This window comes from Nostoc sp. (assembly GCF_036917195.1).
Classification (GTDB): Bacteria; Cyanobacteriota; Cyanobacteriia; order Cyanobacteriales; family Nostocaceae; genus Nostoc.
In genome coordinates, this window is record NZ_JBALDG010000073.1 from 57672 (window position 1) to 115342 (window position 57671).

The window sequence follows — 57671 nt, forward strand, 5'->3', positions numbered from 1 at the left end:
TTGCCGCCGAAATTGTTATGTCCGGTATCGTTGGAATTGGCTTTTTTATCTGGGACGCCTATCAAAATAACAACGTCAGCGAAGTGATATTGGCTCTAATTTATATTGGCGTTGTCGGTTTACTGCTAGATAAAATGATGGGTTGGCTTCAAAACAAGATTTTACCAGCAGAACAGAAATAGTCATTAGTCAGCATAATTCGTAATTCGTAATTCTTACCCCACGACTGAAGTTGGCAACATAATTGAGAAATAAATTTATTTATCTCTATAAATAAAGTCAGGGGCTTGTACCTTGAATTACTTAGCTTGCTTCTCGTCGGAGGCGAGAATTACGAATTAGTAATTATTTAGTCGTTGGTCTTTATTTATTTTAGGACTTACGCAAAAACCCTCTCAAACTCTCATTCCTCTGTGACCTCTGCGCCCTCTGTGGTTCGTTTTCTGTTACCCGTGCGTAAGTCCTATATTTGTAAGAAACTAAAAAATAAAGACCACGTACCAATAACTAATGACGAAAGACAAAGGACAAAGGATAAATAAATTATGTTTGTAGCTGTTGATCAAATTGAAAAAGTTTTTGAATTAACTGGTGGTGGCAAATATATTGCCCTTAAAGGAATCGACCTCCAAATTAAAAAAGGAGAATTCATTTCTTTAATTGGTCACTCCGGTTGCGGCAAATCTACTTTATTAAATATGATTGCGGGTTTGGATTTGCCCACTGAAGGTCTTGTGACTTTAGAAGGACGAAGAATCATCAAACCAGGCCCAGACAGGATGGTAGTGTTCCAAAATTATTCGCTACTACCTTGGCGGACAGTTAGAGAAAATATTGCCCTGGCGGTAGATTCAGTAATGAAAGGCTTGCCAGCCCATGAACGCCTAGCGATTACTGAAAAACATATAGATATGGTGGGTTTGCGTCCCCATGCTGACAAACAGCCGGGAATGTTATCTGGGGGACAAAAACAACGAGTTGCGATCGCTCGCGCTTTAGCAATTCGCCCCAAGTTGTTACTATTAGATGAACCCTTTGGTGCATTGGATGCACTCACACGCGGTAATTTGCAAGAACAACTCATGCAAATTTGCGAAGAAAATCAAGTCACTGCTGTGATGGTTACTCATGATATTGATGAAGCGGTGCTGTTGTCTGACCGAATTGTCATGCTAACCAATGGCCCCGAATCCAAAATTGCGGAGATTTTGGAAGTGGATATTCCTAGACCCCGCAAACGGATGGAAGTTGTAGAACATCCCAGCTATTACAGCTTGCGGAGTGAAATGATTTACTTCCTCAATCAGCAGAAACGCATCAAGAAAATTCGGGCGCGGAAAACTGCGGATATCGCTCGTCATGGATTGGAAAAAGTTAATCTAGAAATTGGCTTTTTGCCGCTGACTGCTTGCGCCCCGTTGGCTGTTGCCAAAGAGAAAAATTTCTTTACCAAGCATGGTTTAGATGAAGTCAACCTCGTGCGAGAAAGTAGCTGGCGCGGCATCGTTGATGGCATGACTGGCGGTTACTTAGATGCGGCTCAAATGCCTTCAGGAATGCCGATGTGGTTAACACTGGGAGGACATAATAACCAACCCCTGCCTGTTGTCACCGCCCTTACCATGACTCGCAACGGTAACGCCATTACCTTAGCAAAACGCTTTTACGACCAACGTGTACAAACCTTATCAGACTTCAGAAATCACCTGATTCTCACCCGCGAACAAAGACACACAATGGGGGTAGTACATCCTGCATCCATGCACAACTTGCTACTGCGTTACTGGCTAGCGGCTGGAGGAATCGACCCCGATAGCGATGTAGATATGAAGACCATTCCCCCAGCGCAGATGGTAGCCGACTTAAAAGCTGGAAGCATTGATGGTTACTGTGTCGGCGAACCTTGGAACTACCGCGCGGCTGTGGAAGGTGTCGGCTTTACCATCGCTACCGATTTAGAAGTTTGGCTGGGACACCCCGGTAAAGTTCTCGGTGTGCGGGAAGATTGGGCAGAAAATTATCCAAATACGCATATCGCCTTAACCAAAGCTTTGTTAGAAGCTTGCCAGTATTGTGCAAATCCTGATAATTCCCAAGAGATTCGCCAAATTTTAGCAGGGCGAGAGTACGTCAGCACTGATTTAGAATACATTCAACTTGAAGATCCAGATAGTCTTACCTGTGACTTAGACCATCCGTTGCGGGACTATGCCCATCACCAGTTTTATTCTGAGTCTGCCATTAACCGCCCCAGCCGCACCGAACAAATTTGGATTATGAGTCAATTGGCGCGTTGGGGTGACACTCCGTTTCCCAGAAATTGGGTAGAAGTTGTGGAAAGGGTATGCCAAGTTCGTGTCTTCAGTACCGCTGCACGAGAATTAGGTTTAGATATTAGCTACATTCGCCAACCCATCAAACTGTTCGATGGTACTCCCTTTAACGCCGATGATCCAATAGCGTATCTCAACAGTTTGCAGATTAAACGTGATTTTTCAGTCGCGGAAGTTGTTCTTGATGCACCTAGAAGAAGACTCGCTTCATAAAAAAATCGTCAAAGAAAGAGGGAGTGGAAGAAGTAGCACATCACGCACGAACCTCTGAACTTCATTAATGAGTATTTGAACTGGATGAATCCAGCTTTTATCTCCGTTAATGAGTCTTTGAACTGGATGAATCCACCTTTTATCTCCGTTAATGAGTATTTGAACTGGATGAATCCACCTTTTATCTCCGTTAATGAGTCTTTGAACTGGATGAATCCACCTTTTATCTCCGTTAACGAGTCTTTGAACTGGATGAATCCACCTTTTATCTCCGTTAATGAGTCTTTGAACTGGATGAATCCACCTTTTATCTCCGTTAATGAACTTTTAGGTCGCGGCGAGTAGTCCCCAATTTTTAATCCTCAGTCCCCAAATACCATGCAAAACCCCAACTTGACAGCTACAAATACACTAGGAAAACCATTCGCCACTGCAACCACCAGCCGCCAACCTTTTCTAGAGATCAAAGACGTTAGCAAAGTCTATCCCACAAAGAAAGGCCCCTTCACCGTACTTGATGGCGTTAACCTCAACGTAGAACAGGGGGAATTTATTTGTGTCATCGGCCACTCTGGCTGTGGCAAATCGACATTGTTAAATATGGTATCGGGTTTCAACTTTCCTACCTCTGGGCAAGTATTGCTAGAAGGAGAACCCATTACCAAACCCGGCCCAGACAGGATGGTTGTCTTTCAAAACTATGCCTTGCTACCTTGGCGAACAGCTTTTGAAAATATCTACTTAGCTGTTAACGCCGTTTATCCCAACAAACCACAAGCCGAAAAAAGAGCGATCGTGCGCGATCATTTGGCAATGGTGGGACTAGCTGATGCGATGGAAAAGAAACCAATGCAAATGTCAGGCGGTATGAGACAAAGGGTTTCTATTGCCCGTGCTTTGGCGATTCGTCCCAAAGTCTTAATTTTAGATGAACCTTTTGGGGCTTTGGATGCAATCACTAAAGAAGAATTACAGGAAGAATTGCTGAAAATTTGGAATGAGAACCGCTGCACAGTGCTAATGATTACCCACGACATCGATGAGGCATTATTTTTAGCAGATAAATTAGTAATGATGACTAACGGCCCTCATGCAAAAATTGGCGAAGTCATGGAAATTCCCTTTTCTCGTCCACGCGATCGCGCCCGGATTATGGAAGATCCACAATACTACCAACTGCGTAATTATGCCCTAGATTTCCTCTTTAATCGCTTTGCCCATGATGATGTCAACTAGCAGCTTTTCAATTTGATAAAGGTTAGCGGGCTGCATTTATGCCCGCTTTTGACATTACTAACGTCTTGTGCTTTGTTTGTTTATATTTGGTTTGCGATCGCTTTGACCCGATACCATAAAAGAAAAGTGGTGACTTTTGTCAACCACTGGCGTCATTGGATATAAGAAAATCGAACCAAATCTTAAATATGAAAGTTTATAAAGAAGATTTGCAATGGGCTGCTTCCCAAGGTTTAATCTCCCCGGAACAAGTGAATGCACTTTGGGATGCACTGTCTGAGCGTAACAGCGATCGGCCTCAATTTAATTTTGCCAATGTAGCTTTTTACTTTGGCGCGTTGATTGTGATCTCTGCCATGACTTGGTTTATGGTACTGGCTTGGGAGTCGTTTGGCGGTGGCGGAATTTTTCTTTTAGCCAGCATTTATGCCTTTTGCTTCGTCATTATGGGTAGAAGGCTGTGGTTCGACCAAAATCTGAAAGTTCCTGGAGGACTGTTATTTACAATCGCAGTTTGCATGACTCCCCTAGCGATTTATGGACTGCAAAGATGGACAGGATTTTGGATTCAAGCCGATCCGGGAACGTATCGTGATTACTATCATTGGATCAAAGGCAGCTGGTTTTTCATGGAAGTGGGAACTATCATTGCGGCTTTAGTTGCACTCAAGTTTGTGCGGTTCCCGTTTTTGACTGCTCCCATTGCTTTTTCGCTGTACTTCATATCGATGGATTTAACACCACTGCTATTTGGTAAAACTGATTTTAGTTGGGAGCAACGACTATTAGTTTCTATGTGGTTTGGTATCGCGTGTTTAATCGTTGCGTACCTAGTCGATATTCGCACTCGCAGGCGGGATGGAGATTTTGCTTTTTGGCTGTATCTGTTTGGATTAATCTCTTTCTGGTTTAGTCTTTCTCTCATGGGAGATAGTAACGAATTCCAAAAATTTATATATTGTTTGATTAATTTAGGCTTAATGGTGCTGTCGGTATTATTGAGACGAAAAGTTTTTATCGTCTTTGGGGCAATAGGTGTATTTGGATATTTTGGATACCTTGCCTCTACAGTTTTTAATAATGCCGTACTATTTCCGGTTGTGCTGACTATTCTGGGAATATTTGTGATCTATTTGGGTATTTTGTATCAACGCAACAGCCAAGCTATTGAGCGTTTCTTTGAAAGCTTACTACCAGAACAATTGAGACAAATTTTACCGAGAGATTAAGAGGTAACTAAAAAAGATGTGGGGACGCCAAGATGCAAACAGGGATATCCTTATATCCCCTTCAAGCATTAGCTCTATTACAATACAGATGTCCACTGTGCTGTCCATCCACGTAAATCCAGAAGATAATCGATGAGTAATCAACTACAAGACTACAATCCTAGCGGCGTAGGTGAAATAAATGGCAACCTCTTAGGTTTACCCTGCGATTACGAGTCTGCAAACTTGATTGTCTTTGGTGTGCCTTGGGAAGTCACTGTTTCCTATGGTGCAGGCACAGCTAACGGCCCACAGAGAATTCTAGATGCTTCGACTCAACTAGATTTGTTCGATTTCGATAACCCTAATGGTTGGAAGCAGGGAATTTTCATGGTGGAAATCCCCCAGGATATTTTAGAGAAGAATACATACTACCGCGCCTTGGCAGCAAAAATTATCGAGCGATTAGCCGAAGGGAAACAACTCTCAGATACACCAGATTTAACACCTGTGCTGACAGAAATTAATCAGGCTTGTCAACAGGTTAATAAATGGCTGTTAGAAAATTGTCAACAAGCAATTAACAATGGTAAGCGAGTTGCAGTCATTGGTGGAGATCACAGTTCGCCGTTAGGTTATTTCCAAGCATTAGCGGCTAAATACGCAGACTATGGTATTTTGCACATTGATGCCCACGCAGATTTACGCGATGCCTATGAGGGATTTGAGTTTTCCCATGCGTCTATTATGTTTAATGCGATGAAAATACCGCAAATTTCCAAGCTAGTGCAGGTGGGTTTGCGTGATATTAGTCATGATGAAGTGCAAATGATTGACCAATCTAGCGATCGCATTATTGCATATTACGACCCAGCCATTAAGCAAAAGCTTTACTCTGGAACAACTTGGATTGATTTATGCCGACAAATTATCAGTCATTTACCTGAGTCCGTTTACATTAGCTTTGATGCAGATGGTCTAGATCCAAAACTCTGTCCCAGTACAGGTACTCCTGTTCCAGGTGGATTGGAATTAGAGCAGACTTTTTGTCTGTTCCGAGAATTGGTAAATAGTGGGAGAAAAATTATTGGCTTTGATATCTGCGAAGTCGGTGATGCTGAGTGGGATGGTAATGTTGGAGCGCGGGTAGTTTACAAGCTGGCAAACTTGATGGATTTGTCTCAGTAGAAAATATATCCTAATTTGTAGTTAAAAGACAAATAAGTGGAGTAATCATACAAATACATTGGTAGGGGCAGCAATACTGTGCCCCTACAATAAATCTATATGTATCAAGGTTTGTATGAAATGGTATTAAAAGTGCGACGCCAAATAGAATAGCCCGTCGTAGACATCGCTCTACCTCAACAACTCAAAGCTTGTACCTTTTAACACCAATTGTCGAGTTATAAGGGCGTAAGCGTAGCCCGTTGGAGACACAAGCCGCTACGTGTCTGTGCTTTGTTTAGTTTATATTTGCTTTGCGATCGCTTGCACCCATTACCATAAAAGAGGAATCAGGATTTTTATCAGCTAACCATAGTTGGTGTTTTAGATAAAAGTTTGATCGCGGCAAAATATCTAACTTTTTGTATTTGATTTTAATTTTGTTATGTGCAGTTATGTAACTTGATAGCTATAGCTTTCCACATTGCCCAGCTTCTATCCAAGATTCTTGTGTATAAATATGCCAGAAACTAAATCAAGTTCTCATACACATACAAACACATCAACCAAAGCTGAGACCTTAGCTGCATCTGTTGTCTCCTCTTCTGCTCCTCAGGAAATCTACGATGTTGTAGTGATTGGCGCTGGTCCTATTGGGTTAGCAACTGCCATTGGCTTACGTAAACGTGGTATTGAAAATGTGCTTGTTGTCGATCAAACTCGCGCCTTTCGTGAAGTTGGACAAGGATTGGATCTACTCCCCAATGGATTACAAGCTCTCAAACATTTAGATCCTAACGCTTACGAAGAAGTCAAAAAAATTGGACTTGGTTTCTTGAATTCCAAGCAGTTCAATGACCAGAAAACTGTCGAACCGACAATAGGGCAACAACCGGCAAAGACTTCACCTCGATGGGCTTACAAAGATTTACAGGGGCAGATAATTCAGTCAATCTCGCTTAGTTTCGATGACTGGTTTAAAGATTATGGCGAGGGTCGAGTGTCAATTTCTTGGTACAATTTGCAGACAATCCTCAGACAGCTACTTCCCCAAGACCGAGTTAAAGCTAATCATCGTTGTATTAATGTTGTGAATGAGCCGGAAAACGGTTGTGTCCGCATAGATTGTGTAGCTAACACAGGAATAGAAGCCAACCCCTATGCGTATTGGACAGATGGCCAGAAACATAATGACACGCAGACCCAAAACTCAGATATTGCCCCCCAAGAATTAGCAACAAAATCGATTAGAGCTAAACTAATTGTTGCAGCAGACGGGATTAATTCTACAGTTCGGAGGCTGCTTTACACAGATAGTCAATACCATGATTTTGCCCGACCTGAATACTCTGGATTTGCAGCTATATTTTGTAGGGAAATAGCTGAGATAGCAAAGGAACTGTTGACGAAATTAGAAGAAGATTTCTTTCACAACTCACCACTTGTAACAATCACTAATAATGAAATATCTGGAAATTCTGTTTGTATAAATAACATCAGCATAATTTTATTTCGCAGACCAACTGGTGAAATAGGGTACATAATACACCTTGCTTTACCTTTAGACTCGTTGCAAGGAAAGTCTGAAAGTTCTTTAATTGACTTAGCTCTCCAGGAGTTCGAGAAGGCAGGCTTTCCTGATCCACTTAAGCAATTAGTACGTATATCTCCTCCTGCCAAGATGCAGCAGCGTCCATACTATATTCACCACGCTACCATTTCGGATTCTCCACAAGTTTCTAGCCCAACTGACCTCAATATTGAAGCTGATCCTGCCAAAATTCCACCGGCCTGGAGTGTAGGGCGAATCGTATTAGTTGGCGATGCCGCGCACGGAATGCCTCCCTTCATGGCTCAAGGAGCTAATCAAGGATTTGAAGATGCACTAGTAGTTACAACACTCATCGCTAAAATTGCTGAGGAGAATAATTGGGATGATCCGCAAGCTATAGCCAAAGCTTTCGAGAAATATGAGTGTCTTCGTCGCCCATTGATGGCATACGTCCAACAGGCAACATTAAAGCGATCGCCCTACTCGTCAGACAAAGAGTGGCAAGAATACGCCCAACAGGTGTATTGCCGCAATTTTGATCAATTGATAGAGGGGCTGTTGTAGATACATATAGCAGTCCTATCTGATTTCGTTCAAATTCGTGGTGTCCAGATCCCCGACTTCTCATATAAGTCGGGGATCTAACTTTTCACGAATGATTTAGGATTGCTATAATTCTTTTTTCTGCTTTTGCCGGACGTGACAATACTACGTTATTTGAGAGGCAACCGTCAGTTGCCTCTAACTTCGCTCTCTAATAATAATTATTATTACTATGAAAGTGAATATTTAATTTTCTGAAAGTTCTATGTAATTGCGGTCTTGGTGCATTCCCCTCTTATCCAGGTTCGTCAATATTTAGATGTGTTTACCTTAATCATGAATAAGCGTAGGTTTTTAATCTCTATTTTCATAACTATGAATTATGAATTACCTCAATCATCTTCTAGCTTCAGCAATTGTTCATCAAGAGTTTGTATCCGCCCGCGCACAATTTCTTCTGAGAGAATTCGCTTCCGCATTGCCTCATTGAGTGCTCCTTTTTCTGCCAGCAGTAAACGCCGACGAATAGCATCAAGTTTACTGCTGTTGCCACTTTTGCCTGACAACTCATCAGGACGACGATTATAAAGTTCCCGTAGTATCTTTTCTGCACCAGCAATTCGTACCTGATAAGCTGAACGCATCTCTTCATAAACGGCTTTTGGTAACACCCCTGATTTCAACAAGCTATCTAATTCATCTTGTGCTGCCTTACCTGTCATCAACTGGGCTTGTAATTCTTCAACCTGTTGTTGAGCTTCTGAAAATTTAGATAATTTTAAGCGTTTTACCACCCAAGGCAAACTTAAACCCTGTCCTACCAATGACACCAGCACACTGCCGAAGACTATAGCAATGAGGACTTCTCGCCCTGGTAATGTAGTGGGTAAGCTCAATGCCAGAGCCATTGAGAGTGAACCTTTGATGTTGCCTAAAAACAGTAAATGTTGCCAGCGCAGGGGAATTGGGCGGTCAAACCAACGAACCACTGCTAGCAGTGGATAGACCGTAAGAACTCGCCCGACTTGATAAGCCAAAACTGCAAGTAGAATTGCAGGTAAAGTCCTCCAGAGCGTTACCAGGTTTATTTGTACACCAATCAGCAGAAAAATAAAGGTGTTGACGGTAAAACTGGCATATTCCCAGAAACTCAATAAGGTGATGCGAGTAGAAGCAGAAGTATTGCCAGAAAGCCCTAAATTCCCGAAAATTAATCCAGCTACAACTACGGCGACAGCACCTGATACATCTATAAATTCTCCAGCCTGGAAAGTGCCTAATGCAACTGCTACCGTCAGTAATAGACTGCTAAGGGGATCATCCAAACGGGCGAATACAGGTATGCTCAAGTAGCCTAAGACTAACCCCACTAGGCAGCCTCCTAGAGAGATAAATAGGAATTGTTGGATTCCCTGTAGTAAGGTGAGTGAACCTGTCGAATATACTTGTAAAACCAGGTTGAACGTAACTAGGGCAGCAGCATCGTTAAATAGGGTTTCTCCTTCAACGATGGTGGAAAGCCGCGAGGGCACCGGTATTTCCTTAAAGATGGCAATCATTGAAACTGTATCAGTATTTGCCAGCATTACTCCTACAAATAAGGCAGGTATCCAACTCAGTCCCAGCCCAAATTTCAACAGGACGGTAATAATACCACTGGAAAGCACAGCCCCTGGCCCAGCTAGAAGGGCAATTGGTTTAAAGGTGCTGCGTAGGCGGCTGACATCTGTATTAATACCAGCTTCAAAGAGGAGAATTGGCAGGAAAAGATTCAAAACAAGGGTTGGATTTAAACCAATCGGACGAGATAATAGCTCAGTGATCGGCAAACCTGCTAATACTAAACCCACAACATAAGGAATTCGCAACCGCCGGGATAGCAAAGCTACACCTGTAGCAACGATTAGGAGAATAATTAAAACTTTGACTAATTCTGTAACATCCACTATTGCGTTTTGGAAAGTTATTTTGACTTGACTGATAGATTCTCGCCTCATTCATACCAAATTAGCAAGTTCAGCGTCTGGGTTCGGAATGTCGAATTTCCTCTACTTGACCAACTTCAAAAAAAATTAGAGTGAATGGTTGCCTTTTATGGGAACTAGGACGGGTAGAAATAGGAGTAGGAACTTTAGTCTCGACCAACGAAGGGATAGAAGCATCAATTAGTAAGGGTGTGGACGAACTTAAAGAATGGGTACAACAGACACAGCCAAACATACACTCAGATGAGACTCCTTGGCTAGTTAAAGGTGTAAAAGAGTGGTTGTGAATTTTTGCTCATACAGAGTTTGCTTTGTTTCACGCAGCAGAAACTCTTGACAATATCAGCTACCGCGTTATTGGGCTGGGTTTTCCGCTCCTGACCATTGGCATTATTGCTGGTGGAGTATAGGCAAATGAAGCTTGGGGTTCTTACTGGAGTTGGGACCCAAAAGAAACTTGGGTGCTAATCACTTGGCTAGTTTTTGCTGCCTACCTCCACGCCCGGATTACTCGTAGTTGGCAAGGCTAGTAAAGCCTATGTTTTGTCGTTTACAGAAGCGATCGCTAATGAATTAGAAGGTACAGGTGTTTCTGTGACGGCGCTTTGTCCAAGGCCTACAGAATCTGGTTTTCAACAAAGAGCCGCAATGGAAGACTCAAAGCTGGTAAGCGGTCAAAAGATTATGACTGCAGAAGCAGTAGCCGAGATCGGCTATCGTGGTCTATTGGAAAACAAAACTGTTGTTGTTCCTGGAATTAAAAATAAGCTACTGGCTGAATCCGTAAGATTTACTCCCAGAAAGCTAGTGACTAAACTAGTTAGAAACATGCAGGAAAGCAAATAAGTTGTAACGCAAGGACGCGGTGAAAGAACCCCCGCGTCCTGTTAATTTAATCCCCTTGTGGATGCTCATCCCACAAGGTTGTCAGTTCTCGTAAACTTTGATGATTGCCATTGCCCAAAATCAGATGATCTAATACCGCAATGCCCAAAAGCTGCGCCCCTGCTAACAACTGACGCGTTAACTCTATATCTTCGTGGCTTGGTTCAAGGTTCCCAGAAGGATGGTTGTGAGCAACTATTACCCGCGTTGCACCTTGGCGAATAACTTCCCGAAAGATTTCACGGGGAGAAGCTAGGGTTTCGGTTGCGGTGCCAATAGTAATTACTTGCGTACCCAGTAAACGATTCTTCACATCTAACAGCACCACTGCAAAACGTTCTTTTGTTTGCCACATTAAATCTTGACTGAGGGTAGCAGCAGCAGCAAGTGGGCTATCAATTAATGTGCCATCTAAAGGTCGAGATTGAAAGGCGCGTTTGCCCAATTCAATTGCTGCTAAGATACTTGTCGCCTTAGCTGGGCCAACACCAGAAATTTGCATCAACTCAGCGGGGGTAACTTCTCGCAGAACTACTAAAGGATCACGTTGATGTTTGCCTAATTCGCTCAAGATATATTGTCCCAAACCCACAGCAGATAATTTTCCCGGCCCTTGACCAGTGCCTAGAAGAATTGCAATTAACTCCGCTGTGGCTAAAATTTTAGCACCGTGTGTCATTAGCCGTTCACGCGGACGCTCATTTGTAGGTAGGTCGGCAATTCTAAGGCAATAGGTCATAAACTAAGATAATCGTCACCACACATCAAACTATCCTTAGTTATCCCTTGTTTGCTTTAGAAATCATCTTTATTTGAGAAAATCTTTAATCTTGGGAAATTTTATCTATTTCTGCACATCATGTTTTCGGAGGAATAAAAGTCAATTTTTTAACGTAGACGCGGAGCGGCTTGCCACAGGCTACCGCCAAGGCGCAGAAGATGCAGAGAGAAGAAAGAAATGTTTAACTGAACTGTATTGCGTCAGGGGGTTGCTTCGTCGCAATCCAAACATCGACATCATTCGAGTCCAAAATATAGATTTGTCGGGTAAGGATGATCCGGCTAGATTAGAGTGGGCAGCCTAAGAAGATAGAAGTTTTACACACTTATGATGTCTTTAAGGTTACCTACTATACTTGCAAATGGATTGCAAAAGGTCAACCGATACTAGGTGTAAGAGAGGTTACAATGACTGCTGATGATAGAGCCTATGAGTTAGACATCCTAGAAAAAGTAATCAACACTTATTTAGATAAAACTGTACCAGTTACAGAAGAGGGTTTAAATTCTCTAGTGTCCAAACACGATGAAACAGTCTGGAAGATAGCTACAAAAATTTATAGCGAGAGCGGACACAAGGTTGAATTTTCTCTAGTGCGTGATATTGTTAACTCCCATATCGAAGTCTTGAAAATGCACGTAGCGACTGAGAAAGCAGCAGCATATAAGCGCTTACAGTGCCAAAAAGTTGAGGAAGCTCGACGAGTCGCACAAGAAGCTCAACAAGCAACAGAGGCAGAGAATCACAGGCAAAATCGATTGATAGAGTTGGCTAAAAAGTTAGATGAGTCCGGTAGAGACAAGAGTATGTCCGATCTTTTTGTTAAAGTTCTAGATATAGTCAGTGAACAGTTGAGCGTTGATGAGTTGGATAAAGTAAGTTTGACTAGTCACATCTGTAACGATTTAGGGGCAGATGAGCTTGATACTGTTGAGCTTGCAATGGCACTTGAAGAGGCGTTTGATTTTAATATTGAAATACCTGAGGACATATTAGGGTCAGTTAAAAAATGGCCTCCGTCATATAGCAATGATTATTTCGGTGATTCAGTTCCTGTAGCTTGCACTGTTGGAGAACTCTTGGACTACATTCACAAGCAAATCTCTACCTAAAGATTAGCTGTTAGCATAGTGCGTAGTTTACCGCCGTAGGCATCGCATAATTTAACAGCCCAACACTAAACGCGATCGCAAACCCGTTAAACCCCTTCATCTTCGCTGATTACTGATAAATTTGCGTTGCTTTGAGCATGTGGTAGGTAATTATTAACTGAGTAAGAGCGAGGGGGTAACTTTGCAATGCCTCCCCAGTTGTACCAGCAATTCTACCCAGTTCTGGATTACTTTCGCGATCGCAAATACTTCGTAAATGGGGCATATCAGAACAAATAATATGCTCTAGCTTATTCACCTGTTCTAAGGTTGCATGACCATCAACTTCTAACACATCCACAGGCTTACTCATATCCCTGTCTAGCCCCAGGCGGATCGCTGAGTCAGAATTACCATAGCTAGAGTTGATAATCGGGGTAAAATCTGGGTGCGGAATTGTCGGACGTAGTACCAGGCGGACATTTAAATGTCCATTGGTTTCATCAGCTTCCTCAATGGGTGGGTAAAAACTAATAACTATATCAGACCATTGCCGCTGCGGACGGATAAATTGTGCTGAGTCTGGTTCGCGTTTTTCTAATTCCCCTATTACCTGTTGGGCAGTGTAGCCGCGCTTTTGCGTATCCCGCTTGACTTTCCACTTAGCGCGTAGTTCTTCTGGAGGTGCAAGATAAACTTTAACGTCGTAAGAATCACGGGCAGCACGGGTAGAATAACCGAGTAATCCCTCAATAATCACAAATTTATTGGGCTTGATATACTGCGGTGGCTCGAATGTGCCGGTTTTATGACTATAAACTGGTTTAAGAATTGGCTGTCCTGTGCGTAGCAGCGACAGGTGTTGCTGCATAATATCTAAATGGTTGCAGTCGGGGTGGAGAGCGGTGATCCCAATATCTGCACGTTCTTTGCGATCATAACGGTGGTAATCATCTGTGCAAATAAGCGTAACATTTTCTGGGCCGAGTACCTGAGCGATTCCGCGCGTTAGTGTTGTTTTTCCAGCAGCGCTGTCGCCTACAATACCAAGAATTATTGGACGGCTCATCATACCTCTCAGAATAAAAACAAGTTTATTAATACAATTTCCCTACAATAGTTTTAATTCTAAAAGGGTTTAGGCAAGTAACTCAAGCAAAGGCTTGGTATGCAATATCTCTACATACAGAATGTCTGTGCGCTGGTTTATTGCATAATAATTACAATCTACATCACTTTCAGAGTCATTTGTACCCATAATGATGGATGTAGCCACTGAGTTTCAGAATAAACATCCGAATTTTGTGATATCTCATCGTGGCGATAGAAATAGGTCAGGTTGAAATACCAAACCTGACCTAACATGATCTTTCACTGAGCAGCATTGAGATTAAACTAGAGCGTACACTTTAGCTTCCCAAGGGAAGATACTTTCTCTGCCTACCCATTCTGATGGAATTATCCGCTCTTGAGTAATTTCCTTCCACTGCTTGCCAACTGGGGTTGCAGGCCAATTCAAGACTCTGTACTCAGAACCAACAGGAGTGCCGTAGTCAGAGAAATTTGCCACTACAATTACTAATTGATCGGCTTTATTACCACGCTGCCAGACTAGAACTCGTTTACCATCATTAAAGTCAACATGAAGAAATTGAGTATCATTTACAGCTAAAGCATCAGAAGTCTTACGCAAGCGAATCAACCTGGCAACGTATTGGAAAATGCGTTGCCGCCAATCATCTTTCACACGGCTGTAGTTAACAGGGTCAATCTGCTTATGATCATCTGTTGGAGGCAAATCCTGCTGATCGGCAAATTCATCTCCAGCAAGGATCATGGGAATTCCTACAGCGGTAAGTAGGCAGACAAATGCCAACTTAATCCGCGGTTCAGTATGATCAATTCCATTACTAACAAGGTAGCTGAAGAAACGCTCGTTACCATAACCGCCAACATCATGGGAAGTTATATAGTTTACTGCCTGAGAACCATCTGTAAAGCCTAAGTTTCGGCAATCAATTAGTTTGCGGATACTCCACTCAAAGCTGGGTTCATCCCAGGCGTTTTTACCTAAAATCACTTGTCGGATGATTTGCTTGAACTTTTCATTCCAAAGTCCATCCAGACGATTTTGGTGGATGAGAGATAGGGGTACACTCAACTCTTCGCCAACTACGAGGAACCTATCGCCGGTTCCGCCTCTTTTGTCCCAAAGGGTGCGGGCAAAATCTTTGAATTCCTGCAAAAAGTCATAGCTGGCAATATTGTTGACGCTATCCAACCGCAGACCATCAACCCGATAGGATTCTAACCAGTGAGTAATATGGGCTTTTAAGTATTCACGGGCTGGGACAAGCCAGGACTTTTGGCCAGTAATGGGGTTATAGCCCTCTACCCAATAGTTGTACTTAAATAAATCCCCACCAAAGCCATCTCTTGACCCTTGTTCTGGATCACCACTGGCCCATTTGATGTAAAATTCCAAAAAATTAACGTTATGGTAGGGATTATTCCGCGAGAATGCCATCACCACATCCACAAAAAAGCGCAACCCTTGCTGATGGCAGACTTTGATCAGATTAGCTAAATCAGTCGAAGCAGTAGGTGCTGACTGGCTATCTGGGCGTCCTAAGTCAAAATCTGCTGCAAAATAATTTGCTGTACCATAGCCCCAATTGAGATCATCATCACTGTCTTCTGGTGGCAGAAGTTCTAAGGCGTTGATTCCAAGTTCCACAAGATGAGCGCGGTTATTCAAGGCGCTGAGTATGGGAAAAGTAGGAGCGATCGCTTCTGGGATCAACAGTGCTAGTACGTCACGAAATGTGCCGTTTCCTTCTTCAATCAATCCATTTGAGTTAATCTTTGTCCAGCGGGTTGGTAATTCGTAAATCACCAGTTGATTATTGGTTGGCAGCGTCTCTAAAGGAGCATCACCTTCCCAATTTACAGTTTGCCCTTGGGGATCAGAGGGAATTAGCGTCCCATTTTGATAAAGTACGACGCTTGCTGGATCGAAGCTAGCAACACCTCCCGATTCTGACGGCGTTGGTGCACGTAAGCGTCGATCCACAGTCGTAGCTGTTGGATCTGTGCAGTAAAGAATTTGATTAGCATTGGCAGAGTCGTAGGGGTCTGAGTTGCGGACTTTAAACCAATAAAAGTAGACCTGTCCTTCAGTCAGACCAGATTCTTGAGCCGAAACTTCCCACAATTCTGGAAATTCTGTTGATTGACGAAGCGGAATTTGTTTAAATTGAGCTAATCTGTCTGGACTTTCGGGAGCAGTGTTGCCAATGTAGAGAGTGGGAGCTAGTTCTGAAGCACCGGGACGCCACAAGACAAAATGAGTTTTTTTGCGGCTCAATAAATCGATAGGCATTACAAAAACCTCTGATCAAAGTTCAGTTATGGAGTTCTTACACAACAGTCGAGTATTATTCCAGACGATAGGTTGAATTTCTTTGAACTGTCAATATTAGGCAGTGGACTGAGTATTTTGCTGGTAAATTTAGGAAGTTAACTTTATCTATATCAACGTTTCGATATTTACTGCTATTGGCTTTCATCCCTGAGTTAAAAGACATTCAATCCTCAAAAGTTTTTGGATTTTGAAGATTGCATTTCGGGGTTTTCTGCATATTTCTGCTCAAAGGTAAAGAAAAAGACTATACATTCAGTACTAAATACAGCTTTGCGTAATAGCGTAACATTGTTAATGCAAGCCGACACATTGGCATTACAAGCCGACGCATTAACAATGCAAGCCGACGCATTAGCATTGCAAGCCGACGCATTAACAATGTAAACCCACACATTGGCATTGCAAGCCGACGCATTAACAATGTAAACCGACACATTGACGTTGCAAGCCGACGCATTAACAATGTAAACCGACACATTGGCATTGCCGGATATTTCATTAATTCGCTACAAATTAATGAAATACTGTACTAAGTGTAGTGTTGAGTTGGCGATCGCTAACTAGATCAGGACTTACGCACGGGTTATGAAAGAACGAACCACAGAGACACAGAGTACACGGAGGAATGAGAGTTTGAGAGGTTTTTTGCGTAAGTCCTATAGATCGCAAGCGTGATTATTAGGTTCAATCCCGGAATCAAGCAAGAAATCAATATTGGTAAGCGCAACAATAAAACGGCAGTTGCTACAACTCTTGGAAAAATACGCAATGCGCTGCCTCAACTTTGTGCAGATTCCCCACTCGCTGTTGAGGTTGAAACTGCAAGCGCTGTGTAAACGTTATGGATTGCAGGAAGGCACGTTATGACAACTCAAACACTAGGACTCGAACAAAACCTCTATGACTACTTACTATCAATCTCTCTGCGAGAACCAGAGATTTTAACCCAACTCAGACAGGAAACAGCCCAGTATCCAATTGGCAGGATGCAGGTTGCTCCCGAACAGGGACAGTTTCTGGCGTTACTAGTGCAGTTGTTGGGAGCTAAGAAAACTTTGGAAATTGGGGTATTTACAGGCTATAGTGCCTTAGTGGTGGCATTGGCGTTACCGAGCGACGGTCAGGTGGTAGCCTGTGATGTGAGCGAGGAATTTACAACGATCGCACGGCGCTATTGGCAGCAAGCAGGAGTGGCGGATAAAATTCAACTGCACATTGCCCCAGCTTTGGAGACTTTGGATCGGCTACTCGTAACAAAAGAAGCGGAAACTTTTGATTTTGCCTTCATCGATGCAGATAAAAGCAACTATGATGGCTATTATGAGCGATCGCTGCAATTAGTGCGACGGGGAGGACTGATTGCGATCGATAATGTCCTTTGGTCAGGCAGGGTTGCCGACCCCCAAGTGCAAGATAATAGAACTAAAAAGATTCGTGCCTTTAATCAAAAGCTGCATCAAGACCAGCGAGTTAGTCTTAGTGTAGTAGCGATCGCAGATGGCTTGACTCTGGCACTGAAGAAGTAATATCTTTGAATCCCCATTTATCCTATTTGTTACGAACGCAGAAGCGGCGTAGTGTCGCTTTTACAAAAAATAGTGGTTCCATAAGTTACTTTCATCTGTGACCCTTGGGAAGAAAAGCATTTTAGCAGCTGATTCCCACTAAAATCAACTTTTGCTACTCTGAAGTGTCACAATAATAATTTTCTTTCTTTGAAGATTAATAAAGGGTACAATTTTTTACCCATACACATTTTTTTTCTTTTTTTAAGTATTTATTCGGTAGTATATTATTACTAGACTAAAGTGGATAAATGCATCTTCTAATTGTTTAACTTTTAATATTCGTGGAAGATATTCTGCAAGCAGTAGAAAGAATTTTGCAAGACAAGCCTCTTGCTTCCATTCAGTGGTTTGTGCTCTCTCAATCGTGGTTGGGCAAAAGTTACAGTGAAATGGCAGAGGCATCAGGCTACCGCAACACTTACATCAAGGAAGTTGGCTCTGAGTTGTGGCAAGACCTTTCCGTTGCACTTGGAAAAAGAGTAACGAAAAAAAATCTGCATTTAGCCTTGAATAAATACTTGCAAGACAAGATAGGTGATCAGGAGAATCAGAGCCAACATCAGTTCGGCGAAGAATCTAGCTTAGAAATATCTCCAAATTTTTTTTCAGCAAGAAAGATAGAATTTCCTAGCGGTCCTGTACCACTGGGTTCTCCTTTTTACATCAATCGCCCTCCCCTGGAAGAACTTGTTTTTAACGAGATTTTACACCCTGGTTGCTTAATTCGGATTAAAGCACCTAGAAAAATGGGAAAAAGTTCACTGCTCAACCGGATGATTGCTTATGCTAAAGAGCAAAGTTATCAAATTGTCTATTTGGACTTTCAAGAAGCTGACCAAGACGTTTTTGCTTGTATTGATAAATTTTTACGTTGGTTTTGTGTCAATGTTAGTAGGCAGTTAAATCTTTTTCCCTCTCTAGATGATTTTTGGGATACGGAAATGGGCAGCAAGGTAAGCTGCAAAATCTATTTTGAAGCGTATCTGCTGCAATACATTGATCATAATCCTCTAGTTTTGGCTTTGAATGAAGTCCATCGAGTTTTTGAACATCCCAATATTGCCCAAGATTTTCTGCCAATGCTGCGATTTTGGCACGAACAAGCAAAGCAGGATCAAATCTGGCAAAAACTGCGGATGGTGGTAGTTCACACGACAGAAATTTATATTCCGCTCAACCTTAACCAATCACCTTTCAATGTAGGGATAACAATTACGCTGCCACCGTTTACTCTCAATCAGGTACAGAATTTAGCATTATGTTACGGACTACATTGGGCAGCAGACTCCGAAGGGGCAAAACGTCTTGTACCCCTACAAGTAATGGTAGGAGGACATCCCTATTTGGTGAGCCTTGCGCTTTATCATCTATGTCAGGAGGAAATGACATTAGAGGTGTTACTAGAAACCGCATCTACACCAGTGGGAATTTACAGTCAGCATTTACGAGAATTGTTGAATCTACTCCAAAAAGAACCAGAATTAATGTCAGCTATGCAACAGGTAATTGCAACAGATGAAAAAGTAGAGCTAGACGCGATCGCTGCTTATAAGCTAGAAAGCATGGGTTTGGTTCAACTAAACGGCAATCAAGCTCACACGATGTGTGAGTTATATCGCCTTTATTTTAGCCAACAACTTGGATACTCAGGGTACTAATGGTTCTGGTAGACTATTGAAAGACAAATAATCAAAATAACTAATTCTCACTCTTAAGATGAATTTTATCAATTGTCCCGATACTAATTCATTTATTAAGAACGTGAACGAATTTTAAATTTTAAATCAAATGAACAATTATCGATACCAAGTTGGCGGCACTTTAACCAGTGACGCTCCTAGCTATGTTGAGCGCAGGGCAGATGTAGAACTCTACGAAGCCTTGAAACAGGGTGAATTTTGCTACATCCTTAGCTGTAGGCAAATGGGCAAATCCTCACTGATGGTCAAAACAAAGCATCGCTTGCAACAAGAAGGCTTTAGATGTGCAACCGTTGATATGACTAATATTGGTTGCGAAAATATAACTCCAGAGCAGTGGTATAAGGGAATTATCGGGGACTTATGGTTAGGTTTTAAACTGTTAGGAAAAGTCAATCTAAAAAGTTGGTGTGAACAACAAAATGATATCTCTTCAGTTCAGAAACTCAGTCGGTTTATTTCGGAAAATCTGTTATCTCAATTTCCTAATGAAAGATTATTTATTTTTATTGATGAAATTGATAGTATTTTCAGCCTTGATTTTTCTGTTGATGACTTTTTTAAGTTAATTCGATTTTGCTACAACCAACGAGCAGTTGATCCAGAGTATCATCGGATTACATTTGCAATTTTCGGTGTTGCGACACCTTCAGAATTAATTCTATATCGAAATCATCCTACACCGTTTAATTTTGGTAAAGCCATACAATTGAATGGATTCACATTTGAAGAAGCTCAACCACTATCATTGGGACTGGATATTAAAGACAATCATCCCCAGAAAGTTTTAAAAGAAGTATTAGCTTGGACAGAAGGGCAACCATTTCTTACTCAAAAACTGTGTCGGCTACTTGTCAGTTTATCTCAAGATGATCTGGGTAGAAAGCTAAAATTTCCCCCTGGCACAGAAGAATTTTGGATAGAAAATGTGGTGCGATCGCACATCATCGAGAAATGGGAATCACTTGATGAACCGGAGCATTTGCGGACAATTCGTGATCGTATCCTCAGAAACGAACAAATTGCCGCCAGATTGCTGGGAATTTATCAACAAATCCTCCAAGGAGTGGAAGTACCAGCCGACGATAGTCGAGAACAAGTAGAACTGTTGCTATCTGGTTTGGTGATCAAAAAGCAAGGTTTTCTCCAAATCAAAAACCGAATTTATCAAGAAGTTTTCAATTTAGAATGGGTTAGAAAAAAATTAGCTTACTTGCGCCCCTACTACGAAACCTTCAATGCATGGGTAGCCTCAAAGGAAAAGGATGATTCTCGCCTATTACGTGGACAAGCCTTGATTGATGCCCAAACTTGGGCAAATGGCAAAAGCTTGAGCAACTCAGATTATGGATTTTTAGCTGCTAGTGAAGAATTAGATCGGCGAGAAATGCAGCAAGCATTAGAGGCTGAACGTGCTAAAGAAATTGAAGCACGACTTGCAGAACACCAAAAAAGGCTGGCTCAACAAAAGAAATCTGCCAGAATAGTAACATTTTTGCTCTTGGGGATGACGATTAAGTTGGTGATTTCTCTAGTGTGGGGAATATCGCTTTTACGAAAGATTGATGCTTTAGAATCACAGAGAAAATGTACCCAGATAGGGCATCAGGGCAAAACATTAACTGCAAATTCTCGGTTAGGTGGATGCTGAGGCAAATTTGAGATTTTACTTTTTGCGGAATTAATTAAAAGTTACCGACTGGAACACGCAAAGCGATTTGGTCATAATATTGCCAATACGTTACTGTTATCGGCTTACAGCTATTTTCAGGTAAATAGACCACGCGGTAGGGGCACAGCAATGCTGTGCCCTTACGACAGATGTAGTTCAAATACATGAAAACTGCTGTAAGTCTAAACTTTAGATCAAGTCCAGTTGTCAACTTCTGCATCTGTCAAAGGTTTTTCCAATTTAGAATACTCACTTTGGGTTGCACGTAACAAATGTTTCATCTGCACGGATTCCCCAGCATCAGCAGCGAGAAAAGCCGCGTTGAGAGCAATATTGCGGATGTTACCTCCTGCAACATTCAGCTTTGCCAACTTCATCGGGTCTAACCCTTGTGTGGGAGTACTCGTTGGGAAAACTCGCCGCCAAATTTCTGCTCGTTGAATAGTGTCTGGGAAGGGAAACTGAACGACAAAGCGAATACGCCGTAGAAATGCTGTATCTATCGAACTCTTAAGATTAGTTGTTAAAATTGCCAAGCCAGGGTAGGCTTCCATGCTCTGCAATAGGTAACTGACCTCAATATTGGCATAGCGATCGCGGCTGTCTTTAACTTCACTGCGCTTGCCAAATAAGGCATCAGCTTCGTCAAATAATAAAATCACTCCGCTTTCCTGTGCGGCATCAAAGACTTGCCGGAGATTCTTCTCTGTCTCGCCAATATACTTGCTAATGACTGAAGACAAGTCAATACGATAAAGGTCGAGACGCAACACCGATGCCAGAACTTCTGCTGCTAGGGTTTTACCTGTACCGCTAGCACCTGCAAAAAGGGCGGTAATACCTAATCCCCGTGCACTCTTGCCACCAAATCCCCACGATCCATATACAGTGTTTCGTTGGCGTACATGGGCTACTACTTCATGCAATAGCTGTTTGTGCAACGGCGGTAGCACTAAGTCTTCCCAATCAGCCGCAGGTTCAATTCTCTGGGCGAGTTCATCTAAACGCGGACGTGCTTGTATTCGGCAGACATCCCATAAAATACTATTGATATCACTGTTTTCCTGTTTTTGGCTTAAATGTCCTGCGACTTGTGTACAAGCGGCTTGAATACTGACGGCACTCAAGTTGAACTGATTCGCCAAAATGTTGACCGAACCGTTTAATTGGGGAACCAAATCACTGAGTGCCTCTCGCCACACTGCACCTTGCTCTTCTAAAGTTGGTTTGTGAATATCAAAGCTAACAGTTGGACGTTGTTTTACGCTCATTCTGTCTTGACTGGTAATCATTAAGACACCGTTTAAATGCTCAATTAAATGTGCGATCGCTCTCAGACGAGCCATGTCAGTTGTATCTAATTCATCGCAGTTGATAAGCATTGCACTCGCACTTAAAAGTATCTCCCGATTCCACAAGCAAATAAAATTATCTAATTCATTTGGTATCACCGGAACTAAGTGTGCAGACATTGCGTTTAGCTGTAAACCTAACATCTCAGACACGGTGACTGCAATATCACGTTTATTTACAGATTCCACGCCATGAAATTGGATAACTGGCAATTCCCCCGTGGTTGGAGTGTGCAACAAAACTGCTACTACTTTCTCTGCTACAGTTTGATGTGATGGCACTAAATCATTGTGAGATTGCAATGGCTTAATCATGCCAGACAACCCTTCGTCAAGATATTGTATTCCAAATAAATAGTGCAAAATTCTTTCGTCAATTCGTAGCGGGCAGAGAGTCAGTGCATGAGCCTCTCCTATTTTTATCAAACGCCAACGACGCAAAGACGCATATGGAACGATCGCATCCCAATGGGGATTTGGTAAAGCTGCTAGGGCTAGACCTAATGTCGGATAAGGTTTTTGCTCCTCTGGTTGAGCTACACTGCATACACTAGAAAAGTTACTGCTCAACTCCATTGCCGCACACAATAGAAGTACATCGCGTTCAAAGGCTGAGAGACCAAAAATCTGACAAATTCTTTCTAATGCCGATGGAGCAGGTATTGCTTCAGCAGCCTTTTGTAAATCTTGCTCATATTTATCATTGTTACTTAATTTATCGGAGGAGTTAAATAAATTCACGGTATACTGCTCTAAAGTATGCCTTATCAAGGCTATAGATGCAGATAAATACTGTTGGTTTGCGTCGTACCACTGATTGCTCATATAGTTAAACGTATTAAATTATACTTTATATTTAGATTGGTTTGCAGGGGGCTTTCTGCCCCATCTACTTGTATCTGTAGTAAGTAAGTTCCTGAATTAAAATTATTGACCTTTTTTGAATTCAAAATCAAAATTTAAAATGAAGAATTAAGATAATTTTGAATTGATTAATCCTTCTCCTAACAAAGACGCTACGCGTAGCTTGCTTCCCCGTAGGGGTACGCGTCAAAGTCCCCGCCATAAGAGGTTGTTTGAAAAGTAGTTGGCTGTTATTTTAGCGCCTTTTAGGGAATGAAACAGCCTTGGGACTACAGGGAGGTTAAAACGATCTCAAATTCTCACGAATGATTTAGGACTGCTATATAAGCAACAGATACCTCGAAGTCATGTTGAAGTACTTGAAAATCGTGTTGAAGTACTCCAAAATCGTGTTGAAGTACTTCGAAGTCGTGTTGAGGTACTCCGAAGTCGTGTTGAGGTACTCCGAAGTCGTGTTGAGGTACTCCAAAGTCGTGTTGAAGTACTCCAAAGTCGTGTTGAAGTACTCCAAAGTCGTGTTGAAGTACTCCAAAGTCGTGTTGAAGTACTCCGAAGTCGTGTTGAAGTACTCCAAAGTCGTGTTGAGGTACTCCGAAGTCGTGTTGGAGTACTTCAAACTTTGTCGCACCGCGATCAAGTACACAGGTATGTAGGCGTAGCCCGCACTTCTCTACGAGACGCTGCGCGTAGCTTGCTTCCACGAAGTGGTACGACAAAGCTCAGTGACCACCGTAGGCATCGCTTTCATAAATCTCCATAAACAAAGCAATCATTTGACTTTTAAAACAGTCGCTACCAACGGGCGATCGCTATTGTTCTAACGGCACACCTAAAACCCCATCTTTCCCAAAGGTGTTTTCACGCCTGCTGGGACTGGCGGTGGGAAAGCTGCGCTGCAAGAGGTGGCGGCGCATCTGGAAGAGAATACTTTTGTGTTCCGGACGGATGTGAAGGGGTACTATGCCAGTATCAATCAAGAGATTTTGTTTGATATGGTGCAGCGGTATGTTCCCGAACCGCCCGTGCTGGATTTAATTCGAGGTTATCTACAGCGATTCGTTTCCGATGGAGGTGTGTATGAGGATATCACATTGTCTTTAATTTTGAATTTTGAATTTTGAATTTGAGCGAAGCGAGTGACTGGGTGATTTCGGCACCGACGCGGTGGAAATTGCGGGGGGCGATTAAAGCCGTGAAGGAGATCATGGGCGAGTTTAAGCTTGAACTTCATCCTGATAAAACTTTCATTGGCAGAATCTCTCATGGGTTTGATTTTTTAGGTTATTGGTTTTCGCCTGAGGGGTTAGAGATCGCGCCGAAGACGGTGGAGAGGTTTGTCGAACGTGTTTCTCAGCTTTATGAGCATGGTGCGGATTTTGTCCGCATTGGGGAATATGTGAGACATTGGTGGCGGTGGGTACGAAGTGGGGTTGAGCGGGTTTTTGTGGGGGCGGATCGCATCTTTAAGAATTTACGGGTGCGTTTCGAGTAGAGCCACTGGCACCCATCCTTCACCGCCTTTCCCTTGCCGTTATCCTCAACCATTCGTTGTGGTTAACTTCCCTGGAGCACCCCTCTCCCAAGTCCCTCACCAATCCATTACCCCCACCCTCCCCTCGACTCGTCTATATTCCAATCGCTAAGACCTGCGGTCTACATATCCTAGGGGTTGAATATTAATCCATCGAACGCATGCGGCAGGTGACTCTCTACTTTTTTGATGGAGTCGTTGTAGCTCTTGGTACCTCCTTCTGATCTCAATTCATCTCGGACGTATTCACTGTTGATTAGCTCCGCTTCACAGTCCAATTCTTTGGATACCGCGCTTTCGGGCAAGGTTGTGCCCCATAACATCCCATCTCCCCTCTCTACTCTCACCCTCTCTTCGATAACCGGTAATTCCGTGCGTTCTAGATCCACCCCGTCCTCATGTGCCGCCTTATATGCTTTTTCCAAATAATGACACCCTACCTTGACTTTCTCATCGAATTTTTTATGATTACTATTTCCCCTCGCCGACAGCGTCGTCAAATTTTCCAGTCTGCCAACTCCCCAAAACTCCGCATTCACTAAGTGCCCCGCTACAAAGGTTTTCCCAGTTTTCTTTTGCATCAAGGACACTGCTTTCGGTGCTTCTCCCGACTCCACCACGCTGCCACTTCGGTTGATTTGTGGTCCTATCTTCGCCCTTGATTCTACACCGCCTATAATCTTATCTATTTTTTTATAGGTTCGCTTTTTCTTTATCTTCTTCGATACGTTATTTAAAACTGTTTTTATGGGTGGTTTCCTTACTCGCTGATTCACGTTTGCGTTGTACCTTGTGGGCTGAATCTTATTCAAGGGCGCTCTCCCCTCGCTGACTTTCTCCGTCTCCCTCGGTGTCATGCTTACTATTTCATTGGACCGTTGCCACAATACTTCCTTTTTTACTGCTGAGGCATCCCTGCCATTCTGCTCCGGCATCTGCGTTACGTCATCCTGAAATAACTTTTCCCCCCTCTTTGTCCCACCTTTAGATTTCCCCATCCTAAAGAACACATCCATCCCTGTAGTCTTTGCCGACGCCCCTTGCATCACAGACATCTCAGTCCCTCTTGGATATGACTGCATTTTCACCCGGTTGTTCATAGCCCCAAACGCCTGAACCCTCCCCTCCCGTAACGATTCTGCATTCCCCTGTCCACTACCTCGCCCCTGTTTAATTGACGCTTCTACAACGCGTGCTGCTTTCTTTCTCCCCGCACTTGCTCCTCGCAGTAACGATCGCTTCTTTTGAAGTTCTTTCTCTTCTTCTGACACCGACTCTCGCAAGACTGGCTGACAAAGACCTGCCTGCCCAGAAACAGGTGCATGAATCTGGTTGACGACTTGTGCTGCTACTCGGTCTGCTTCTTGTTCGTACTTATCTCCCGGCTCTCCAATCGTCAGTTTCGTTTGCACCAGTGGCTGTGATGGTGCATCAGGACGACTTATGGGTATATTGGCAAAGTTGTGACCGAATCTTGACGCATATTCCAGTCTCCTGTGCAACGAGCCACTCATTTTAGCCTGCAATACAGTGAGCCGTTCCTGTCCCTCTGCCGTTATAGTGCCATATTTCGCCTGGAGTTCTAGTTTCGTCGCCTCTAACTTCTGCTGTTGAAATTCTTGATTCTCTGTTTGGGTCTGCGTCAGAGGCTTCTGAGGTTGTGCTTTGGCTTGGGTAATTTTGGGGCGCGACTGCAACTGACTCCTTACTGGGTTTGAAGCGGACGAGTCAGCTTTTTTGTGAATGTGCGATCGCTTGTTCATTGCCAACCTCAGAACTTAACTATCGGTAAAAAAAATATTATCTCATACACCATTGCCTTAAACCATTTGACATTTGACGAATATTTGTTAGCGCTCCTTCTTCGCCTTCCGCAAGCTCATCAACCTTCATGCATGGGCGATGTCTACGACGGGCTACGCCTACGCTTGACTTTTAAGACTACTGTCGCTACAAGATTAGCAATGGACGGGCTTTGCGCTGTCGCACGCTCATCAACCTTCATGCATGGGCGATCGCTCTTGTTTTCCCAAAAATCAATCAAATTCGGACAAGATGATTAGGGTTGCGATTGCACTACCCGGCTGGCGAGGCTTGCGGGGTGGCTGGGGTTCAGCAATCACTCGGCGACGGTGCGCTCACCAGAAAAAATCTGATATCTTTAATAACTACTCACGCAGACAGCCCCCGAAAAAGCGATCGCTCAATATGTTGGTTGATGAGCGTGCGACAGCGCAAAGCCGGTCGTAGACATCGCCTCATTTTCCTAGTGCGATCGCCTATCTTATAACGAAAGTCAAACAATAAAAGCGATCACTCCTAGCATAAAGGTTGATTAGCGTGCGACAGTGCAAAGCCCGTCGTAGACATCGCTCCTAGCATAAAGGTTGATTAGCCTGCGACAGCGCAAAGCCCGTCGTAGACATCGCCAAGCTTGTATGTTGGGTTTAGTACCGACATCAAACAATAAAATTACACCTAATTTATTTTCCCAATAACTCAAAGAAAGTTTCCTTATCAATACCAATATCTTGAATCATACCCATTAGAGTCCCTTGTTTTAGGTCTTTTCCCGAATGAATAGGAACAACAACCCTTTGTCCATGACTATCCTTGTAAATAGCATGACTCCCCTTTTGACGGTCAAGATAAAAACCTAAATTTTCGATGACTTTGATAAATTCTTTAGCTTTGACACGCTTGAAAATTACTCATGCCAAGATACTTAAAGGCTTAACAATTAAATCATCTTTAGGAATTGACTGATTATCAGCCCTTAAACTTTCAATATATAATTCAATAGCTTCTGTAATATTCTCGATGGCTTCTTCAAAAGAATCTCCTTGAGAATGACAACCTTTTAAAATAGGACAAAAAGCGTGATAACCTCCATCTGATTCTTTTTCCAGAAGAACTGTGTAATTGTAGATTTGTTTATTGTTGTTGTCCATATGTTTTCAACTTGTTTGTGATCTACCTACTTTTAACTTAGACTGATTTATATGATGACTTCCGCGCACCCTAGCAACATCAAAACCTATTTTATCAAGAGCTGCAATGACTTCGCGTGCTGTCAAACTTGGCAGTTGGCTTATACTTCAATTGCAACTCGTTGGACGCCCACAAAATCCAATGAATCCTGTTCATCCTCAAATTCCAAACAGAGTGCGATCGCTTCTCGGATGCGTTCTATCAACTCATCTAAAGAATAAGACTTGCGTATGACACCCAGCAAGATTAGGAACCGAAGCGACAAAGTAACCATCTGTATCCCGCTCGATAATCACATTAAATTCTCGCTTCATGATTAGCTGCTCAAGATTATTATTCGATTCTCTCACGATTACCGCCAGTACTAGCTAAGTGAAAGCAACGCTGTGAAAGCTGGGGTAAGAGAAGTTGTGTTAAGACAATTGCGATCGCCAACACAAACCCAGGTCTGACCAAAGCTGCCGATGATGTGAGTTAAAATCCTGATATCTTCATAACTACTCACGCAGACAGCCCCGAAAAAGCGATCGCTATGCTTCAGTACCCCAATCTCGAACAAGCGCTAAAATATCACTTCGGTTACGACAGATTCCGCCCCGGACAACGGCAAATTATCGAAGATGCGCTGCAAAATCGGGATTTATTGATTGTCATGCCTACAGGCGGGGGAAAATCTCTGTGCTTTCAGTTACCTGCATTGATCAAAAAAGGTTTAACGGTGGTAGTGTCACCATTAATCGCTTTGATGCAAGACCAAGTGGAAGGACTGCGAAATAATAACATTGCTGCCACATTTCTGAATAGTAGTGTGAATCCTTATAAGGTGCGATCGCGCGAAGAAGCCATCCTCAGCGGTAAAGTTAGATTACTTTACGTCGCCCCAGAACGTCTGTTGAGTGAAAGATTTCTCCCGTTTCTTGATTTAGTCAAGGAAAAAATTGGGATTGCAGCTTTTGCCATTGACGAAGCCCACTGCGTCTCTGAGTGGGGACACGACTTCCGCCCAGAATACCGGCAGATGAAATCTGTGCGGAAACGCTATCCTGATGTTCCTACCCTCGCCCTCACCGCCACAGCAACCGATCGCGTCCGTGCTGATATTATCCAACAACTAGGGCTTAAGCAACCCAGTATCCACATTGCTAGCTTTAACCGCCAAAATCTTTACTACGAAGTTCGTTCTAAAAGCAAGTCTGCTTACGCTGAATTATTAGAACTCGTTCGGGAAACTGAGGGTTCAGCAATTATTTATTGCTTGACGCGCAAAAAAGTTGATGAACTCACCTTTAAACTGCAAAATGATCATATTTCTGCTTTGTCCTATCATGCCGGATTAACTGATGAAGAACGCAGCAGCAATCAAACTCGATTTATTCGAGATGATGTACGCGTCATGGTGGCAACAATTGCCTTTGGTATGGGAATTAATAAGCCAGATGTGCGGTTAGTAATTCACTTTGATTTACCGCGTAATTTGGAAAGTTATTATCAAGAATCAGGTAGGGCGGGAAGGGATAGTGAACCTTCACGTTGTACACTTTTTTTCAGTTTCAGTGATATTAAAACCATTGAATGGAGTATTAACCAAAAAACTGACCCTCAAGAACAGTTGATTGCTAAACAACAACTACGTCAGGTAATTGACTATGCTGAAGGTACTGTCTGCCGGCGCACAATTCAGCTAGGTTATTTTGGGGAACGTTTTGGTGGGAATTGCGGTAACTGCGATAATTGCCGTTATCCCAAACCAATGCAAGACTGGACAATTGAAGCCATGAAGTTTTTATCTTGTGTGGCGCGTTGTAAAGAAAGATTTGGGATGCTGCACATTATTGATGTGTTGCGGGGGGTAAAAAACCAGAAAATCACCCAAAACGAACACGATAAACTTTCTACCTATGGTATTGGTAAAGATAAGAGTGTAGATGAGTGGCGGATGCTGGGGCGATCGCTTTTACATCAAGGGTTGCTAGAACAGACTAACGATGGTTACTCAGTTTTGAAGCTTAACGCCCTCAGTTGGGAAGTGATGCGGCGACAGCACACAGTTTCTCTTGCTGTTCCCATAGCACAGAAGATTACTTGGGAAGAAGGGAGTGAAAAAGCTGCTGAAGCAGAGATATTAATGCAGAGGTTGCGATCGCTCCGTAAACAACTTGCTGACGAACAGTCTGTTCCACCTTACGTTGTCTTTCAGGATTCTACTCTGAAATTGATGGCACAGGTACAACCTAAAACACTAACCGAATTTGGTAAACTTTCTGGCGTAGGTAGTCACAAACTTTCCCAATATGGCGATAAATTCCTCACAGAAATTCGCGCCTACCGCCAAGAAAAAGGTTTGGTAGATCCACCACAGGTTAATTTTACACCCTCTCTTAGCTTACCTTCCGATACAGAAATATTTACATTCCAATTGCATAAACAAGGTTTGAGTGTTAATGACATTGCCAAAAAACGCAACATTCGTCCTACTACAATCATTCGTCATTTGACAGATTTAATTGAAAAAAATCAGCCTGTAGATTTAAATCAGTTAGTATCTCTTGAACATCAACAAAAAATTTGGCAAGTTTTAGAAGTGCTTGGTGATATATCTTTAACGCCAATTCGAGAACAACTTGGTGAAAGCTACACTTTTGATGAAATTCGTTTAGTACGGGGAAAATGGCGGCGCGAAAATCGCAAGTGATAATTTAAAATTTTCGAGGATGTTTTAAAAGTATTGGGCGACTAGAAGTCGCTACTACACAAGCAAAGTCTACCTCGGTGGACTAAGATAAAATCAAAGCTTAAAACCCACAGAGGTGGGTTTTGTCTGTATAGCCAAGCCAGTGCCTCATATCTTGTACCTGGCGTGCGATTTATAATCGCTAAAGCTTTACAAACATCTTCTTATGATTAAAATACAAAAGCCAGATTAAAGGAGTTAGCCGATGAGTCAGATGCTTAATACAGGAGTACGCTGGACGATTCACGATGTGAAACTCTTCGCAGAAAATGAAGGGACGCGCTACGAGATAGTTGATGGAGAATTATTTATGACCAGGGCACCTCACTTCAAACATCAGCAAACTTGTGGCAGAATTTTCCAACAGCTTAACATTTGGTCAGATTCTACTGATTTAGGGGAAGCTGTAATCAACCCTGGCGTTTTGTTTTCAGAATCAGATAATGTGATTCCTGATGTAGTTTGGGTTACTAAAGAAACCTTGGCGCTAACATTGGATGAAGCGGGACATTTAACTGGTGCACCAGATTTGGTAGTCGAAGTTTTGTCTGTTAGCCAGGAAGACCTAAGACGAGATAAGGAGGCTAAACTTAAACTTTATTCTTCCAGAGGAGTAAAAGAATATTGGATTGCTGATTGGCGATCGCGTAAACTAGAGGTCTATCGGCGCGAAGACAATCAACTTAAATTGGTAGAAACACTATTTAGTAGCGATATTATAATTTCTCCTTTATTGTCTGGTTTTAGCTGTACTGTAAATCAGTTTTTTCCTGTATAAATTTAGTTTGAATGCAAAAACAAATCTCAAGTAACGGATTAACTAAAGTCCAGGTAATGATTATGGCGATCGCAGCTGGTGTCTGTGTTGCTAACATTTATTATAATCAGCCAATCCTCAAAGATATTGCATCTTCTTTTGGAGTCAGTGAAGGCGAAGCGGGTAGCATATCTGTGCTTTCGCAAGTTGGTTACGGTTTTGGGCTTTTCTTTTTAATCCCCTTGGGCGATAAAATCAACAAGAAAAAATTAATTCTTTGCTTACTGATATGTTTGTTCTGTTTGTTGATCCTGATGACGTTTTCACAAAACATCGTTGAGGTTTGGATATTGAGCGTAGCAATTGGGATTGCAACAGTCTCAGATCAGGTTATTCTTCCCTTAGCAGCAAGTATAGATAGAGTAACTACAGGCAAAACTGTAGGCAACATTTTTACTGGTATATTGATCGGAATTTTAGGAGCAAGGGTTTTTAGTGGATATATTGCTGAATGGTTGAGTTGGCGTTATGTATATGGATTTTCAGCAGGAATGATTTTAATTGTTACTATCTTACTACAGATATACTTGCCTAATGTCAAGAATGAATATAGTGGTGATTATTTAAATTTATTAAAATCAACGCTTCAACAATTAAAACGTTTTTCACTCTTGAGAGAAACGTCTTTAATTGGTGGGTTATTGTTTGGTGTCTTTTGCTCATTTTGGACAACGCTGACTTTCCATTTAAGTGGAGCGCCTTTTAATTTTCAATCTGACACAATTGGGATGTATGGCTTTGTAGCGATCGCAGGTGCATTGATGGCACCAGTTTTTGGTAAATTAGCTGATCAAGGTAACTCCCAACGTTCCTTAACTATTGCTGTATCGCTGGTGATTGGAAGTTTAGTAATTGCTAAAATTGCTTCTAGTTCAGCGCTGGCGATCGCTGTTGCTGTATTGTTACTAGATGTAGGTGTACAGGCAACGCAGGTCACAAATGTCGCAAGGATATACACTCTTGATGCTCAATCGAATAGTCGCATCAACACAGTTTACATGACTACCTATTTTATGGGCGGTGCTGTAGGTACTAGCATTGGTCTATTGTGCTGGCATCTTGGTGGCTGGAATTTGGTAATTTGGCAAATGTTAGTTTTTACTTTGCTGGCATTTTTTGTTATCGTCAGACCTCAAATAACTAGAGCAAGAACAAATAAATAATAAATATCAAACTCTCGTTTTTGAGTCAAATATCGCCTTGCACCAATCACTAAATTTTCTCCTGAGCAAGGCGATATCTAGAAACAATCAGTCTGTTTTAAGAAAAACTGGGCATTTCCAAGTTTGAATGTTATGGCACAGCGTTATCGTTTTGTTCAATTGTGATTTGAATTATTAGTTAAACATCAAAATTTGACTTTAAAGTAAAGCTTAGAAAGCTTAAATCTTTAAAAAAACCTAAAATGTTAAAAAATAATGCCTGTTTTTCTTGTACAGCAATATTTTCCGCTTTTTAGCGGATTTATTTAGCATACCAAGTATTGAATAGCCATAAATTTTTCCAATTCCTCAATATAAATATCTACAAAGTTGAACTGAAGTACCGAGTAATTTTTAGTGGCAAATAGCCCATCAGTTTGGAGAACACTTGGGACAAAAATCAGGACTGAATTTACAGAATTGACTGCCTGTTAGTGTGTAAGCTGTACAATAAGGAAAACTCGTAAGTTCCACTTTGGCTGTTTGTAATTCTAAACCATTCAGCAACGCTTCAGTAGGTTTGGTTTTATCAGCTAGAAGGATAGCTACAAGCTTAGGAAACACCATGCAAGCAGCAGTGTTGATTAGCGTTACCAGTATAGCCTCTATCAAATTCATAGGTAATCATCCCCTGTCAAAAATAGGTGACCGCTGTTCTTAGATGCAAGCATAATATCTGTGTAGGATTGATATTCAGTCAATCTATTGCTTGCAATCTATGTAAACTAACTTTAACATAAATTTTTGTAAATAGAAACGTGGAATTCCTGGAATTATGATGCACACAAGGGAATGTGGATAATAAGGAAGGTGATTGTAGCAGAATAACAAAATAAACTGGAAAACGATCAGTTTACGATATTTAGGTAAGTGTTATGTCAAAAACCCAAACTGCGTCTTCTTTTTTATCTAACATCAGTGAGCAAGAACGTGAGGCATTAAAGCGGTTGGTAGATTACACAAATGTGGAATCGCTGCCAGAAATTTGGCCTTTGGCAGCTCAACGATTTGGTGATGTTGTCGCCCTCCGCAGCCCTCACGCTAAACCAGAAGTAGTGATTACTTATACGCAGTTAGCAGAGCAAATACAACTATTTGCTGCTGGGTTGCAAGCGTTGGGAATAAAAGTTGGCGATCGCATTTCCTTAATTTCTGACAACAGTCCTCGCTGGTTTATTGCTGATCAAGGTATCATGACTGCTGGTGGAGTTGATGCAGTGCGTAGCTCCCAAGCAGAAAAAGAAGAACTGCTGTTTATCATTACTAATAGTGGCAGCACAGCAATAGTTGTTGAGGATTTAAAGACATTTAAAAAATTACAAGACCGCCTTCAAGATTTACCAATTCAGGTAGTCATCTTACTTTCGGATGAAGCACCACCAACAGATGAAACCCTAAAGGTGCTTAACTTTGCACAGTTGATCGAAATTGGGGTAAATCATAATTTTGTGCCAGTCAAGCAAAATCGCGACGCTCTGGCAACCCTAATTTACACCTCTGGCACCACAGGTAAACCCAAGGGTGTAATGCTGTCTTATAACAATTTGATGCACCAAGTGACAACCTTTGGCACAGTATTGCAACCAAATGTGGGTGATATCGTTCTCAGTATCCTACCTTCGTGGCACAGCTACGAGCGGACTGTTGAATATTACCTATTATCTCAAGGTTGCACGCAAGTTTATACTAACTTGCGTTCTGTCAAAGGTGATTTGAGAGAATTTAAACCCAACTATATGGTGGGTGTACCCCGCCTGTGGGAATCGATTTATGAAGGAGTTCAAAAGCAATTCCGCGAACAACCAGCGAATAAGCAACGCCTAGTTAACTTTTTATTGGGCATTAGTGAGAAATATATTAAAGCGCGGCGAGTTGCTCAGGGATTGAGTTTAAATAATCTTCATGCTTCACCTGTGGAACGATTAGCAGCTAAGATCCAAGCATCTGCTTTATTACCCCTTCATGCCTTGGGAGAACGACTGGTTTATGCCAAAGTGCGAGAAGCCACAGGAGGACAAGTCAAGCAGATGATTAGCGGTGGCGGTGCGCTTCCCAGACACATAGATAACTTCTTTGAAATTATTGGTGTGCAGATTTTGCAAGGTTATGGTTTGACAGAAACTTCTCCTGTTACCCATGTGCGACGTCCTTGGCGGAATTTGATTGGTGCATCAGGGCTACCACTTCCGGCTACAGAAGCTAAAATTGTAGATCCTGAGACAAAAGCGCCTTTGCCAGTAGAGAAGCGAGGCTTGTTATTGTTGAGGGGGCCACAGATTATGCAAGGCTATTACCAAAATCCCGAAGCGACAGCGAAAGCAATTGACGCCGAAGGTTGGTTTGATAGCGGCGATTTGGGTTGGCTGACACCACAAGACGACTTGGTGCTGACTGGCAGAGCAAAGGATACGATTGTATTGACTAATGGGGAAAACATCGAGCCGCAGCCGATCGAAGATGCGTGTTTGCGATCGCTATATATCGATCAAATTATGCTCATCGGTCAAGATCAGCGCAGCCTGGGAGCCTTAATTGTCCCCAATGTCGAAGCCCTAGAAAAATGGGCAGCAAGTCAGAATCTGACACTGGATAGGCAAAATGATCAGGTTACTTCTTCACCTAGTCAAAAAATTGACTTGGAGAGTAGAATGATCCAGGATTTATTTCGGCAAGAATTGAATCGGGAAGTGCAAAATCGTCCAGGCTTTCGACCGGATGACCGCATCGGGACATTTAAACTCATTCTGGAACCGTTTTCCATCGAAAATGGCTTGATGACACAAACACTGAAAGTTCGACGACAGGTCGTTACGGAACGCTATCGCGATATTATTGACGGCATGTTTGCCTGATTATTCCACCTGCCAACTAGTAAGAGTGAACGTGAAATATTTATGGATGTCTCCAAATCTAATTTGCTCCTAAAACGCGTTGTTAACGTCAAAGTCATTGTTACTCCTCTCTGGAAAGAGGAAGTACAACAGCAGCTGCAAACGCAGATCAATCAACTTGACCAACAACTGCAACAGCTAGACGTTGAAGGACAAAGAGCGATCGCTGCAATTCAAAAGCAGAGTCTGCAACCACCTGGCCCCCAGACTCTCCAACAAATTGACAATATCCAACTCCAAGTCAATCAAAAGAAAAGTGAATTTCTAGAGCAGAAAAATCAGTTGCTACAAAATCTCCAGCAAGTGCAGTTTCTCCAGCAAGATCAGGAAGTCAACCAATTCCAAATGGAAGGCTTTTTCCGGGTAGAGACGGGAGATAACCTAATTAGCAAAATGCAGGTCGAAATTGTTCTGCGTGATGGCGTTGTAGAAGAAATTCGCGGCGACATTTAGAAAGTTATGAGTCGTTCAGTTTTGGATTTTAGATTTTAGATTTTAGATTTTTCCTTTAATCCCTGACGCTCGTTGCGCGGCATGGTCTCCCCTTCTCACATTGTCAGAGGCTAACGCCTGCCGTAGGATGCCTGTTCGCCGTAAGGGAAGGGCTGTAGGGAGAAGACCGCAGTGGCTCCCCTTTATCACATTGGGAGAAGACCGCGCTGCTTCACCAAAATCCAAAATTAAAAATCTAAAATTGGCAGACTTTTAATTACCGACAGATATGATTTAACTTGAGTTTGGAGCGGCTCCCAGCCCAACATTCCACCTGGGAGCCAGCCCAAACAATTTCCCACACTGGAGGTGAGCTAATAAAAAGCGATCGCCCAAAGGTTGTCATCTCAACTCGATATTTAATACCAACAGAATCATCACCCCGCTTGATTTGCGTAATCGTTACAAAAGCCTGATTTCGTTGCGGATAAGCTACCTCTACCTTTCGCGTTCCTCGCACTGATGCTATGTCGTCAAAAGCATTCAGCGCAAGGGTAGCAGGATCACTACCTTGGAGCGATGAGTTAATATTTCCTAGAGGTATAGTTTTATAATCGGAACGCTCTAAGTATGCCACAATCTCCTGAGACTGATGTATTGCTCCCACCTGCTGGGCAAGTCCCTTATTAGTCTCAACAATCGGTGCATATTGCTGGCTCTGGGTAATATATACTCCAGCGCCAGTAGTGGCAAAGATACTTAGTATCACAATCAAAAAGAATTTCAGCTTTGCCGGCATAAAAGTAAACAGGAATTTCAAATAGGTTTATTACCAATTTTGAATTCTAGATTGAACTGCATCCCATATCCTCTACCTGTGAGAAGCTCCTGTATGTTAAGCAGTGGTTATAAGGAATATAAATAGCAATCCCATTTAATCTGTGAACAACTCGTGATAGTTTTTGCTAGTCAATTACTAAAACGAAATCGAGATATTGGCTAACCATTGAGGATAGCTCTGTATTATAGACCTTTAAGTTATATTTAGGTTCCTAGAGTTAAGAGTTTGGAGTTTGGAACTCTCCCCCTGCTCCCTCATCTCCTCCACTCCCTAATACCCAATGCCCAACCTAAAATATAAAATCTCCAATCCAAAATTCTTTTTGTAACAGTCAAAGTATCGCGCTCACCCGACATCCTGCCCCAATACGGTTCGGTAAACGATCCCCCCGTTACCGATTGCTGGATGAACCAAGAATCCCCAGACTGAACATATGAGCGCAGCGAGATTTGTTCAGTCCGGGGAGTGTCAACAAGATACAATTCGATCTGATAAAAACTGTTAAAGTCCATAAACCATTGATTCCCAAACCACCCTATGAGCATTCACGAAGTATTTATGCCGGCGCTGAGTTCTACCATGACCGAAGGCAAAATCGTTTCCTGGGTGAAATCGCCAGGTGACAAAGTGGAAAAAGGCGAAACAGTGGTGGTTGTAGAGTCAGATAAGGCAGATATGGATGTAGAAACCTTTTATGAGGGATTTCTTGCTCATATCATAGTTGAAGCTGGTGAAACTGCCCCGGTAGGATCTGCGATCGCCTTTATTGCAGAAACGGAAGCTGAAATTGAACAGGCGAAATCTCTTGCCAATTCAGGCGGCATGGCTGCTAATGCTACGTCATCTCCCGAACCAATCCCCGCCACAGCCTCAGCTACAACACCTGCCTTAGTGTCTCAAAACGGGTCTAACCACAAAGAAGGAAGGCTTGTAGCTTCACCTCGTGCCCGCAAATTAGCCAAAGAACTCAAAGTTGATTTGACTACTCTCCAAGGCAGTGGTCCCCACGGCCGTATTGTCGCCGAAGATATAGAAGCATTGTCCAATAAGGGCAAGCAACCCGCTACTACCCCAGTTGCCCCACCAGCACCTGTACCAAGCAGCACCCCAGTTGCACCCCCAGCACCTCGGACACCAGCACCGATACCAGCAGTAGCGGCTGTTCCTGGTCAAATCGTGCCTCTAACTACCTTCCAAAATGCCGTAGTGCGGAACATGGTAGCCACCATATCCGTGCCCGTCTTCCGGGTCGGTTATACAATTACCACCGATGGTTTAGACAAGCTTTATAAACAAATTAAATCCAAAGGCGTGACAATGACAGCGCTGCTGGCGAAAGCTGTCGCAGTGACCTTACAAAAACACCCATTGTTAAATGCTAGCTACTCAGACCAGGGCATTGTCTATCATTCTGATATCAACATTTCCGTAGCAGTAGCGATGGATGATGGCGGATTGATTACGCCTGTGTTGCAAAATGCCGACGCAGTGGATATATATTCTCTATCACGTACTTGGAAGTCTTTGGTAGACAGAGCTAGGGCAAAACAACTACAGCCCCAAGAATACAACAGTGGTACTTTTACCCTGTCAAATTTAGGGATGTTTGGCGTAGACAAATTTGATGCGATTTTACCGCCTGGACAAGGGTCAATTTTAGCGATCGGGGCATCCTGTCCGCAAGTGGTAGCAACAGCAGACGGTTTGTTTGGTGTGCGACAACAAATGCAAGTCAATATTACTTCCGACCATCGGATTATTTACGGTGCCCATGCTGCGGCGTTCTTGCAAGATTTAGCGAAATTGATTGAGACGAATCCTCAATCTTTGACAATGTAGTTTTGAAAAGACACCAAATTTAAATGTTAGCGCTATCAGCGAGCAGCAGTTTGTTGTAGAGTAGCGCTAACAACAAACAATACCTACACTTAAATTTTTTATGCATATAAATTAATATCACAATGGACACCATCTGTCCATTAAACCCAGGACTTACGCACTGTACAAATTAACCATAATATGCAAGACGATATTCGGTTGTTTTAGGCGCTTCGTATAACCCTGATTTACTCGCATATTTGCGACCCATAAGTGCTTAATATGACTGAAACACCCAAATTTCGTGTAGTACTTATGTACGATGCGTAAGTCCTAAAACCAATTTGCAATGACGCTAAAGCAATTACGTTTTGTAACGGGGATTTAGACCTCGACATAAAACATGCATAGTAGTTGCGGGGCACTTAAACCCTCAATCGAGGAAATCACCAGATCATGTCCCAGTGCTTGAGGGTTGATATTTATTTAAAACGAGCGCGGCAGGGTTCGAACCTGCGACCGATTGCTTAGAAGGCAATTGCTCTATCCACTGAGCTACGCGCCCAAAACAAAGTTATGGCTCCCAAAGGAGTCACCTGCATTATATCGTTCTTACCTACTAAGAAGCAATCGAAAATTGCAGATTCACCATTAGCAAGGCTAAGATGCTAGTCGCTAGCTAGTCAATTTACACTATAAACGAAACAGATGGGGTATTGGTTTAGATATATTGTGCTGCTAAGGGGTTATTTGCCTGTTAGCGCCAACGCCCTCTGGGCAGCTACCTTCGAGAAGTATCTAGCGATCGCTAGGTTCATTTCCACAGCACGCTAGGTAATTTTAGCCTTGGCGATGCTGCCAAATGCCATTATATATTCCATATTAAGAGTGCCCCTGTGAGGAGTTATTTGCTAGTGCCATGTTTATTCTCAAACGGCAGGATGTTGAAATCTCAAGCATTCAGCACCCAAAACGGGATCAGCAGGTGCCGATCCTCAATTATCAAGGGCAGACTTTTCGCTTGATTAGTGTTTTCAAAGCTAGTCAAGAAGAAGAAGCTAGAGCCTTATGGAGAGAATTAACGGATAATCGGGGTAAAGCCTGTGTTTTGCTGGAGGAACCGGAACGCTTTAGCGTCTGGGGTAAAATCCGTTTAGAGCATCTGGGTAATGACACAGGTGGTCATAGTAAAACGGGGATTTTAATCCAAGCCAGTATTTTGCTGTTGCAAGGTGTTTCTATTGACATTGAAGAGTTTTTAGGTGCTAGGCAAGCTGCATTATTTGAGAAAGATATTGCGGAGGTATTACAGCAGAAACAATTTCCGCAGGCATCTTCCCTAGAAGCAGTTAAATATTTGGTATCTACAAATCCTTTGCCGACAGCCAAAATACCTAATTGGCAAGAAAATCATGTAGTTATCCTGTTGGAAGAGCTGCATCGACTAGGAAAGGCGTATTTTGGCAACGCTAATTTTACCAAACAAGTGATTTATAAGCTAGAAGATATGCCAGAAGGGGAGCGATCACTGTTTATCAGTTGGCTAAATCAATCGCCACTGGGTAAACTATGGCAGTAGCATGGAAATTTTTTAACAAAGTTCCTGCTACTGGTACTTGCTTTTGGTATCTGATTGTGTATTATTTAGCAGACACAGTACTAAATATACAGTTTTTTAACTCAAAATACTGTCAGAGTGCATCTACATAGTCAAGTCTTATGAATAACTCTTACGATAATTCGTTCCTTTCTAAATCCATTTTCACCACTCAGAACATTGTCTTAGCTAATATTGGCTGGGCCGTACTGGCACTGCTATACTATTTGTTGTTTAGTGCCAAAGTTCCCGGAGCAGATGGCATAGAAAGCCGGGCCGAGTGGTATGTGATTGGCACAAATATTTTTGAAGGTTTAGCTTATTTGAGTGCCGGTATCTTATGCTTGAGGAACTGGCTGAGTCCACAAATCGTCAGTGGCCGGAATGTTTGGCTCTTAATTGGCTTAGGTATGCTTTCCTATTTAGTTGGGGGGATAATTTTCGGCTATACCGAAATAGTTTTAAAAAATGAACCGGATGTGTCTTTAGGCGATATATTTTTTGTACTCACTTATCTATTACTTGGCGCAGGTATGATTTTCGCTGTGGCTTCCAGGCGAATCAATCTAGAAAAATGGCAGTGGCTAATTGTGTTAGCAATTGCAGTGTTCGGTAGTTTGTTGGCATGGTGGATTTCTATGCAACAGGAAACACCCACAGAACTACTAGTCGCTATTTTAAATTGGTTTTACGTAGTTAGTGATGTGCTTTTATTAATTATTGCTACTATTCTGCTTTTAGCCTTTTGGGGGGGAAGAGTTTCCCAGTCTTGGCGAATGATTGCAGCGGCGGCCTTTTCGCTTTACATTGCAGATATGTGGTTTAAATACGCCCAAGGTCCCAATTATCAAAGTGGAGAGATATTAGAAGTGTTTTGGGTATTTAGTGGAGTGTTATTTGGCATGGGCGCTGTCTTAGAATATGACGCATCACTAAGACGAACGCGGCGTACCAGCGGACGAAAACGAGCTTAGTAAAGATTTTTGGTATCTACCGTGAGAAAATTAACAGACTCTGACAAGCAAGAAATTCTTAAGTTATATCGAGAGACTGCCGAAACAACCTCAACTTTGGCAGACCGCTATGGTGTGAGTAACTCGACAATTAGTCGCCTGCTCAAAAGCACTTTGCCAGAAGATGAGTATGAATACTTGGTCTCCTTAAAGCGGGCTGCTAGAACTCCTGAGGGTAGGGCGCAGGTAAGCTACGAGCAGTTACCCCTGCTGATTCAACCAGAGCCTGAGATAGAAGTTCCACCCACTGAAAGTGAAAGTCAACCCTTGGAAGTGCCAAAAGTAGAGCCACAGCCGCGTCGGGTAATTCATCTAGAGCAGGAACTTTACTCAGAAGAAACGGCGGAGTCAATCGCCGCTAGTAGACGGGTGCGGCGACGCCCCTCGGCATCGGAAAAACCGAAGCTCCGAGTCACAGAGAAATTAGAAACTCCAGAGCACAAGCCACCGGAAATAGTTAGCATCCCCATCCCACCGCTAAAGAATGAACATCCAGGAGCGGCCGTCATAGCGCAGATGCTAGGCGAAGACTTGCTAGACGAATCGGAGGATTTGGATGATTTAGAAGATGATGATTTAGAAGATGACGACTTTGAGGAAGAAGACTTTGATGACGATGACCTAGATGAGCAAAGACCTTTAGTTACAAAACGAAGACCAGGTGAAGCATCAGTTCAAGTTTTACCTCTGTCGATAGCCAATTTGCCCAAAACTTGCTATTTGGTGATTGACCGTTCCTCGGAATTAATTACTCGACCTCTCAAGGACTTTGGTGACTTGGGGCAAATTCCCAGCCTTGAAACCCAGCAAAGAACTTTGCCGGTGTTTGATAACCATCGTGTCGCCAAGCGCTTTTCTACTAAGCGCGATCGCGTGATTAAAGTTCCTGATAGTAAAATGCTTCATAAGGCTCGTACCCATCTTCAAGCCAAGGGCATTACACGACTGTTGATTGATGGCCAGGTTTACTCTTTATCTACACTTTAGAAGTTAGGAGTTAGGAATTTTATAATTCTTAACTCTTAACTTTTAACTCCTAACTCTAAGTATAGACAGCCCTTGCAAAACGCTCTGCCAAGTAGATAATGTCTTGTCTACGAGGAATTTGGTTCATCCATTTTTGAGGAATATTTTCCACCCCGTAGTAAATTCCCGCTAACCCACCAGTCACAGCAGCAGTAGTATCAGTATCCCCGCCTAAGTTAACAGCTTTCAGTACCGCCTCAGAATAAGACGAGGTATTTAATAAACACCACAGGGATGACTCTAAGGTATCAATCACATAGCCACCAGAATTAATCTCTTCCACTGGTAACTTGGCAATGTCACCACTCAAAACTCTGCCAAAATGGGGCTTCTCTAACAAAAATTCCCGCACAGAATAAATTGTTTGGATATCTTGTAATGCTTGTAAATAAGCTGTTTGCAGGTCAGCCCCTTCCAACAGCGCCACTGCAATACTAATATAAATGCCACAGGCCATTTGCGATCGCGCATGAGCATGGGTAATCGCTGAAACATCATGTACTCGCGCCAGCAATTCGCCTAAAGTTAAGTTTCTGTGACAATAAGCCATCGGCAAGATTCTCATCAACGAACCGTTGCCATTACTATTTTCAACCTTGCCACCCGCCTGATGGGGAACAACTCCCTGCTTCAGGCGCATAATTGCTGTGTGGGTAGTTTGACCAATATCAAAGACATCGCCACGAGGAGTCCAATAAGCCTCCTTGTACCAGCGCCAGAAGGAATTAGCTATAGCATCCAACGAATACCCTCTACAAAGGCATTCTGCCAAGCAAAAGCTTAACGAACTGTCATCTGACCAAGTTCCTGGTGGTTGATTCCATGTGCCATAACCCAGCATTGTTGTCACTGGAGATTTCACTCGTTCAGCACGGCTAGTAAACTCCACTGGCACACCCAACGCATCACCGACACATAAACCCATCAAACCAGACAACGTTTTTGCAGCGGTTAGCATTATTCAATCTCCACAATAATTGCTCAAAATTAACTTTATAGATTCCCTCTATAGCTTGTTGCAACAGATGCTACAGCCTACTTTTTCATCCTATGTGAAAAGCTCGGTAAAAAGTTGTTAATCGGGTATTTTATTTACCATATCCTGACTTATGCCAATTCGCTATGAAGATGCACTTAATTTTTATTAAACGAACCGCCAAGTACGCCCAGTACGCCAAGCAAGAAGGAATAACCATTTAGTGCAAGTTTACTGATAATTAGTATTAGTTTGAGTTCCAAATATTATGCTAGTTTAAAAAGCGTCTATCCTGAGATAAAGAATTAGGATGAAAAGATATTGAAATGTAATTATAATAGCTTATTTATTATTTTCATAGATAGTTACCCTGTAAGTGTTATGAATCAATAAGAGTCATTTAATAAAGTCTGTGAATTAATTAGAACATTTTTAGATGATTTTGAATTGGAGTATATAAGTAAAAAATACAAAATTTGGTAAAATTATGAAGCGCTTATTCAAGTCTTTCATGACAATTTCTGCATTGTATTCCTTAATAGTTACTCCTTTTGTTCAATCAGCTGGTCAAGCTTCTGCTGAAACCAAAAAAGTTATTGATGCTAGTTATGTTGGTGCTGGTGTTGCAGCTGGCGTTACCAGCGGTGGACAAGGCATCAACGATGATGCCACATTTGGTGGTAATATCAAAGGTCGGGTGAAATTAGGAAATACGCCGTTTTCTGCACGCGGTAATGTCCTCTGGAGTGATAAGACGAGTACCATTATCCCAGAACTTTCTGTGGATGTGCCCATCGCTAATAAAACTAATGCTTATTTAACTGGTGGTTGGTCTTTTGTAGAGAAAGATGGCTCATCAATTCCCATAGATAACAGAGATTCAGTAGTGATAGGTGCTGGTGTAGACGAGGAAGTTGCTAACAATTTCCTCGTCTACACTAATGCCAAGGTAGGGCTTGGTGCCTACCAAAATAGCGATGCTTCTGCTGTTAACATCAATGATGGTATTGACTATAGCTTCAAATAAAAGATTATTGAGTCCTCACTCACTCTATACTTTACTTAGTACTCAGGACTTAGGATTTTTTCACTCACTACTCCAAAAAGCTGATTTTGTTAAGTGTTACATCACTGAGAAAGCCGACTTTTGCCGTGGTAAAATTAAAATATTCCTCATTATTCCGGCCGGATTACCGGGGATCAAGTAGCCGAAGGGTGCTGATTCGGCGTCTACGTAATGCTTTATTGAGAATACTATACAAGTCTAATGGTTAAATCTGCTCCTTCCCCCATCACTAACCGTAAGCCTTCCAAACTAGAAGCAATCAAGGAAAATAGTAATTTTTTGCGTGAACCTGTAGCAACTGAGATCCTTCAAGATACTACCCATTTTACCGAAAATGCGGTGCAGCTTTTGAAGTATCACGGTTCTTACCAGCAGGATAACCGTGACAACCGCACCAAGGGACAGGAAAAAGATTACCAGTTTATGCTGCGGACAAAAAATCCAGGTGGTTTAGTACCACAGCAGCTGTATCTGGCTTTAGATAAACTAGCTGATGAGTATGGCAACCACACCTTACGAGTAACTACCCGTCAAGGTTTCCAAATGCACGGAATTTTAAAGAAGAATCTCAAGACAGCGATCGCCACAATTGTCAAGAACCTGGGTACGACTTTGGGAGCTTGCGGCGACATCAACCGCAACGTGATGGCACCACCAGCCCCCTTTAAGAATCGCCCAGAGTATCAGTATGCTTGGGAATATGCCCAGAATATTGCTGACTTACTTTCAGCGCAAACAGGCGCTTATTACGAAATTTGGTTGGATGGGGAAAAAGCAATTAGTGCTGAAGAAAACCCTGAGGTGAAGGCGGCACGACAGCGCAATGGGAATGGCACAATTATTCATAACAACGAAGAACCAATTTATGGCACTTACTATATGCCCCGCAAGTTCAAAATTTGCGTGACGGTCCCAGGGGATAATTCGGTTGATTTGTATTCCCAAGACCTGACCTTGGTAGTAATTACCAATAAGAAGGGACAATTAGAAGGATTTAATATTTTTGCTGGTGGTGGCTTAGGTAGAACACACGGTAAAGAAGAAACTTTCGCTAGGTTAGCAGACCCCATCGGTTATGTAGCCAAAGATGACGTTTACGATATAGTGAAAGCGATTGTTGCTACCCAGAGAGATTATGGCGATCGCACTGATCGTCGTCATGCCAGATTAAAATATCTAATCAACGATTGGGGTGTAGATAAATTCCGTGCCCAAGTTGAAGAATACTTCGGTAAATCAGTCGAACCCTTCAAACCACTACCAGAGTTTAAATATCACGACTTCCTCGGCTGGAACGAACAAGGTGATGGCAAGCTATTCTTAGGAATTTCCATTGACAATGGTCGAATCAAGGATGAAGGTTCGTTTCAACTAAAAACTGCCTTGCGGGAAATTGTCGAGCAGTTCAACTTACCTATTCGCCTGACGCCCAACCATAACCTGATTTTTTACGATATCGAACCAGATAGCAAAGAAGCCATTCAAGAAATTCTCAATAGTCACGGTGTCGTTTCTGATCCTGATAAAATCGAACCTTTAGAGCGGTATGCAATGGCTTGTCCTGCTTTGCCCACTTGCGGCTTGGCAATCACGGAATCAGAACGAGCAATACCGGGTATTTTGGAGCGGATTCGCACTCTGTTAGATAAAATAGGTTTACAAAATGACCATTTTGTGGTAAGAATGACAGGATGCCCCAACGGCTGCGCTCGTCCCTACTTGGCAGAATTGGGCTTTGTCGGTAGCGCTCCAGAATCTTACCAATTATGGTTAGGGGGTTCGCCAAATCAGACTCGACTAGCGCAACCTTACACAGATAAGCTACACCATAATGACTTGGAAAGCTTCCTAGAGCCGATTTTTGTTTACTTTAAGAAATCTCGAAAATCTAAGGAAAGCTTTGGTGATTTTTGCGCTCGCGTTGGTTTTGATGCCATACGGGAATTTACTGCCACCTACGACCCGCAAACAGCCGATGGTGCAAACAAATCACGCCACCGGGTGAATTTGAAAGAGCAGGTTTATAGCAAGTTGAAGGAAGTAGCCCAAAGCCAAGGTAAGCCGATGACTCAGTTAGTGACTGAAGCGCTAGAGGCTTACTTCCAGAATCTGTCGTAAGTAAAATCCTCATTGGGAACTTTTAATTTGTTACCATCAATTATGGAGAGGCAATATTTTTTAGCCTCTCCATTAATAAGAGGACTTGCAGAAGCTTGGTGAAATGCTACTAGATTCATAGCCATTGCTCCTACAGTAGCTACGGACAAATTTTTCACTAAACTTGATATAGCCATAAAACCAAGTAAATCTAAATATTTGAAGTTTGTATTAATACACTACACTAAATACTTCTCATATATAGGAATCCGATTTGATTCCTGAACTGATTTGCGTAGAGAGAGAACTCTTAACAGGTAACAGGGAATGCAAAAAACTGATTTTAATCACTAAAAATCTCAATCCAATGTCTCAACTGCAAAGAATTGCGCTCGCACCATCCCAATTCCAACAAGGGCAAATTTTGTTCACAAAAGAACAACAGCATTATTTAGGGCGTGTATTGCGCTTGCGTGAAGGCGATCGCTTTATTGCAATGGATGGTAAAGGAAAATGGTGGTTAGCGCAGCTAGCAGGCGAGCAAGCACAGGTTTTAGAACCGCTTTTAGTAGAAACTGAATTACCTGTATCGATTACGCTGATGGTGGCGCTACCTAAAGGCAATGGATTTGATGAAGTGGTACGGTGTTGTACAGAGTTAGGAGTAGCTTGTATTGCACCAGTATTGAGCGATCGCACTTTGCTTGATCCTAGTCCTCAAAAACTCGAACGCTGGCGGCGCATCGCAACAGAAGCCGCCGAGCAATCAGAGCGCTCTTTTGTGCCAACAATTTTACAGCCTGTTACTTTTAATACTGCTGTCACCGCGAATCAGACAAGTCACCGCTACATTTGTGAGGCTCGTGGAGAGTATCCCCATTTAAACAAAGTCCTGAGTAGCATCTCTAAGGAGATTGTCATTGCTACTGGGCCAGAGGGAGGATGGACAACACAAGAAATTGAAAATGCGAAGTCAGCTGGATTTCAACCTGTTTCCCTTGGTCGCCGCATCCTGAGAGCAGTTACAGCCCCGGTAGTAGCATTATCCTTGATTACCGCAATTTGTGAAGTATAAATGATTTATAGCTCACGCAAATCTCCTTTTGCGCGAGACATCACTCCAGCGTGTATTTAAAGTGATGATTGAGCAAGTTGCGATCGCCTTTGAGCATAAAGATTATCAAACAGCTGCTAAATTACTCAAACAGCTGCGAAAAGAATCACCAGACAATCCTTCGGTACAATTTTATCTTGGTCGGTTGCATGAAGTATCTGGAAAGCATCAGGATGCAGAAAAAATTTATCGGCAACTGCTGCGAGATACAACAAATACCAAAATAGTGACGTTATCACGTCAAGGTTTGCGACGACTGCAAGAAATGGAGCTAGAAGAAAGACAAAGAGCCATTTCCCAAGCAACATCTCAACCTAATAACACCGAACTTGGCGTACTAGTCTTAGAGCCTCTCAGTAACGAGATGAAAACAGAAGCATCTCGAAAATTCGCCCAGATTATGCAGCTAGACCCTTATACTGCACGACTAATACTGCCAAGTCGTGGCTGGAGGTTGTACCGCACTGGCCAAGTAGGAGAACTTAAATTTTATGGCAAACAGCTACAGCAGGCTGGCATTCCTTGCTTTTGGGCAAGAATAGCTCAAATTCAGCAAATTCAAGTTTATCAAGTCAAATATTTCCAGGAATCTACCCTACAAGTTACTGTTGTTTGCTGCAACCAGGCAAATCAACTCGGTTCTCTCACCTTTGATTGGTCAGAAGTCACAGCAAGAGTAGTGGGACTTTTGCCTATTTTTGAACAAGTTGTAGATGTTGATGCCTACCGGAAACTGGAACGGAAAACTCAAACACAAGACTATAGTCAGTTTTGTGATTTACATCTACCTGGTAGACGTTGCATTCTCCGATTTAATGACAACGGCTATGAATTTCAGCAAGGTTTAGAAATCATTCCCCAAGCTAGCCAAAATACAATCAGAATTAATTGGAATAGTTTATCAAATTGGATTGACCAGCAACTACCTCAAGTCAAAATTTGGTCAGATTTCACGTCCTTTGCAGATACAACATTAGATCAAACAGAAATGCTGGGCCATATCAAGTCTCACATTCATCTATTTCGCAGGGAAGAGACTAATTGGGACTCAGCTTTTCATTTATATAGTGGACTGGTGTTTATTAAATAATTCGTAATTCGTAATTAAGTTTACTATTACCTATTGCCTACCTTAAGAAGTAAGTTTACAAATAAAATAAGATAACCTATGAATACAGTAGCCAACAAAAATCAACAGTTAGGCGGTTTGTACGTTCAATCCCTTCAAGGAGAGCAACTAGTTTTTCCGCTCAAGCATACGGAAGTTCTAGCAAAAATTGCAGGTAACTTATCACGAGTTGAGGTGATTCAAAGCTTTGAAAATCCCTTCATGCAGCCTTTAGAAGCAGTGTATATCTTTCCGTTAGCCGATGAGGCAGCGGTGGATGACATGGAAATCAAAATAGGTAGCCGCGTTATCAAAGGTAATATTAAAAAACGTGAAGAAGCGCAACAAATCTACGAAAAGGCCAAACAAGAAGGACGCACCGCCGGACTTTTAGAACAGCAACGAGACAACATCTTTACCCAGTCTCTGGCTAACATCAAACCTGGTGAACAAATTGATGTTACAATTCGTTACACCGAAAGTTTAAAATTTGAGTTGGGAAATTATGAATTTGTTTTCCCGACGGTGGTGGGCCCAAGATATATTCCAGGAACGCCGATAGATGGTAGCGGTGATACAGACCAAGTTCCTGATGCTTCTCGGATTACACCGCCTGTAGTCCCAGAAGGAATGCGCTCGCGTCACGATATTAATGTCACAGTAGAAATTGATGTAGGTTTAGCAATTTCTCAAGTATGTTCTCCTTCACATCAATTAAAAACTGAACACTCAGGTCAAATAGTGCGGATTCAATTAGCTGGAGAAGATACAATTCCCAACAAAGATTTAATTCTCCGCTATCAAATTTCTGGTCAACAAACTCAATCCACGATATTAACCCAAGCCGACGATCGCGGCGGACATTTTGCAATTTATTTGATTCCAGCTTTGGAATATTCTACTGATGAAATTGTCCCCAAAGATGTCGTATTTTTGGTGGATACTTCCGGTTCACAATCTGGTGATCCGTTGCAAAAGTGTCAAGAATTGATGCGGCGATTTATTAATGGGTTGAATCCCAACGATACTTTCACAATTATCGATTTTTCCAATAGAGTCAGACAGTTATCAAAGAAACCTCTACCGAATACACCAGAAAATCGTGCCAAAGCGATCGCTTACATTAACAATTTACAAGCTGATGGCAGCACAGAAATGCTCAGTGGCATTCGTACAGCCATAAATTTCCCCACACCAGCCGGAAGATTACGCAGTGTTGTACTCCTCAGCGATGGCTACATCGGCAACGAAAATGAGATTTTAGCAGAGGTACAACAACACCTCCAACCAGGAAATCGCCTTTACAGTTTTGGTGCTGGTAGTTCAGTTAACCGTTTTTTACTGAATCGCCTCGCCGAAATTGGCCGGGGAATATCCAGAATTATTCGTCATGATGAACCCACAGAAGAAGTTGCCGAAAAGTTTTACAGGCAAATCAACAACCCCGTACTCACAAATATTCAAATCTCTTGGCAAGGTGACACAGAATCGCCTGTTATTTACCCAGCCACAGCACCTGATTTATTCAGCGAACAACCATTAGTTTTGTTTGGTCGCAAACAGGATAGAGTCAGCGGTAATCTGCAAATATCCGGCATTGGTGCGGGTGATAAGCACTATGAAAAAACATTTAACCTCATATTTGATGAAACAGGAAATCTTGCTGTAGCTCAGTTATGGGGACGTGCTTGCATCAAAGATTTGATGAATCAAATGATCAGCTTTGAAACCAAGGCTGGTGTAGAAGCGGTTACAGAAACTGCCTTAACTTATCAACTGCTTTCTCAATACACCGCTTTTGTAGCTGTCAGCGATGACGTGGGGGTTGAACCAGGAAGCGAATATATGTCTATGCAAGTGCCAGTAGAAATGCCTGAAGCTGTTTATTACGAATACGAAAGAATGTCTAGTAGCGCTCCTGCTGGTGGTTTTGCTCGTAAAAGACGGCAAAGGCGATCGCCAAAATCCCCAATAGCGAAAGAAGTCGATATCTCTTTGAGCTTTGATTCCGAGGAGATGGAACAAGATGAAATATCAGACGCAGCCATCAACCATCAGTTAGAGGTCATCAGCGTCACTGGCTTGGATGAAATACGAATTGCTAACCTAAGCCAACACCTTCAACAATTAAACTTGCCTTCCGACTTCAGTGGTGAAATCGTCTTTGAGTTTACTGTGAACAAAGGTCGGGTAGGACGGGTAGTGTTGGATGAAAAAACCTCAACCTTAAAAAATGCAGTTGTAGTGGAGAAAATTAAGCGATCACTCCTAGTTTGGAGAGTTCCTCCATCTACAACTGGTAAACTTGTCTTAATTTTGCGTATTCACACTTAACTCATCGGTACTATAGAGACACGAAATAGACGCAATATTCCGCGTCTCTGTAACTTAACCAGGCTTTTTAACCTGACGTGCCATGTCTAAATAAGCACTCATATTTGCTCCTGGACGCCGCCGCCCATTAGAGCTAGTAGCCGAAGGAGCGAGATATTTAGGCGCAAACGTTGTTTCTTTTGGCTCCTCTTTGAGTACTTTGGCTGCTGCGGCTTTTGCATTTTTGCCAGGTTCAACTTTAAGACCCTCAGCAGTCTGAACTAGCGTAACATCAGCTGGTTTGGGATTTTTAGCTGATTTTGCCTTACCCTTGGCTGTGGCGGTTTTTGTTCCATTCAATGAATCTGGCTTAGATGGATCTGGTGCTTCTGATCCAATTGTTGCGGTTACTTTCTTAGCATTCGATCCAACTGTCTCTGCTACTTTCTTCACATTCGATGCTACTTCTTCAGCAGCATCTTTCACAGCATCTTTGGCTTCGTCCAATTCTAAGAAGTAGCCGTTGCTTTTCTTCTTTCCTGGTAACAATCCAGTAATGAAACCCAGAATACCGCTAAGAAAACCCTGAATACTCGAAATTGACTTTTTGATAAAACCCATTACAATTGCTCCTGCCTTTTACCTTTTATATTTGAAACTCAACCGTAATTGTTAAAAATTACGACAAAATGTTACATTTTATGCTTTGCGTCACCCCATTCTGGTGACAACCATTATAGGTTTGTGCTTAATCAACACTTAATCAACATTGTAGTAAAACTAGAGGGCAAATGTTTTCTTGCAAGCAGTTGCCACCTGTATCACCGAGAACTAATTATTAAATTTTACTGTAACTAAGAGCAAGATCCTGAAAGCAGGCTTCACAATAATTAACATTTCTTTGTTTGAAAATTATTGATTGGAGAAAAGCAAACGATTTACTTTTAACCAGTAGGAGGAGTGTCATAGTTTGTTGACAGATAGCAACGGTACTCAGTTACATTTTCTACAGACTTAATTTAGCCGGCTTTGGTAGATGAACACTGAACATCAGCAGCGCAATCCCGTCTTATTAATACACGGGATTGACGACACAGAGGCAGTTTTCCATAAAATGAGGGCATACCTAATACAACGGGGTTGGTCTGTATATAGCTTGAATCTGGTTCCTAATAATGGTGATGTGGCTCTTGATGAGTTGGCAAAGCAAGTAGCCGATTATGTTACGGCCAGCTTTGCGTCAGAACAACACCTAGATTTAGTCGGCTTTAGCATGGGAGGAATTGTCAGCCGTTACTATGTTCAACGATTGGGAGGAATTAACCGCGTACAGAGGTTTATCACGATCTCTTCGCCTCATCATGGAACTGTGGTTGCTTATGCTTCCCAACGTCCTGGTTGTATACAAATGCGCTCCAACAGCCTTTTTCTCAAAGATTTGAATTCTGATGCTGATATGTTAAGACAGCTAAACTTTACATCTATCTGGACACCTTATGATTTGATGATTGTCCCAGCGAATAGTTCACAAATGCCCGTAGGAGAAGAGGTAGTTGTGCCAGTTTCTTTCCACCCGTGGATGCTGACAGACTCTAAGAGTTTAGCAGTAGTCACAGCAGCTTTAGCAGAGCGGATTCAATACGGTTCGGATAAGGCTCGATCCCCCTAACATCCGCTAAAAAAGCTTGCTCAGAATGGCTCTATTTCCCCCTTTTTAAAGAGGATTAAGGGAGATATTTAAAGATTGTGCAGCTTAACCCAAGCGGATTGAAAGCGGATTAAACTGCTCTTCCTTAAGAAAGCATCCAGTTAGTAGCCAGGATACTTGTTATACTTGCATTCTTTTATTTTTAATTTTGAATTGCTTAAGTCCTATCACCAATTTGTGTATGTTCGTAACTTCCAAAAATTGCCTCTGGGTGACGATAATATTTGAACTCCATTAGGTTATAAAAAGGATCTTCTAAAAAGAAAGTACGATGCTCAAGAGGAGAACCAACAAAGCGGTTTTTAGTTGATTCGCGAAAAAGTAGCTGTTGCTGTTGTGCCCTTTCTAGTAAATCCTGCCAGTCACGTTCTTGAGTAAAAATTAGCCCAAAGTGTCTGGGATAGATAGTGCGTTGCGGTGCCAAGGGTTCTTTGCTGACGTGAGCCACTAGTTGATGACTGTAGAGATTGAGAATCAGGGCGTGCTGGTTTTCACGACCAGGAATACAGCCCAAGCCGTCCACGTAATATGCTTTTGTTTGGGCAATGTCAGTCACAGGGAAAGCAAGATGGAATAAAGTTTGGCTCATAGCTTGTGTGGAAAAAACTAGTAGTTGATGCTATCTACAATTTATGCTGTTAAGTCTTGATTGTGGTCAACTTGAACACAGTTTTAATTGACATTAACTTATATCCTTTATCCTGATGACTAAGATTGGGAACTGAGTACTACTTCAGCCGCTGCACCAGGCAGCTATACTAATTTAGGTTTGCATGAGCACACACTTAGGAACGTAGATTTAATAACTTAAAACTTTCTTAGGATGTGTTGGGTGCGTTACGCACTCGAAGAGTCCACCTAGCTAAACAGAAGTTTTGCATTTTGTTTAATCCAGGTTCTTTAGTCAATATTGCAGTGTATATCTAAGACATTGTTTGTAGTTTTATACTCAGCTTTTAGAGTTATGCCTACGCAATTTAGGTAATAATACGAACATATTACTTAAACTGGGGAGGTATCAGAAATTAAGCACTAAGGGTGATAAATTCGTTATTCTGTTGATATTCAGACAAAATTACTCATGATTAATTGCTGATGTCATCCTTAATTGATTCTGTTAATCCCTGGTTGGTGGCGGTAGGATTAAACACAATTCTATTGGGTTTAGCTTGGATTGCGCCGAAAAAGCTGCTTACTCCAGCAGGGTTATTCCACGCCTGGTTTCTAGCCATCTTAATTTGGGTAACTCTAGGCTGGCAAGGATATGCAGTAGTAATGTTCTATTTTCTGGTTGGTTCTGGGGTTACCCGTATTGGTATGGCGCAGAAGGAGGCTGAAGGAATTGCTGAAAAGCGTTCTGGGGCAAGAGGCCCAGAAAATGTTTGGGGTTCGGCTTTGACTGGAGCGCTGTGTGCTTTGGGAGTAGGGATAATAAATTCGGGATTTATTGTACCTAGTGCCCAATTTCTAGTCCCCAATACTTCGACGCCAGCTCCATTGAGCGAAGCCGAGATGCTCAGTACAAGTCTCCAGTCCCTACTTTTGTTAGGCTATGTAGCGAGTTTCAGTACGAAGCTGGCTGACACCACTGCTAGCGAAGTCGGTAAAGCGTATGGTAAAAGCACCTTTCTAATTACCACATTCCAACCAGTGCCTCGCGGTACCGAAGGGGCGGTAAGCTTGGAAGGAACTTTAGCTGGTATTGTAGCTTCTGTAGCGATCGCATTTGTTGGTTGGGGAGTTGGTTTAATTGATCTATTGGGAGTAGCTTGGTGTGTACTGGCAGCATTTATTGCCACCAACTTAGAAAGTGTGATTGGGGCAACACTGCAATCTAAGTATACTTGGCTGACCAATGAAGTAGTGAATATTTTTAATACTTTAATCGGTGCGATCGCGGCTGTGCTACTTGCCTGGACATGGATCAGCATCATTAAGTAGCTCGGTGAGAATAAACAATTACTCGTTAATATCGGGTATAGTATGGGTTTTTTGCACCACTTGCGACAATCTTTGGTCACCTGAGCAACGCAGTGGCTTGACTTTTAGCAACTAGGATAGAAAACTGGCAAGAAATAATTCTTAATATGTTTTGCTTTATTTTCGCCTACCTACCTGAGCATTTCTCTAAATCTATAAAGATTTGGTTATACAACTTGCTTTACAACTGATATTTTCAATCCTGTTTTGTCCCCACTAGACCGTAAAAGTAATCATGGGAAATTATTTTATTTACTAGGTATATAATTTTTTGACCATTTAGATGTAATTAGTTCATGGAATATTTATCATATTGATCCATCAAGGACAAGATAATTTCTATATGTATGATTTAATTTAAAAGTCCTATAAGTGTTTAACCATATTAACATAATTAATTCATGGAACCTTTATCATTTTTGACAATCAATGACCAAATAATTTCTCTTGAGGAAGCAATAAAGTACCTGCAAGCCTCTGGAAAATTGGGACACTTCATTGGGGATATTCTTCGCCAGTACGTAATTGAAGAAGAAATCCGAAACCGAGACGATGTTGAGATTGGTACAGCAATAACTGAACAGGCAATTATTGACTTTAGGCTGAAAAATCAACTGACTGACCCCGAAAGTTTTCAAGAATGGTTAAAGACTAATAACACAGATTACGCTACCTTTCACACATCGGTTGCTTTTGGTTACAAGTTAGAAAAGCTAAAAGCTGTAGTTACCCAACCAAAACTCCAAGAATATTTTATTGAACGCAAAATTTTTTTGGATCGGGTAGTGCTTTCCCGGATCGTTGTTGATAATCAAGAACTGGCAGACGAACTACAAACCCAAATTGAAGAAGGAGGTAGCTTTGAGCAACTAGCTAAAGAGTATTCACTTTCAGATGACCGAATTGTGAACGGCATGATGGGAATAGTCAGCCGAGGAAGTATGCCGGATATATTACGGGCAGCTATTGATGTGGCGAGTCCTGGACAATTAGTAGGACCAATAGAAATCGTTGGCAAAGACTCTCCCCAAGGAGAAGGACCTTATGGTTTGTTTCGAGTAGAACAATTTCTGCCAGCGTCTTTAGAAGATACTCAACTAAATCTTGCACTACAAAATGAGTTATTTGAGAAATGGCTAGCAGAGAAAATTCAAAAACTGACAGTCAAATTACAAGTGAGTTAAATATTCTGGATAATGAATCTTTACGATTAAAAGTGCTAGCTTCTTTGCCTTGGAATCAGCCACCGCTATGCTGGTTGACTCCCGAACAACAATCCCGATTGGAAAATGAGTCCCAAACCCGTCAGTATCGTCTTGGAGAAAAAATCTGGTCAAGCGATGTCGGTGGTTATCAATTCTTGATTGTGGCTGGAAAAGTTCGCTTGCGAGACGACAGTCGCGACAAGTCGGCAAAGCCACCCAACACACTGTCTCAAGAGGGCGTTGGCAAACCAATAGCCGCCCTAGATGTAGGGGATTGGTTTGGTGACTTACAAAAGCTGTCTGCGGATTTTAAAGCTGTAGCTGCTAGTAAAGAAGTGGTAGTAGTGTATTGGGATACAGCATTGTGGGCAGAATTTTCTAACCCACAAATTCAGGAGTTCTGGCAAGTGTTACCAGTGGGCATGGAGAGAGAAAGGGAGACATTTTCTTTCTCTTCCACTCGTTCACTAGCGCCAGCCTCAGAGGGAACTTCCAGCCCCCACAGCCTCCAACCCCAAAGAGGACTCCCAGCCGCCAATCTAATCGTCTCAAATTATCCGTTTGTTGCCAGCTGGAACACCGCTGCTGCTTGTTTAACAATGGTGGCGCAACAATTAGAAAATTCTGTGCAACTGGAATGGGTGCAGCGCCAACTCAGAGGACAACACCCAAAACAGGTTGTGGAAGCAGCAGAAAAGGTAGGGTTAGTGGTGCGGCGCTTACAAGTGAATTGGGGTGAGTTGCGACAGCTGTCATTTCCAGCCTTACTGCTGTGGAATTCTGACTCACCCCAAAGTCCATCTTGGGTGGTAGCCTATGGAGTTAAGAGCGATCGCCTAATTATCGCTAACCCTCTAAATCCTGATCGGATTTGCGAAAGCTTGCCGCAGTCGATAGTTGAGGCGTCTTGGGATGGACAATTGTGGCAAGTAGAACTAATATCTCAGCAAGAAAAATTTAACCTCACTTGGTTCACCCCAGCAGTTTGGAAGTATAAGGAATTGCTAACAGAAGTATTGTTAGCATCTTTTACCTTGCAGCTTTTGGGGTTAACAACACCGCTAATTACGCAAGTTGTCATTGATAAAGTGATGGTGCAGGGGAGTTTGCCGACTCTCGATGTGATGGCGATCGCACTTTTGTTCGTAGCCATATTTGAGTCCATACTTGGTATTCTGCGCCTATTCATCTTTACTCATACAGCCCGTCGTCTGGATTTGAGTTTATCAGCACAGCTATTTCGCCACCTAATGCGTCTGCCTTTGGCTTATTTTGAATCGCGGCGCGTCGGAGACACAATAGCACGAGTCCAAGAACTCGAACAAATTCGTCAGTTTCTCACAGGTACAGCATTAACTGTGATTTTGGATAGCATCTTTGCTGTGGTGTACCTGGCATTGATGTTTTACTATAATGTTCCACTCACCTTTGTCGCCTTAGCAGTACTGCCGCTGTTTGCCACATTGACGATAGTTGCAACACCAATTCTGCGTAACTGGCTCAACGAAACTTTTAACCGCAGTGCCGATAGTCAATCGTTTCTAGTGGAGACAATCACAGGAATTCACTCTGTTAAAGCCCATGCAGCAGAACCAGTAGCCCGCGATCGCTGGGAAGGCTTGTTTGCTCGCTTCATTCGC

The 57671-nt window shown here is 42.4% G+C and carries 52 protein-coding genes, 1 tRNA gene and 3 pseudogenes (2 of these 56 cut by a window edge); 37 read left to right on the forward strand and 19 right to left on the reverse strand.

What is annotated here, in order from left to right; genetic code table 11:
- The 7 genes from ntrB to V7K40_RS24285 all read left to right on the forward strand — a co-directional run.
- Positions 1–182, forward strand: partial view of a nitrate ABC transporter permease gene (gene ntrB / locus V7K40_RS24255; RefSeq protein WP_334964258.1) — the end only. The gene continues 658 nt to the left of window position 1, outside the view; the window shows 182 of its 840 coding nt (coding positions 659–840); its start codon lies beyond the left edge, outside the window; its stop codon occupies positions 180–182.
- Positions 183–545: 363 nt separating this feature from the next.
- Complete coding sequence (locus tag V7K40_RS24260) at positions 546–2546, forward strand: nitrate ABC transporter ATP-binding protein (protein WP_334964260.1); 2001 nt, start codon at positions 546–548, stop codon at positions 2544–2546.
- Between the two features lie 84 nt (positions 2547–2630).
- Complete coding sequence (locus V7K40_RS24265; RefSeq protein WP_334964262.1) at positions 2631–2891, forward strand: hypothetical protein; 261 nt, start codon at positions 2631–2633, stop codon at positions 2889–2891.
- A gap of 33 nt (positions 2892–2924) precedes the next feature.
- Positions 2925–3782: a nitrate ABC transporter ATP-binding protein gene (locus V7K40_RS24270; RefSeq protein WP_334964264.1), complete on the forward strand. Its 858-nt coding sequence runs from the start codon at positions 2925–2927 to the stop codon at positions 3780–3782.
- Between the two features lie 188 nt (positions 3783–3970).
- Positions 3971–5011: a DUF2157 domain-containing protein gene (locus V7K40_RS24275; RefSeq protein ID WP_334964266.1), complete on the forward strand. Its 1041-nt coding sequence runs from the start codon at positions 3971–3973 to the stop codon at positions 5009–5011.
- 132 nt (positions 5012–5143) lie between these two features.
- Entirely contained in the window at positions 5144–6178 is a 1035-nt protein-coding gene (gene speB / locus V7K40_RS24280; protein WP_334964268.1) for an agmatinase SpeB, read from the forward strand.
- Between the two features lie 499 nt (positions 6179–6677).
- Complete coding sequence (locus V7K40_RS24285) at positions 6678–8273, forward strand: FAD-dependent monooxygenase (protein ID WP_334964270.1); 1596 nt, start codon at positions 6678–6680, stop codon at positions 8271–8273.
- Positions 8274–8644: 371 nt separating this feature from the next.
- On the opposite strand, the gene V7K40_RS24290 is transcribed toward V7K40_RS24285, so the two are convergent.
- On the reverse strand, positions 8645–10198 hold the full coding sequence (locus V7K40_RS24290) for a sodium:proton antiporter (protein ID WP_334964272.1): 1554 nt from the start codon (positions 10196–10198) through the stop codon (positions 8645–8647).
- A gap of 143 nt (positions 10199–10341) precedes the next feature.
- Here V7K40_RS24290 and V7K40_RS24295 point away from each other — a divergent pair.
- From V7K40_RS24295 to V7K40_RS24305, 3 pseudogenes are all read left to right on the forward strand, one after another.
- Positions 10342–10521, forward strand: a pseudogene (locus V7K40_RS24295) (IS66 family transposase); the annotation flags it as partial.
- 39 nt (positions 10522–10560) lie between these two features.
- Positions 10561–10764, forward strand: a pseudogene (gene ccsA / locus V7K40_RS24300) (cytochrome c biogenesis protein CcsA); the annotation flags it as partial.
- Positions 10739–11083: pseudogene (locus V7K40_RS24305) on the forward strand (short-chain dehydrogenase); the annotation flags it as partial. The pseudogenes ccsA and V7K40_RS24305, both read left to right, overlap by 26 nt.
- A gap of 46 nt (positions 11084–11129) precedes the next feature.
- Here the strand turns inward: V7K40_RS24305 and radC are convergent.
- Positions 11130–11861, reverse strand: a complete 732-nt coding sequence (gene radC / locus V7K40_RS24310) for a DNA repair protein RadC (RefSeq protein ID WP_334964274.1) — start codon at positions 11859–11861, stop codon at positions 11130–11132.
- A gap of 449 nt (positions 11862–12310) precedes the next feature.
- Here radC and V7K40_RS24315 point away from each other — a divergent pair, with 449 nt between their 5' ends.
- On the forward strand, positions 12311–13015 hold the full coding sequence (locus V7K40_RS24315; protein WP_334964276.1) for an acyl carrier protein: 705 nt from the start codon (positions 12311–12313) through the stop codon (positions 13013–13015).
- 109 nt (positions 13016–13124) lie between these two features.
- Here V7K40_RS24315 and V7K40_RS24320 read toward each other — a convergent pair whose 3' ends face one another.
- The 3 genes from V7K40_RS24320 to V7K40_RS24330 all read right to left on the reverse strand — a co-directional run bounded on the left by V7K40_RS24320 (position 13125) and on the right by V7K40_RS24330 (position 16376).
- On the reverse strand, positions 13125–14063 hold the full coding sequence (locus tag V7K40_RS24320) for a phosphoribulokinase (protein WP_334964617.1): 939 nt from the start codon (positions 14061–14063) through the stop codon (positions 13125–13127).
- Between the two features lie 158 nt (positions 14064–14221).
- The gene (locus tag V7K40_RS24325; RefSeq protein WP_334964278.1) at positions 14222–14359 is read right to left on the reverse strand and encodes a hypothetical protein; all 138 of its coding nucleotides are present in this window, start codon (positions 14357–14359) and stop codon (positions 14222–14224) included.
- A gap of 25 nt (positions 14360–14384) precedes the next feature.
- Positions 14385–16376, reverse strand: coding sequence for an alpha-amylase family glycosyl hydrolase (locus V7K40_RS24330; protein ID WP_334964280.1), 1992 nt, complete (start codon positions 16374–16376; stop codon positions 14385–14387).
- Between the two features lie 905 nt (positions 16377–17281).
- Here V7K40_RS24330 and V7K40_RS24335 point away from each other — a divergent pair.
- The 3 genes from V7K40_RS24335 to V7K40_RS24345 all read left to right on the forward strand — a co-directional run bounded on the left by V7K40_RS24335 (position 17282) and on the right by V7K40_RS24345 (position 21337).
- On the forward strand, positions 17282–17944 hold the full coding sequence (locus V7K40_RS24335; protein WP_334964282.1) for a class I SAM-dependent methyltransferase: 663 nt from the start codon (positions 17282–17284) through the stop codon (positions 17942–17944).
- A 323-nt stretch (positions 17945–18267) separates the two neighbouring features.
- Positions 18268–19644 (forward strand): AAA-like domain-containing protein, encoded by a 1377-nt coding sequence (locus V7K40_RS24340; protein WP_334964284.1) that lies wholly within the window; start codon positions 18268–18270, stop codon positions 19642–19644.
- A 130-nt stretch (positions 19645–19774) separates the two neighbouring features.
- Positions 19775–21337, forward strand: a complete 1563-nt coding sequence (locus V7K40_RS24345; protein ID WP_334964286.1) for an AAA-like domain-containing protein — start codon at positions 19775–19777, stop codon at positions 21335–21337.
- 215 nt (positions 21338–21552) lie between these two features.
- On the opposite strand, the gene V7K40_RS24350 is transcribed toward V7K40_RS24345, so the two are convergent.
- Complete coding sequence (locus V7K40_RS24350; RefSeq protein ID WP_334964288.1) at positions 21553–23535, reverse strand: ATP-binding protein; 1983 nt, start codon at positions 23533–23535, stop codon at positions 21553–21555.
- 848 nt (positions 23536–24383) lie between these two features.
- Complete coding sequence (locus V7K40_RS24355) at positions 24384–24551, reverse strand: hypothetical protein (RefSeq protein WP_334964290.1); 168 nt, start codon at positions 24549–24551, stop codon at positions 24384–24386.
- Between the two features lie 15 nt (positions 24552–24566).
- Here V7K40_RS24355 and V7K40_RS24360 point away from each other — a divergent pair, with 15 nt between their 5' ends.
- Both V7K40_RS24360 and V7K40_RS24365 read left to right on the forward strand, forming a co-directional pair.
- Positions 24567–24695 carry a hypothetical protein gene (locus tag V7K40_RS24360; RefSeq protein WP_334964292.1) on the forward strand — a complete coding sequence of 43 codons (129 nt, stop codon included), beginning with the start codon at positions 24567–24569 and terminating at the stop codon, positions 24693–24695.
- 83 nt (positions 24696–24778) lie between these two features.
- Positions 24779–25066, forward strand: a complete 288-nt coding sequence (locus V7K40_RS24365; RefSeq protein ID WP_334964294.1) for a hypothetical protein — start codon at positions 24779–24781, stop codon at positions 25064–25066.
- A gap of 170 nt (positions 25067–25236) precedes the next feature.
- On the opposite strand, the gene V7K40_RS24370 is transcribed toward V7K40_RS24365, so the two are convergent.
- Complete coding sequence (locus tag V7K40_RS24370; protein WP_334964296.1) at positions 25237–26868, reverse strand: hypothetical protein; 1632 nt, start codon at positions 26866–26868, stop codon at positions 25237–25239.
- Between V7K40_RS24370 and V7K40_RS24375 the strand changes: the two genes are divergently transcribed.
- Both V7K40_RS24375 and V7K40_RS24380 read left to right on the forward strand, forming a co-directional pair.
- Positions 26851–27168, forward strand: coding sequence for a hypothetical protein (locus V7K40_RS24375; protein ID WP_334964298.1), 318 nt, complete (start codon positions 26851–26853; stop codon positions 27166–27168). The two genes, V7K40_RS24370 and V7K40_RS24375, sit on opposite strands and share 18 nt — an antisense overlap.
- A 2-nt stretch (positions 27169–27170) precedes the next feature.
- On the forward strand, positions 27171–27395 hold the full coding sequence (locus V7K40_RS24380; RefSeq protein WP_334964300.1) for a hypothetical protein: 225 nt from the start codon (positions 27171–27173) through the stop codon (positions 27393–27395).
- A 193-nt stretch (positions 27396–27588) separates the two neighbouring features.
- Here the strand turns inward: V7K40_RS24380 and V7K40_RS24385 are convergent, their stop codons facing one another.
- The 5 genes from V7K40_RS24385 to V7K40_RS24405 form a co-directional block, all read right to left on the reverse strand.
- Entirely contained in the window at positions 27589–27813 is a 225-nt protein-coding gene (locus V7K40_RS24385; RefSeq protein WP_334964619.1) for a type II toxin-antitoxin system HicA family toxin, read from the reverse strand.
- A gap of 3 nt (positions 27814–27816) precedes the next feature.
- Entirely contained in the window at positions 27817–28056 is a 240-nt protein-coding gene (locus tag V7K40_RS24390; RefSeq protein ID WP_334964302.1) for a type II toxin-antitoxin system HicB family antitoxin, read from the reverse strand.
- A 6-nt stretch (positions 28057–28062) separates the two neighbouring features.
- A complete protein-coding gene (locus V7K40_RS24395) occupies positions 28063–28182 on the reverse strand; it encodes a type II toxin-antitoxin system HicA family toxin (RefSeq protein WP_334964304.1) in 120 nt (39 codons plus the stop codon).
- 14 nt (positions 28183–28196) lie between these two features.
- Positions 28197–28370 (reverse strand): hypothetical protein, encoded by a 174-nt coding sequence (locus V7K40_RS24400; RefSeq protein ID WP_334964306.1) that lies wholly within the window; start codon positions 28368–28370, stop codon positions 28197–28199.
- Positions 28371–28460: 90 nt separating this feature from the next.
- Entirely contained in the window at positions 28461–28601 is a 141-nt protein-coding gene (locus V7K40_RS24405) for a hypothetical protein (protein WP_334964308.1), read from the reverse strand.
- A gap of 27 nt (positions 28602–28628) precedes the next feature.
- Between V7K40_RS24405 and recQ the strand changes: the two genes are divergently transcribed.
- The 3 genes from recQ to V7K40_RS24420 all read left to right on the forward strand — a co-directional run bounded on the left by recQ (position 28629) and on the right by V7K40_RS24420 (position 32807).
- Complete coding sequence (gene recQ, locus V7K40_RS24410; RefSeq protein WP_334964310.1) at positions 28629–30788, forward strand: DNA helicase RecQ; 2160 nt, start codon at positions 28629–28631, stop codon at positions 30786–30788.
- A 244-nt stretch (positions 30789–31032) separates the two neighbouring features.
- Positions 31033–31605, forward strand: coding sequence for a Uma2 family endonuclease (locus V7K40_RS24415; RefSeq protein ID WP_334964312.1), 573 nt, complete (start codon positions 31033–31035; stop codon positions 31603–31605).
- 11 nt (positions 31606–31616) lie between these two features.
- Entirely contained in the window at positions 31617–32807 is a 1191-nt protein-coding gene (locus tag V7K40_RS24420) for an MFS transporter (RefSeq protein ID WP_334964314.1), read from the forward strand.
- 411 nt (positions 32808–33218) lie between these two features.
- Here V7K40_RS24420 and V7K40_RS24425 read toward each other — a convergent pair whose 3' ends face one another.
- Entirely contained in the window at positions 33219–33464 is a 246-nt protein-coding gene (locus tag V7K40_RS24425) for a hypothetical protein (protein WP_334964316.1), read from the reverse strand.
- 257 nt (positions 33465–33721) lie between these two features.
- Between V7K40_RS24425 and V7K40_RS24430 the strand changes: the two genes are divergently transcribed.
- Both V7K40_RS24430 and V7K40_RS24435 read left to right on the forward strand, forming a co-directional pair.
- Positions 33722–35698: an AMP-binding protein gene (locus V7K40_RS24430; RefSeq protein WP_334964318.1), complete on the forward strand. Its 1977-nt coding sequence runs from the start codon at positions 33722–33724 to the stop codon at positions 35696–35698.
- Positions 35699–35740: 42 nt separating this feature from the next.
- Positions 35741–36190 carry a YlqD family protein gene (locus V7K40_RS24435; RefSeq protein WP_069072569.1) on the forward strand — a complete coding sequence of 150 codons (450 nt, stop codon included), beginning with the start codon at positions 35741–35743 and terminating at the stop codon, positions 36188–36190.
- A gap of 256 nt (positions 36191–36446) precedes the next feature.
- Here the strand turns inward: V7K40_RS24435 and V7K40_RS24440 are convergent, their stop codons facing one another.
- On the reverse strand, positions 36447–36968 hold the full coding sequence (locus V7K40_RS24440; protein WP_334964320.1) for a hypothetical protein: 522 nt from the start codon (positions 36966–36968) through the stop codon (positions 36447–36449).
- A gap of 579 nt (positions 36969–37547) precedes the next feature.
- Between V7K40_RS24440 and V7K40_RS24445 the strand changes: the two genes are divergently transcribed.
- A complete protein-coding gene (locus tag V7K40_RS24445) occupies positions 37548–38849 on the forward strand; it encodes a dihydrolipoamide acetyltransferase family protein (RefSeq protein ID WP_334964322.1) in 1302 nt (433 codons plus the stop codon).
- Between the two features lie 471 nt (positions 38850–39320).
- Here the strand turns inward: V7K40_RS24445 and V7K40_RS24450 are convergent.
- Positions 39321–39393: transfer RNA gene (locus tag V7K40_RS24450), tRNA-Arg, on the reverse strand.
- Between the two features lie 143 nt (positions 39394–39536).
- Between V7K40_RS24450 and V7K40_RS24455 the strand changes: the two genes are divergently transcribed.
- From V7K40_RS24455 to V7K40_RS24470, 4 genes are all read left to right on the forward strand, one after another.
- Complete coding sequence (locus V7K40_RS24455) at positions 39537–39662, forward strand: hypothetical protein (RefSeq protein ID WP_334964324.1); 126 nt, start codon at positions 39537–39539, stop codon at positions 39660–39662.
- An 85-nt stretch (positions 39663–39747) separates the two neighbouring features.
- Entirely contained in the window at positions 39748–40407 is a 660-nt protein-coding gene (locus V7K40_RS24460; protein WP_334964326.1) for an Npun_F0813 family protein, read from the forward strand.
- A 140-nt stretch (positions 40408–40547) separates the two neighbouring features.
- Positions 40548–41399, forward strand: coding sequence for a hypothetical protein (locus V7K40_RS24465; protein WP_334964328.1), 852 nt, complete (start codon positions 40548–40550; stop codon positions 41397–41399).
- A gap of 21 nt (positions 41400–41420) precedes the next feature.
- Positions 41421–42425, forward strand: coding sequence for a transposase (locus V7K40_RS24470; protein ID WP_334964330.1), 1005 nt, complete (start codon positions 41421–41423; stop codon positions 42423–42425).
- Positions 42426–42480: 55 nt separating this feature from the next.
- On the opposite strand, the gene V7K40_RS24475 is transcribed toward V7K40_RS24470, so the two are convergent.
- Complete coding sequence (locus tag V7K40_RS24475; RefSeq protein ID WP_334964332.1) at positions 42481–43422, reverse strand: ADP-ribosylglycohydrolase family protein; 942 nt, start codon at positions 43420–43422, stop codon at positions 42481–42483.
- Positions 43423–43927: 505 nt separating this feature from the next.
- On the opposite strand from V7K40_RS24475, the gene V7K40_RS24480 reads away from it, so the two are divergent.
- The 5 genes from V7K40_RS24480 to V7K40_RS24500 all read left to right on the forward strand — a co-directional run bounded on the left by V7K40_RS24480 (position 43928) and on the right by V7K40_RS24500 (position 51159).
- A complete protein-coding gene (locus V7K40_RS24480) occupies positions 43928–44467 on the forward strand; it encodes a hypothetical protein (RefSeq protein ID WP_334964334.1) in 540 nt (179 codons plus the stop codon).
- A 240-nt stretch (positions 44468–44707) separates the two neighbouring features.
- Entirely contained in the window at positions 44708–46624 is a 1917-nt protein-coding gene (gene sir, locus V7K40_RS24485) for a sulfite reductase, ferredoxin dependent (protein ID WP_334964336.1), read from the forward strand.
- Between the two features lie 346 nt (positions 46625–46970).
- Positions 46971–47678 (forward strand): 16S rRNA (uracil(1498)-N(3))-methyltransferase, encoded by a 708-nt coding sequence (locus V7K40_RS24490; protein WP_334964337.1) that lies wholly within the window; start codon positions 46971–46973, stop codon positions 47676–47678.
- Positions 47679–47742: 64 nt separating this feature from the next.
- On the forward strand, positions 47743–48807 hold the full coding sequence (locus V7K40_RS24495; RefSeq protein ID WP_334964339.1) for a tetratricopeptide repeat protein: 1065 nt from the start codon (positions 47743–47745) through the stop codon (positions 48805–48807).
- A 78-nt stretch (positions 48808–48885) separates the two neighbouring features.
- Positions 48886–51159, forward strand: coding sequence for a VIT domain-containing protein (locus V7K40_RS24500; protein ID WP_334964341.1), 2274 nt, complete (start codon positions 48886–48888; stop codon positions 51157–51159).
- A gap of 54 nt (positions 51160–51213) precedes the next feature.
- Here V7K40_RS24500 and V7K40_RS24505 read toward each other — a convergent pair whose 3' ends face one another.
- Positions 51214–51759: a hypothetical protein gene (locus V7K40_RS24505; RefSeq protein WP_334964343.1), complete on the reverse strand. Its 546-nt coding sequence runs from the start codon at positions 51757–51759 to the stop codon at positions 51214–51216.
- Between the two features lie 415 nt (positions 51760–52174).
- Between V7K40_RS24505 and V7K40_RS24510 the strand changes: the two genes are divergently transcribed.
- The gene (locus tag V7K40_RS24510; protein ID WP_334964345.1) at positions 52175–52807 is read left to right on the forward strand and encodes a triacylglycerol lipase; all 633 of its coding nucleotides are present in this window, start codon (positions 52175–52177) and stop codon (positions 52805–52807) included.
- Between the two features lie 196 nt (positions 52808–53003).
- On the opposite strand, the gene V7K40_RS24515 is transcribed toward V7K40_RS24510, so the two are convergent.
- Entirely contained in the window at positions 53004–53435 is a 432-nt protein-coding gene (locus V7K40_RS24515; RefSeq protein ID WP_334964347.1) for a VOC family protein, read from the reverse strand.
- Between the two features lie 506 nt (positions 53436–53941).
- Between V7K40_RS24515 and V7K40_RS24520 the strand changes: the two genes are divergently transcribed.
- From V7K40_RS24520 to V7K40_RS24530, 3 genes are all read left to right on the forward strand, one after another.
- A complete protein-coding gene (locus tag V7K40_RS24520; protein WP_334964349.1) occupies positions 53942–54787 on the forward strand; it encodes a TIGR00297 family protein in 846 nt (281 codons plus the stop codon).
- Positions 54788–55227: 440 nt separating this feature from the next.
- A complete protein-coding gene (locus tag V7K40_RS24525) occupies positions 55228–56010 on the forward strand; it encodes a peptidylprolyl isomerase (protein WP_334964351.1) in 783 nt (260 codons plus the stop codon).
- Positions 55959–57671 carry the 5' portion of a peptidase domain-containing ABC transporter gene (locus V7K40_RS24530; RefSeq protein ID WP_334964353.1) on the forward strand. The gene runs 1035 nt beyond the window's last position, so 1713 of the gene's 2748 nt are visible here — the first part of the coding sequence; it begins with the start codon at positions 55959–55961; its stop codon lies off the right edge, out of view. The genes V7K40_RS24525 and V7K40_RS24530 overlap by 52 nt, the downstream gene beginning before the upstream one ends.

Bases quoted from the DNA above. Each gene is read 5' to 3' on its own strand.
- V7K40_RS24260 (WP_334964260.1), top strand. From the start codon at position 546: ATGTTTGTAGCTGTTGATCAAATTGAAAAAGTTTTTGAATTAACTGGT.
- V7K40_RS24265 (WP_334964262.1), top strand. From the start codon at position 2,631: ATGAATCCAGCTTTTATCTCCGTTAATGAGTCTTTGAACTGGATGAAT.
- V7K40_RS24270 (WP_334964264.1), top strand. From the start codon at position 2,925: ATGCAAAACCCCAACTTGACAGCTACAAATACACTAGGAAAACCATTC.
- V7K40_RS24275 (WP_334964266.1), top strand. From the start codon at position 3,971: ATGAAAGTTTATAAAGAAGATTTGCAATGGGCTGCTTCCCAAGGTTTA.
- speB (WP_334964268.1), top strand. From the start codon at position 5,144: ATGAGTAATCAACTACAAGACTACAATCCTAGCGGCGTAGGTGAAATA.
- V7K40_RS24285 (WP_334964270.1), top strand. From the start codon at position 6,678: ATGCCAGAAACTAAATCAAGTTCTCATACACATACAAACACATCAACC.
- radC (WP_334964274.1), bottom strand. From the start codon at position 11,861: ATGACCTATTGCCTTAGAATTGCCGACCTACCTACAAATGAGCGTCCG.
- V7K40_RS24315 (WP_334964276.1), top strand. From the start codon at position 12,311: ATGACTGCTGATGATAGAGCCTATGAGTTAGACATCCTAGAAAAAGTA.
- V7K40_RS24320 (WP_334964617.1), bottom strand. From the start codon at position 14,063: ATGAGCCGTCCAATAATTCTTGGTATTGTAGGCGACAGCGCTGCTGGA.
- V7K40_RS24325 (WP_334964278.1), bottom strand. From the start codon at position 14,359: ATGTTAGGTCAGGTTTGGTATTTCAACCTGACCTATTTCTATCGCCAC.
- V7K40_RS24330 (WP_334964280.1), bottom strand. From the start codon at position 16,376: ATGCCTATCGATTTATTGAGCCGCAAAAAAACTCATTTTGTCTTGTGG.
- V7K40_RS24335 (WP_334964282.1), top strand. From the start codon at position 17,282: ATGACAACTCAAACACTAGGACTCGAACAAAACCTCTATGACTACTTA.
- V7K40_RS24345 (WP_334964286.1), top strand. From the start codon at position 19,775: ATGAACAATTATCGATACCAAGTTGGCGGCACTTTAACCAGTGACGCT.
- V7K40_RS24350 (WP_334964288.1), bottom strand. From the start codon at position 23,535: ATGAGCAATCAGTGGTACGACGCAAACCAACAGTATTTATCTGCATCT.
- V7K40_RS24360 (WP_334964292.1), top strand. From the start codon at position 24,567: ATGGTGCAGCGGTATGTTCCCGAACCGCCCGTGCTGGATTTAATTCGA.
- V7K40_RS24365 (WP_334964294.1), top strand. From the start codon at position 24,779: ATGGGCGAGTTTAAGCTTGAACTTCATCCTGATAAAACTTTCATTGGC.
- V7K40_RS24370 (WP_334964296.1), bottom strand. From the start codon at position 26,868: ATGAACAAGCGATCGCACATTCACAAAAAAGCTGACTCGTCCGCTTCA.
- V7K40_RS24390 (WP_334964302.1), bottom strand. From the start codon at position 28,056: ATGGACAACAACAATAAACAAATCTACAATTACACAGTTCTTCTGGAA.
- V7K40_RS24400 (WP_334964306.1), bottom strand. From the start codon at position 28,370: ATGGTTACTTTGTCGCTTCGGTTCCTAATCTTGCTGGGTGTCATACGC.
- recQ (WP_334964310.1), top strand. From the start codon at position 28,629: ATGCTTCAGTACCCCAATCTCGAACAAGCGCTAAAATATCACTTCGGT.
- V7K40_RS24415 (WP_334964312.1), top strand. From the start codon at position 31,033: ATGAGTCAGATGCTTAATACAGGAGTACGCTGGACGATTCACGATGTG.
- V7K40_RS24420 (WP_334964314.1), top strand. From the start codon at position 31,617: ATGCAAAAACAAATCTCAAGTAACGGATTAACTAAAGTCCAGGTAATG.
- V7K40_RS24425 (WP_334964316.1), bottom strand. From the start codon at position 33,464: ATGAATTTGATAGAGGCTATACTGGTAACGCTAATCAACACTGCTGCT.
- V7K40_RS24430 (WP_334964318.1), top strand. From the start codon at position 33,722: ATGTCAAAAACCCAAACTGCGTCTTCTTTTTTATCTAACATCAGTGAG.
- V7K40_RS24435 (WP_069072569.1), top strand. From the start codon at position 35,741: ATGGATGTCTCCAAATCTAATTTGCTCCTAAAACGCGTTGTTAACGTC.
- V7K40_RS24440 (WP_334964320.1), bottom strand. From the start codon at position 36,968: ATGCCGGCAAAGCTGAAATTCTTTTTGATTGTGATACTAAGTATCTTT.
- V7K40_RS24445 (WP_334964322.1), top strand. From the start codon at position 37,548: ATGAGCATTCACGAAGTATTTATGCCGGCGCTGAGTTCTACCATGACC.
- V7K40_RS24455 (WP_334964324.1), top strand. From the start codon at position 39,537: ATGGGGTATTGGTTTAGATATATTGTGCTGCTAAGGGGTTATTTGCCT.
- V7K40_RS24460 (WP_334964326.1), top strand. From the start codon at position 39,748: ATGTTTATTCTCAAACGGCAGGATGTTGAAATCTCAAGCATTCAGCAC.
- V7K40_RS24465 (WP_334964328.1), top strand. From the start codon at position 40,548: ATGAATAACTCTTACGATAATTCGTTCCTTTCTAAATCCATTTTCACC.
- V7K40_RS24475 (WP_334964332.1), bottom strand. From the start codon at position 43,422: ATGCTAACCGCTGCAAAAACGTTGTCTGGTTTGATGGGTTTATGTGTC.
- V7K40_RS24480 (WP_334964334.1), top strand. From the start codon at position 43,928: ATGAAGCGCTTATTCAAGTCTTTCATGACAATTTCTGCATTGTATTCC.
- sir (WP_334964336.1), top strand. From the start codon at position 44,708: ATGGTTAAATCTGCTCCTTCCCCCATCACTAACCGTAAGCCTTCCAAA.
- V7K40_RS24490 (WP_334964337.1), top strand. From the start codon at position 46,971: ATGTCTCAACTGCAAAGAATTGCGCTCGCACCATCCCAATTCCAACAA.
- V7K40_RS24495 (WP_334964339.1), top strand. From the start codon at position 47,743: ATGATTGAGCAAGTTGCGATCGCCTTTGAGCATAAAGATTATCAAACA.
- V7K40_RS24500 (WP_334964341.1), top strand. From the start codon at position 48,886: ATGAATACAGTAGCCAACAAAAATCAACAGTTAGGCGGTTTGTACGTT.
- V7K40_RS24505 (WP_334964343.1), bottom strand. From the start codon at position 51,759: ATGGGTTTTATCAAAAAGTCAATTTCGAGTATTCAGGGTTTTCTTAGC.
- V7K40_RS24510 (WP_334964345.1), top strand. From the start codon at position 52,175: ATGAACACTGAACATCAGCAGCGCAATCCCGTCTTATTAATACACGGG.
- V7K40_RS24515 (WP_334964347.1), bottom strand. From the start codon at position 53,435: ATGAGCCAAACTTTATTCCATCTTGCTTTCCCTGTGACTGACATTGCC.
- V7K40_RS24520 (WP_334964349.1), top strand. From the start codon at position 53,942: ATGTCATCCTTAATTGATTCTGTTAATCCCTGGTTGGTGGCGGTAGGA.
- V7K40_RS24525 (WP_334964351.1), top strand. From the start codon at position 55,228: ATGGAACCTTTATCATTTTTGACAATCAATGACCAAATAATTTCTCTT.